At 57.8% G+C, this 56,453-nt stretch carries 53 protein-coding genes and 18 pseudogenes (2 of these 71 cut by a window edge); 27 read left to right on the top strand and 44 right to left on the bottom strand.

Features of this window, described 5'->3' with window-relative positions:
* The 18 genes from WS78_RS34970 to WS78_RS35050 form a co-directional block, all read right to left on the bottom strand.
* Window positions 1-601, bottom strand: partial view of an IpaD/SipD/SspD family type III secretion system needle tip protein gene (locus WS78_RS34970; RefSeq protein ID WP_059577649.1) — the 5' portion only. The gene continues 338 nt to the left of window position 1, outside the view; only the first 601 of its 939 coding nucleotides appear in the window; the start codon lies at window positions 599-601; its stop codon lies beyond the left edge, outside the window.
* A 68-nt stretch (window positions 602-669) separates the two neighbouring features.
* Entirely contained in the window at window positions 670-963 is a 294-nt protein-coding gene (locus WS78_RS34975) for an H-NS histone family protein (protein WP_059577751.1), read from the bottom strand.
* A 135-nt stretch (window positions 964-1,098) separates the two neighbouring features.
* Window positions 1,099-2,286: an IpaC/SipC family type III secretion system effector gene (locus tag WS78_RS34980; protein ID WP_059577647.1), complete on the bottom strand. Its 1,188-nt coding sequence runs from the start codon at window positions 2,284-2,286 to the stop codon at window positions 1,099-1,101.
* Window positions 2,287-2,342: 56 nt separating this feature from the next.
* On the bottom strand, window positions 2,343-4,217 hold the full coding sequence (sctE, locus tag WS78_RS34985; RefSeq protein ID WP_059577644.1) for a type III secretion system translocon subunit SctE: 1,875 nt from the start codon (window positions 4,215-4,217) through the stop codon (window positions 2,343-2,345).
* Window positions 4,218-4,235: 18 nt separating this feature from the next.
* Complete coding sequence (gene sicA / locus WS78_RS34990; protein WP_059577641.1) at window positions 4,236-4,757, bottom strand: type III secretion system translocator chaperone SicA; 522 nt, start codon at window positions 4,755-4,757, stop codon at window positions 4,236-4,238.
* A gap of 124 nt (window positions 4,758-4,881) precedes the next feature.
* Entirely contained in the window at window positions 4,882-6,108 is a 1,227-nt protein-coding gene (locus tag WS78_RS34995) for an EscU/YscU/HrcU family type III secretion system export apparatus switch protein (protein WP_317135637.1), read from the bottom strand.
* A gap of 3 nt (window positions 6,109-6,111) precedes the next feature.
* Window positions 6,112-6,858, bottom strand: a complete 747-nt coding sequence (sctT, locus tag WS78_RS35000) for a type III secretion system export apparatus subunit SctT (protein ID WP_059577746.1) — start codon at window positions 6,856-6,858, stop codon at window positions 6,112-6,114.
* Window positions 6,859-6,893: 35 nt separating this feature from the next.
* Window positions 6,894-7,148: a type III secretion system export apparatus subunit SctS gene (gene sctS, locus WS78_RS35005; RefSeq protein WP_059577637.1), complete on the bottom strand. Its 255-nt coding sequence runs from the start codon at window positions 7,146-7,148 to the stop codon at window positions 6,894-6,896.
* 33 nt (window positions 7,149-7,181) lie between these two features.
* A complete protein-coding gene (locus tag WS78_RS35010; protein ID WP_059577634.1) occupies window positions 7,182-7,862 on the bottom strand; it encodes an EscR/YscR/HrcR family type III secretion system export apparatus protein in 681 nt (226 codons plus the stop codon).
* On the bottom strand, window positions 7,852-8,814 hold the full coding sequence (sctQ, locus tag WS78_RS35015; protein WP_059577631.1) for a type III secretion system cytoplasmic ring protein SctQ: 963 nt from the start codon (window positions 8,812-8,814) through the stop codon (window positions 7,852-7,854). Before sctQ ends, WS78_RS35010 begins: the two co-directional genes overlap by 11 nt.
* The gene (locus WS78_RS36875) at window positions 8,811-9,896 is read right to left on the bottom strand and encodes a SpaN/EivJ family type III secretion system needle length determinant (protein WP_063889445.1); all 1,086 of its coding nucleotides are present in this window, start codon (window positions 9,894-9,896) and stop codon (window positions 8,811-8,813) included. Before WS78_RS36875 ends, sctQ begins: the two co-directional genes overlap by 4 nt.
* Window positions 9,874-10,338, bottom strand: a complete 465-nt coding sequence (locus tag WS78_RS35020; protein WP_059577628.1) for a hypothetical protein — start codon at window positions 10,336-10,338, stop codon at window positions 9,874-9,876. The genes WS78_RS36875 and WS78_RS35020 overlap by 23 nt, the downstream gene beginning before the upstream one ends.
* Window positions 10,335-11,645, bottom strand: coding sequence for a type III secretion system ATPase SctN (sctN, locus tag WS78_RS35025; RefSeq protein WP_059577624.1), 1,311 nt, complete (start codon window positions 11,643-11,645; stop codon window positions 10,335-10,337). Before sctN ends, WS78_RS35020 begins: the two co-directional genes overlap by 4 nt.
* Complete coding sequence (locus WS78_RS35030) at window positions 11,642-12,049, bottom strand: InvB/SpaK family type III secretion system chaperone (protein WP_059577620.1); 408 nt, start codon at window positions 12,047-12,049, stop codon at window positions 11,642-11,644. Before WS78_RS35030 ends, sctN begins: the two co-directional genes overlap by 4 nt.
* 10 nt (window positions 12,050-12,059) lie before the next feature.
* The gene (locus tag WS78_RS35035) at window positions 12,060-14,138 is read right to left on the bottom strand and encodes an EscV/YscV/HrcV family type III secretion system export apparatus protein (RefSeq protein ID WP_059577617.1); all 2,079 of its coding nucleotides are present in this window, start codon (window positions 14,136-14,138) and stop codon (window positions 12,060-12,062) included.
* Window positions 14,139-14,182: 44 nt separating this feature from the next.
* Entirely contained in the window at window positions 14,183-15,307 is a 1,125-nt protein-coding gene (gene sctW / locus WS78_RS35040; protein WP_059577615.1) for a type III secretion system gatekeeper subunit SctW, read from the bottom strand.
* Entirely contained in the window at window positions 15,304-17,178 is a 1,875-nt protein-coding gene (gene sctC / locus WS78_RS35045) for a type III secretion system outer membrane ring subunit SctC (protein WP_059577612.1), read from the bottom strand. The genes sctW and sctC overlap by 4 nt, the downstream gene beginning before the upstream one ends.
* 13 nt (window positions 17,179-17,191) lie before the next feature.
* Complete coding sequence (locus WS78_RS35050; protein ID WP_059577609.1) at window positions 17,192-17,950, bottom strand: helix-turn-helix domain-containing protein; 759 nt, start codon at window positions 17,948-17,950, stop codon at window positions 17,192-17,194.
* A 380-nt stretch (window positions 17,951-18,330) separates the two neighbouring features.
* On the opposite strand from WS78_RS35050, the gene WS78_RS35055 reads away from it, so the two are divergent.
* The 7 genes from WS78_RS35055 to WS78_RS35085 all read left to right on the top strand — a co-directional run bounded on the left by WS78_RS35055 (window position 18,331) and on the right by WS78_RS35085 (window position 22,610).
* Window positions 18,331-19,620: a PrgH/EprH family type III secretion apparatus protein gene (locus WS78_RS35055; protein WP_059577606.1), complete on the top strand. Its 1,290-nt coding sequence runs from the start codon at window positions 18,331-18,333 to the stop codon at window positions 19,618-19,620.
* A complete protein-coding gene (gene sctF, locus WS78_RS35060; RefSeq protein ID WP_059577603.1) occupies window positions 19,617-19,886 on the top strand; it encodes a type III secretion system needle filament subunit SctF in 270 nt (89 codons plus the stop codon). Before WS78_RS35055 ends, sctF begins: the two co-directional genes overlap by 4 nt.
* Before the next feature lie 82 nt (window positions 19,887-19,968).
* Complete coding sequence (gene sctI, locus WS78_RS35065) at window positions 19,969-20,247, top strand: type III secretion system inner rod subunit SctI (protein ID WP_394335903.1); 279 nt, start codon at window positions 19,969-19,971, stop codon at window positions 20,245-20,247.
* A gap of 4 nt (window positions 20,248-20,251) precedes the next feature.
* Window positions 20,252-21,118, top strand: coding sequence for a type III secretion system inner membrane ring lipoprotein SctJ (gene sctJ / locus WS78_RS35070; protein WP_082717319.1), 867 nt, complete (start codon window positions 20,252-20,254; stop codon window positions 21,116-21,118).
* Window positions 21,115-21,699: a type III secretion apparatus protein OrgA/MxiK gene (locus WS78_RS35075; RefSeq protein WP_059577596.1), complete on the top strand. Its 585-nt coding sequence runs from the start codon at window positions 21,115-21,117 to the stop codon at window positions 21,697-21,699. The genes sctJ and WS78_RS35075 overlap by 4 nt, the downstream gene beginning before the upstream one ends.
* On the top strand, window positions 21,668-22,447 hold the full coding sequence (locus tag WS78_RS35080; protein ID WP_059577593.1) for a type III secretion system protein: 780 nt from the start codon (window positions 21,668-21,670) through the stop codon (window positions 22,445-22,447). Before WS78_RS35075 ends, WS78_RS35080 begins: the two co-directional genes overlap by 32 nt.
* Window positions 22,416-22,610, top strand: a complete 195-nt coding sequence (locus WS78_RS35085; RefSeq protein WP_059577591.1) for a hypothetical protein — start codon at window positions 22,416-22,418, stop codon at window positions 22,608-22,610. Before WS78_RS35080 ends, WS78_RS35085 begins: the two co-directional genes overlap by 32 nt.
* Before the next feature lie 310 nt (window positions 22,611-22,920).
* Here the strand turns inward: WS78_RS35085 and WS78_RS35090 are convergent.
* The 4 genes from WS78_RS35090 to WS78_RS35105 all read right to left on the bottom strand — a co-directional run bounded on the left by WS78_RS35090 (window position 22,921) and on the right by WS78_RS35105 (window position 29,329).
* A protein-coding gene (locus WS78_RS35090) for an IS3 family transposase (RefSeq protein WP_394335900.1) occupies window positions 22,921-24,056 on the bottom strand; the annotation gives its coding sequence in 2 pieces (ribosomal slippage) (window positions 22,921-23,792 and window positions 23,792-24,056; 1,137 coding nt in all).
* 121 nt (window positions 24,057-24,177) lie between these two features.
* The gene (locus WS78_RS35095) at window positions 24,178-24,630 is read right to left on the bottom strand and encodes a lytic transglycosylase domain-containing protein (RefSeq protein ID WP_082717728.1); all 453 of its coding nucleotides are present in this window, start codon (window positions 24,628-24,630) and stop codon (window positions 24,178-24,180) included.
* Window positions 24,631-24,907: 277 nt separating this feature from the next.
* Complete coding sequence (locus tag WS78_RS35100) at window positions 24,908-25,816, bottom strand: winged helix-turn-helix domain-containing protein (RefSeq protein WP_226377342.1); 909 nt, start codon at window positions 25,814-25,816, stop codon at window positions 24,908-24,910.
* A 399-nt stretch (window positions 25,817-26,215) separates the two neighbouring features.
* The gene (locus tag WS78_RS35105; protein ID WP_198174685.1) at window positions 26,216-29,329 is read right to left on the bottom strand and encodes a YadA-like family protein; all 3,114 of its coding nucleotides are present in this window, start codon (window positions 29,327-29,329) and stop codon (window positions 26,216-26,218) included.
* Window positions 29,330-30,147: 818 nt separating this feature from the next.
* On the opposite strand from WS78_RS35105, the gene WS78_RS35110 reads away from it, so the two are divergent.
* On the top strand, window positions 30,148-30,408 hold the full coding sequence (locus tag WS78_RS35110; protein WP_045598729.1) for a hypothetical protein: 261 nt from the start codon (window positions 30,148-30,150) through the stop codon (window positions 30,406-30,408).
* A 9-nt stretch (window positions 30,409-30,417) separates the two neighbouring features.
* Here the strand turns inward: WS78_RS35110 and WS78_RS38485 are convergent.
* Window positions 30,418-30,525: pseudogene (locus WS78_RS38485) on the bottom strand (transposase domain-containing protein); the annotation flags it as partial.
* A 25-nt stretch (window positions 30,526-30,550) separates the two neighbouring features.
* Here WS78_RS38485 and WS78_RS38490 point away from each other — a divergent pair.
* Window positions 30,551-30,754, top strand: a pseudogene (locus WS78_RS38490) (IS701 family transposase); the annotation flags it as partial.
* A gap of 39 nt (window positions 30,755-30,793) precedes the next feature.
* Here WS78_RS38490 and WS78_RS35120 read toward each other — a convergent pair.
* Window positions 30,794-30,985 (bottom strand): annotated as a pseudogene (locus WS78_RS35120) (integrase core domain-containing protein); the annotation flags it as partial.
* A gap of 113 nt (window positions 30,986-31,098) precedes the next feature.
* Here WS78_RS35120 and WS78_RS35125 point away from each other — a divergent pair.
* From WS78_RS35125 to WS78_RS35140, 4 genes are all read left to right on the top strand, one after another.
* On the top strand, window positions 31,099-31,302 hold the full coding sequence (locus tag WS78_RS35125; protein WP_028222369.1) for a DUF5372 family protein: 204 nt from the start codon (window positions 31,099-31,101) through the stop codon (window positions 31,300-31,302).
* Between the two features lie 176 nt (window positions 31,303-31,478).
* The gene (locus tag WS78_RS35130; protein ID WP_059581540.1) at window positions 31,479-31,931 is read left to right on the top strand and encodes a helix-turn-helix domain-containing protein; all 453 of its coding nucleotides are present in this window, start codon (window positions 31,479-31,481) and stop codon (window positions 31,929-31,931) included.
* 35 nt (window positions 31,932-31,966) lie between these two features.
* Complete coding sequence (locus WS78_RS35135) at window positions 31,967-32,218, top strand: hypothetical protein (protein ID WP_059581537.1); 252 nt, start codon at window positions 31,967-31,969, stop codon at window positions 32,216-32,218.
* Window positions 32,208-34,289: a recombinase family protein gene (locus WS78_RS35140; RefSeq protein ID WP_059581534.1), complete on the top strand. Its 2,082-nt coding sequence runs from the start codon at window positions 32,208-32,210 to the stop codon at window positions 34,287-34,289. Before WS78_RS35135 ends, WS78_RS35140 begins: the two co-directional genes overlap by 11 nt.
* A gap of 12 nt (window positions 34,290-34,301) precedes the next feature.
* Here WS78_RS35140 and WS78_RS35145 read toward each other — a convergent pair.
* The 5 genes and pseudogenes from WS78_RS35145 to WS78_RS35165 form a co-directional block, all read right to left on the bottom strand.
* A pseudogene (locus tag WS78_RS35145) lies at window positions 34,302-34,778 on the bottom strand (DDE-type integrase/transposase/recombinase); the annotation flags it as partial.
* A 6-nt stretch (window positions 34,779-34,784) separates the two neighbouring features.
* Window positions 34,785-37,247: a fimbria/pilus outer membrane usher protein gene (locus WS78_RS35150; protein ID WP_394335901.1), complete on the bottom strand. Its 2,463-nt coding sequence runs from the start codon at window positions 37,245-37,247 to the stop codon at window positions 34,785-34,787.
* Window positions 37,248-37,467: 220 nt separating this feature from the next.
* Window positions 37,468-38,214 (bottom strand): fimbria/pilus periplasmic chaperone, encoded by a 747-nt coding sequence (locus tag WS78_RS35155; protein ID WP_226377343.1) that lies wholly within the window; start codon window positions 38,212-38,214, stop codon window positions 37,468-37,470.
* Between the two features lie 62 nt (window positions 38,215-38,276).
* A complete protein-coding gene (locus WS78_RS35160; protein ID WP_082717273.1) occupies window positions 38,277-38,822 on the bottom strand; it encodes a fimbrial protein in 546 nt (181 codons plus the stop codon).
* 51 nt (window positions 38,823-38,873) lie between these two features.
* A complete protein-coding gene (locus WS78_RS35165; RefSeq protein WP_063889482.1) occupies window positions 38,874-39,365 on the bottom strand; it encodes a fimbrial protein in 492 nt (163 codons plus the stop codon).
* 804 nt (window positions 39,366-40,169) lie between these two features.
* Here WS78_RS35165 and WS78_RS35170 point away from each other — a divergent pair.
* Window positions 40,170-40,994: a fimbrial protein gene (locus WS78_RS35170; protein ID WP_197419416.1), complete on the top strand. Its 825-nt coding sequence runs from the start codon at window positions 40,170-40,172 to the stop codon at window positions 40,992-40,994.
* A 91-nt stretch (window positions 40,995-41,085) separates the two neighbouring features.
* A pseudogene (locus WS78_RS36885) lies at window positions 41,086-41,184 on the top strand (transposase); the annotation flags it as partial.
* 156 nt (window positions 41,185-41,340) lie between these two features.
* On the opposite strand, the pseudogene WS78_RS35180 reads toward WS78_RS36885, so the two are convergent.
* Window positions 41,341-41,959, bottom strand: a pseudogene (locus WS78_RS35180) (transposase); the annotation flags it as partial.
* A gap of 242 nt (window positions 41,960-42,201) precedes the next feature.
* On the opposite strand from WS78_RS35180, the gene WS78_RS35185 reads away from it, so the two are divergent.
* Complete coding sequence (locus WS78_RS35185) at window positions 42,202-42,741, top strand: lysis system i-spanin subunit Rz (protein WP_059584133.1); 540 nt, start codon at window positions 42,202-42,204, stop codon at window positions 42,739-42,741.
* A 95-nt stretch (window positions 42,742-42,836) separates the two neighbouring features.
* Here the strand turns inward: WS78_RS35185 and WS78_RS35190 are convergent.
* Window positions 42,837-43,283, bottom strand: a pseudogene (locus WS78_RS35190) (transposase); the annotation flags it as partial.
* Window positions 43,284-43,369: 86 nt separating this feature from the next.
* On the opposite strand from WS78_RS35190, the pseudogene WS78_RS35195 reads away from it, so the two are divergent.
* The 4 genes and pseudogenes from WS78_RS35195 to WS78_RS38085 form a co-directional block, all read left to right on the top strand.
* Window positions 43,370-43,690 (top strand): annotated as a pseudogene (locus WS78_RS35195) (transposase); the annotation flags it as partial.
* Window positions 43,691-43,742: 52 nt separating this feature from the next.
* Window positions 43,743-44,096 (top strand): annotated as a pseudogene (locus WS78_RS35200) (phage tail sheath subtilisin-like domain-containing protein); the annotation flags it as partial.
* A gap of 161 nt (window positions 44,097-44,257) precedes the next feature.
* On the top strand, window positions 44,258-44,551 hold the full coding sequence (locus WS78_RS35205) for a phage tail assembly protein (RefSeq protein ID WP_059584119.1): 294 nt from the start codon (window positions 44,258-44,260) through the stop codon (window positions 44,549-44,551).
* A gap of 37 nt (window positions 44,552-44,588) precedes the next feature.
* Window positions 44,589-44,717, top strand: a complete 129-nt coding sequence (locus WS78_RS38085) for a hypothetical protein (RefSeq protein WP_257789126.1) — start codon at window positions 44,589-44,591, stop codon at window positions 44,715-44,717.
* A 6-nt stretch (window positions 44,718-44,723) separates the two neighbouring features.
* Here the strand turns inward: WS78_RS38085 and WS78_RS35210 are convergent, their stop codons facing one another.
* Window positions 44,724-44,966, bottom strand: coding sequence for a hypothetical protein (locus tag WS78_RS35210; RefSeq protein WP_059584115.1), 243 nt, complete (start codon window positions 44,964-44,966; stop codon window positions 44,724-44,726).
* A 155-nt stretch (window positions 44,967-45,121) separates the two neighbouring features.
* Between WS78_RS35210 and tnpC (WS78_RS35215) the strand changes: the two are divergent.
* Window positions 45,122-46,093, top strand: a pseudogene (tnpC, locus tag WS78_RS35215) (IS66 family transposase); the annotation flags it as partial.
* Between the two features lie 2 nt (window positions 46,094-46,095).
* Here the strand turns inward: tnpC (WS78_RS35215) and WS78_RS38495 are convergent.
* Together WS78_RS38495 and WS78_RS35225 are read right to left on the bottom strand one after the other, a co-directional pair.
* A pseudogene (locus WS78_RS38495) lies at window positions 46,096-46,287 on the bottom strand (recombinase family protein); the annotation flags it as partial.
* A complete protein-coding gene (locus WS78_RS35225; RefSeq protein ID WP_082717573.1) occupies window positions 46,274-46,477 on the bottom strand; it encodes a hypothetical protein in 204 nt (67 codons plus the stop codon). The gene WS78_RS35225 and the pseudogene WS78_RS38495, both read right to left, overlap by 14 nt.
* A gap of 312 nt (window positions 46,478-46,789) precedes the next feature.
* Here WS78_RS35225 and WS78_RS35230 point away from each other — a divergent pair.
* Window positions 46,790-47,026: pseudogene (locus tag WS78_RS35230) on the top strand (transposase domain-containing protein); the annotation flags it as partial.
* A 14-nt stretch (window positions 47,027-47,040) separates the two neighbouring features.
* On the opposite strand, the pseudogene WS78_RS35235 reads toward WS78_RS35230, so the two are convergent.
* Window positions 47,041-47,812, bottom strand: a pseudogene (locus WS78_RS35235) (IS630 family transposase); the annotation flags it as partial.
* A gap of 41 nt (window positions 47,813-47,853) precedes the next feature.
* Window positions 47,854-48,828, bottom strand: a complete 975-nt coding sequence (locus WS78_RS35240; RefSeq protein WP_082717571.1) for a LysR family transcriptional regulator — start codon at window positions 48,826-48,828, stop codon at window positions 47,854-47,856.
* 573 nt (window positions 48,829-49,401) lie between these two features.
* Here WS78_RS35240 and WS78_RS35245 point away from each other — a divergent pair.
* Window positions 49,402-50,106: pseudogene (locus WS78_RS35245) on the top strand (transposase).
* A gap of 365 nt (window positions 50,107-50,471) precedes the next feature.
* A pseudogene (locus tag WS78_RS35250) lies at window positions 50,472-50,777 on the top strand (transposase); the annotation flags it as partial.
* Between the two features lie 110 nt (window positions 50,778-50,887).
* On the opposite strand, the gene WS78_RS35255 reads toward WS78_RS35250, so the two are convergent.
* Both WS78_RS35255 and WS78_RS35260 read right to left on the bottom strand, forming a co-directional pair.
* Window positions 50,888-51,109 (bottom strand): hypothetical protein, encoded by a 222-nt coding sequence (locus WS78_RS35255; protein WP_059584108.1) that lies wholly within the window; start codon window positions 51,107-51,109, stop codon window positions 50,888-50,890.
* A pseudogene (locus tag WS78_RS35260) lies at window positions 51,106-51,246 on the bottom strand (AAA family ATPase); the annotation flags it as partial. The gene WS78_RS35255 and the pseudogene WS78_RS35260, both read right to left, overlap by 4 nt.
* 85 nt (window positions 51,247-51,331) lie before the next feature.
* Here WS78_RS35260 and tnpA (WS78_RS35265) point away from each other — a divergent pair.
* Window positions 51,332-51,793, top strand: coding sequence for an IS66-like element accessory protein TnpA (gene tnpA / locus WS78_RS35265; protein ID WP_085701565.1), 462 nt, complete (start codon window positions 51,332-51,334; stop codon window positions 51,791-51,793).
* Window positions 51,794-51,865: 72 nt separating this feature from the next.
* Here tnpA (WS78_RS35265) and tnpC (WS78_RS35270) read toward each other — a convergent pair.
* The 3 genes and pseudogenes from tnpC (WS78_RS35270) to tnpA (WS78_RS37405) all read right to left on the bottom strand — a co-directional run.
* Window positions 51,866-52,855, bottom strand: a pseudogene (tnpC, locus tag WS78_RS35270) (IS66 family transposase); the annotation flags it as partial.
* A gap of 99 nt (window positions 52,856-52,954) precedes the next feature.
* The gene (gene tnpB / locus WS78_RS37400; protein WP_059580646.1) at window positions 52,955-53,308 is read right to left on the bottom strand and encodes an IS66 family insertion sequence element accessory protein TnpB; all 354 of its coding nucleotides are present in this window, start codon (window positions 53,306-53,308) and stop codon (window positions 52,955-52,957) included.
* A complete protein-coding gene (gene tnpA, locus WS78_RS37405; protein ID WP_156444294.1) occupies window positions 53,308-53,676 on the bottom strand; it encodes an IS66-like element accessory protein TnpA in 369 nt (122 codons plus the stop codon). The genes tnpB and tnpA (WS78_RS37405) overlap by 1 nt, the downstream gene beginning before the upstream one ends.
* Before the next feature lie 29 nt (window positions 53,677-53,705).
* Here tnpA (WS78_RS37405) and tnpC (WS78_RS35285) point away from each other — a divergent pair.
* Window positions 53,706-54,392: pseudogene (gene tnpC, locus WS78_RS35285) on the top strand (IS66 family transposase); the annotation flags it as partial.
* A gap of 9 nt (window positions 54,393-54,401) precedes the next feature.
* Here the strand turns inward: tnpC (WS78_RS35285) and WS78_RS35290 are convergent.
* Together WS78_RS35290 and WS78_RS35295 are read right to left on the bottom strand one after the other, a co-directional pair.
* Window positions 54,402-54,662 carry a hypothetical protein gene (locus WS78_RS35290; protein ID WP_045598729.1) on the bottom strand — a complete coding sequence of 87 codons (261 nt, stop codon included), beginning with the start codon at window positions 54,660-54,662 and terminating at the stop codon, window positions 54,402-54,404.
* Window positions 54,663-54,781: 119 nt separating this feature from the next.
* Entirely contained in the window at window positions 54,782-55,285 is a 504-nt protein-coding gene (locus WS78_RS35295) for a transposase (RefSeq protein WP_063891769.1), read from the bottom strand.
* A 149-nt stretch (window positions 55,286-55,434) separates the two neighbouring features.
* Here WS78_RS35295 and WS78_RS37410 point away from each other — a divergent pair, with 149 nt between their 5' ends.
* Window positions 55,435-55,932, top strand: coding sequence for a hypothetical protein (locus tag WS78_RS37410; protein WP_197419460.1), 498 nt, complete (start codon window positions 55,435-55,437; stop codon window positions 55,930-55,932).
* Here the strand turns inward: WS78_RS37410 and WS78_RS35305 are convergent.
* A protein-coding gene (locus WS78_RS35305) for an ATP-binding protein (RefSeq protein WP_082721454.1) crosses the window boundary here: on the bottom strand, window positions 55,846-56,453 show its end. It continues 3,157 nt past the right edge of the window; the window shows 608 of its 3,765 coding nt (coding positions 3,158-3,765); its start codon lies off the right edge, out of view — the gene reads right to left on this strand; it ends in the stop codon at window positions 55,846-55,848. The genes WS78_RS37410 and WS78_RS35305 overlap by 87 nt on opposite strands.

Here is a 56,453-nt window from a genome sequence, read left to right on the forward strand (position 1 = left end):
GATACGACGGCAAATTATCGATGACCTTCTGCAGCAGCGCGCGGATCTCCTTACACTTGACGGTCATGGTCTTATCGTTCTTTGCCGAGATGTAATCCTGGATCTTGCTCATCGCGTCGGTGACCTCCTTGAAGGAGGTCACCAACTTTTCGAGGATGTCCGTCTCGGCGTCGACATCGATCTTGCCCTGATTGATCACGTCGATAAGTCCCTGCAGAATCGGATCAGGCTGGATATCCGAATACTCATTGCGCACACAACCCGGATTCTCCGCCTCCGAACGTTCCAGCAGGTTGTGCAGCCCGCACGCATACGCACGCACCGCGACGCGCGCATCGTCGAACACCGCCAGATTAGCGCGACTGCCTTCGATGAATTTTCCGGCGATCAATTTGGGATACCTGATCGCTAAAGCCTCATCGCTCATCGCGCGGAATTTCCGAATCAGATTAAACGTCACATGGCAATGGACATCCGTCGTACGCACATCGTCCGTCACATCCCGTACACCCGCATCGCGGACCGCTACGTCGCCGGTCCGCGCAAGCGCCTGACGATTTCGTGCGTCCATCACGCGCCCCATATCCACGCTGATACTCATCGTATTTCACCTTCCTGCTGTCGGATTAATCAAGGGCGCGCATAATACGCGGCCCCGTCTTCACTCGATCAAAGCTCAATCAAAAAATCGTCGCGGTTCTGGCAGCGAATCCATCTCGGTGCGACACCGCGCCCCGTCCAGGTCGCACCCGTCACGGGATCTCGATATTTCGGCTTGACCGCTGCACGTTTGCGTTGGTTCGAATTCCCCCGGTATCCGAACACCTCACGTGCGGAAATACCGTATTCACGCACCTTCATACGCACTTCGTCAATCACGGCTTGCAATTCGGCCTGCCGAGCCTGTTCGGCCGACGCCGCAAGCGCGTCGGCACGAGCCTTCAGTTCTTTGTAATTCGCCATTTGATCAATCATCGGAATTCCGATCATAGGGATGAGCATTGCTGCCGGCTTTCACAAAAACACCATTGCCAATCCCGCCAACCGCACGGCTGCGAGCGATGGGGTGACGCCCGCCGCTCGCAGTTGAGCAAACCGTCAGGTTCGCAGGTTGCCAGTCACTTGCGCCGCGACGGCATTGCTGTTCGCGACCAAGCTCTTCGCCGCGTCGATCGCCTTCTGCGCAGCCTCGCGACAGCGTTGCGCGGCTTCATGACGCGCGTTCGATGCCGCCGTCAAGATCTGCTGCGTGCTCTCGTCCGTTTTCTGCTCCGCACGAGCTTCACTCTGCTGCTGCGCCGATACCGCATCGATCTGATTCTTGCCAATCTGGCCGCCCGATTGGATGAGATTTCCCTTGATCTGGTAGCGATTCGCTTCGATGAGATTCTGCTCGTGACGCAAACCATGCATGTCGATCCGTTGCTGACGGGCGGGAGCGTCCTTTGCGAGCACGGCCTCGTGCTCGCTGCTCAGCCGATCACCGCCGCCGTCGATCTCATAATGTGCGGTTTCTCCAGTGTCGCGCTTGACCGTCACGTGCGAAACCTCGTCATTCGACAGCACCGGCTTGTTGACTCCCCGTAGCTCAAGCGATTGCTCAGCATGGAACTGTTTGAGTTCCGCCTGCGGCTTCATCTCGTTTTCGATCGACATCGATTTCGTGTTCAGCCCCTTCATCTGCTGGACCGCGCCGCCAAGCGAAGTTGCCGCTTGTAGCGCGCCGCCCGCAATCGCGGCCGTCATTTGTGTGTAGCCGATTTTGCGATCCTCCTCGGCGGCGTTCCTCGCCATTTGAGATGCGCGCTCCATTTCCTTGCCCATCTCCTTGTCATCCTCCACCGCGCCCTTTTGCATCGCGTCCTCGAAAATCAGTTCTGCGTTGAACGCTTCGTCAACGCTCAAGATCGGCGATCGCAATCCATCGGAGACGGCGCGCGACACATGCTGCTCAACAAGCGCGTCATGCACACCCGTCACCGTCGGATGCTGACTCGCGCCCAACCGACCCTGCACGCCCTCCATTCCGGTGACTGTCAGTCGATCGGCACCAGGTGCTTGGACCGAAGACTTCGGCTCTGCGAGCGCAATACGCTGCACGGACATGCCTGCATCACAATACTGCTGCGGGTGGCCAACGACAACCGCCGCAAGCCCCGCATCCGCCTCAGCCAGCATCTTCTCGTCATCGCCGACCGCCTTGTTGCCGCTTTCGGAAATGCCCGTATTGGCGACCCGGGACAGCTCCGCGCTGTTGATGCCGCTGTTTTGCACACTGAATGACATACGCACCTCTACCTTTGAAAATAACGTGATCCCGTACTAATTAAACTGCTCGGGCATCACACAGGACGCAGGCTCTGCTTGCAGGCCAACATATTTGTGTTGATCGCATCCGACACGTCCTGCATCAATCGCACTAGCACGCGGTTGTGCTCAGCAAACGTATCGACTGCTTTCCTCAGCAGATCACTGATCAGCTTGATGTCATACATATCCTCCTTGATGTCGGCAAGGAGGCCCATCGCCTTCGCCCGCTCGATGCCAACGACGATCCCGCCCGCCGCCTGCGACACTTGGTTGCCGACGTCGAGCACCGTGCTCGCCTTCTCGAAGCGGCTCGCGAGAAGCATCCCGTCTTCCTCCGCCTCGACGCCGATCGCGCGGCGCATCCGCGTCATTGCTGTCGCGGTGCGCGAGCTGAGCGCCTGGAGCCCCGATTTCTCCGAAACCTTCTCGGTCAGCTCCAAGAGCATCTTGCCGATCGCAGAATCCATCACCTTCGCCAGCTGGCCTGCAACCGCATCCATCACCTTCGACGCAACGGCCTTCACGACCGATGCACCGACGAATGCCGCGGCAACGAGTGCCACACCCGTCACGATGGCACCGAGGATCGCACCCGCGAGCTCGGCTTTCTGTTTATCAACTCCACACGCAACGAGCGCTTTCGTGATCAGCGACGAGATCATGTTCATCAGCGGCTTCAGGATCGCGTCCATCACGGGTTGCATCAGCTTGTCCATGAACGACACGCCGGTCGTCGCTTGGCTAATCTCGTCGCCGACCGCGAGCGCGAGGCCAACAGCCGCGAGCGCGAGGCTCGCGCCGCCAGTGAACGCAGCAGCCGCGAAACTCACTGCGGTGATCGCCCAGCCAACGATCTTGCCGATGCAGCCCATCGTCTTCTGCATTTCCTCGGCTTTTTTCTCCTGCTTCTGAAACTCTTCGGACTCCTTTTTCTGCTTGGCTTCGAGCATTTTCTGCTTCTCGATAAAGAGCTTGTGCTTCGATTCAAGCTCCTTCACGTTGCCCGACGAGATGAGTTCCTGCAGCTTACCGAGCACGGCAGTCAACTCAGCCACGCCACTCAGTTTCTGCGATATCGCCCCACGCAGCTGAGCACTCGTACCGTACTGCTTCATCGCCCGATTCACTGCTTCGTCGACCTTTTCCTCGTATTCGCATGCGCGCGTCGCGAGTTCAGTCGCCGTGTCAAGTTTTTTCGTCGCGTCCGCCTGCAGCGCGTCCGCTTTTCCGTGTAGCTCGTCCGCCTTCTGCTTCGCCTGTTCTAGCGCCTTGTTTAGCAGTTGTAGCTGGTCAGCAGGAAGGCCCTGCTCCACCGCATCGTCATACCGCTTCTGTGCGGCGTCGACCGCCTCGTCCGCCGCTTTCGCGTCCGCGGCGGCCTGCTTGGCGGCAGCAGCAGCCTGTTCGGCAGCATCGGTCGCAGCCTTCGCATCGTCCGTCGCTTGCCGGAACGCATCGGAAACTTGGCTCAGGCTATCCTGCGCGGCCTTCGACATCTTGTTCCAAATGTCGGAGCGCTGCTTCAGGTCCTGCAAGCTATTCGCGCTGATGATGCTCATCAAGTCCCCGAGCAATTTGGTAAGCTTTGCCGAGCCACTCACCCCGCCGTTGACGTCATCACCGGATGTGCGAACATCTGCCGCATCAGATGACGATGCATCATTCGCAACGGGCGTGCGCAGCTCGGGCACGTCGTCGAGCCGCGCGCCGTTAGCAGTCTGCGGTGCATCGCACTGCTCGGACGCACGATGCAGCATTTGCTCAAGAAACTTACGTTGTGCGACCGACATGACATCAACGCAAACCTGCGGCGACAGCATGCCCAGCGTGCTCGCTGCGTCGCGCAGCGGATGATTTTGGTATGCGTTCGCATTGGCGGTTGAGCCGCCCAGCACTCCCGATGACATACGTTCAGCTCCTGTTGGCTAGTTTTCAATTCCCGTCATGTCCGGCGCAGGATCTGCGCCAACGCCCACTTCGTCGAGTCCGTCTAGATAGGACTTTGCCTTCTGCTTCAAGCGCTCGTCGGATGAACATTCGACGACGATGCCAAAGCAACGCCGTGCGAGCCCCGCCTTTCCCATCAGCAAATGGCACTGGCCGGTATGAAACATCGGACGGTAGTCGTCCTTCGACAGCGAATACGCGAGCGCATACAAATCGATTGCCTTCGCGTATTCCTTCTTTAACTGGCAGACCGCCGCGAGACCCATCGCATATTCAGCGTTGTAGAAATCGTAGATGCACAGAAAGCGGAAGAACACCTCTGCGTCATCGAGCCGCCCCTGTTGATAGAAGCGATATGCGAATGCATAGATTCCGTCCATCAGATCCTGCGGCACGCCATGCAGGTCCTTCAGCGTCGCGCCGTTCTGTACTGCGTCCAACAGCGCCGCGGCCATTTCTTCAGCTTCCATGTCATCGATATTCACGTCACGTTGCGTCATGCCCTCACCTCGTTCGGTATTTCAGTTACAAAGATATCGGCGCTCGATGCACTGCCATCGAATGACAGTGCAACATTACGCGCCGTTCGCTCAAAAGGATTTCACAAAGCAGTTTTTTGGCTTGTCAAGTGTTCCGATTATCTTTTGGGGCGGGCGGGACGCCATTGCCCGATGTGCCTGCGGCATCCGTTCCGTCGAGCCCATCCTCACGATCGTGTTGCGTCGGCTCCACATCGTGATACGGAACCGGCTCGTCCTCTTCCAAGTCACCGCCGGTCATCGCCGATGTGAACGACTCATCGAGGTCAGCCGCCACAAAACGATTTGCCACCTCGACTTCCTTGAGCCATGTCAACACACGCATCACGCCTTCGATGTCGTCGTGGCTCACGAAGCTATATCGGCGCGGAGAGTTCCGGTAAATCGAGCGTGCGAGCAAGACGTTACGTACCACCGGCACACCATTCGCTTCGGCATGCCGAATGACTGCCAGAGCGCGTGCGTTTGTCTCACGGATCGATACAAACGGAATTGGCACAACATCCAGATTGATGTAAATGCCGATCGCGATATGGGTAGGATTCGCGACGATAAAGTCCGACTGCTCGACGTTCGCCTTGATTTCCTCCGACAGCAGTTCATGATGGATTTCACGCCGCTTGCTTTTTATCTCGTGATTACCTTCACTCTCTTTGTATTCTTGCTTCACCTCATGTTTAGCCATCTTCAATTCCTTGTAGTACAGGAAGTACTCGACGACAGCATCGAGGACCATCACGGGTAGCGCACATAGTAGGAACAGCAAGATAAGCCTCACCGTCATCACGATCCACATGTGGCCGAGCAGTGCCGGTTGGGCGCGGAATAAGCCAAAAACATCGCGGTGATATAGGCGGGCGAACATTTGCACCGTGACTGCGAAAATCACGACGTAGAGCAACGCCTTCACCGTCTCTTTCACCGAACGCCAACTGAAGAGCCTCTTCATCCCCTTGACAGGATCGAGCGCGGTAAAATCGATCTTGATCGATTCGACGGCCAGCGTGAACCGACTCTGCATAAGCGCGGGCAATGCGCCCGCGAGCGCACAGAGCAGCATGAACGGCATAGCAATTCGCAAAAATAGTTTCGTCAACTCGAATACATAATCGGCGGGATTCGGTAACGTGTTCATCGAAGCGATCCGCAAGAATTCCGCCATCGCACGCGTCAAATCAACGATTGTGGTAATCGACATCACGCCCGCCGCAACCACGACAAACGCGACGATATCCTTCGACTTGAAAGTTTGTCCTTTCTTTGCCGCGTCGCGCAGCTTCTTCGCTGTCGGTTCTTCGGTTTTCTCGGCCATCGATCACTTCACGAGCTTAGAAAATGAATGTACGTGCAGCAGCGCCGTCAGTTCGTGCGGTGCTGCGGACACGAAATACAAATGGAATACCGAAAACGCGACGATGCTCTTGACAGTCAGTGATAAAGAAAATGCATTGACCTGCGGGCAGAAACGCGCAAAGAGACCTAGCAATGCGTCGGTCAGAAACATTACGATGAGTACGGGCGCTCCGAGCGCAAGCCCGTGCGCCACGAGGTCGTTCAGCAGTGTGCCGATGCGCGAGAGGTCGACATTAAACAGCGCGCCCGTCGGCACGGCCGCGTAGCTCGATTCGAGCTGCTCGACGATCGTCAGCATGCCGCCCTGCTGCAAAAACGCAGCTGCATAAAACAGGCTAACGAAAGGAGCGAACGCGGACGCCTCGACGCCAGTCGCCGGATCGATCGAATCGCTGATCGTAGCGCCGCGTTGATTGTCGATCAGTTCGCCAATAGCGGTCGCGACCCAGAATGGCAACGACAAACCGACGCCTAACACGAGGCCCGCGGCGCCCTCGGTAAGCGCAATCCCGAGGAGTGCGCCACCACTGGATGAATGCGGATGTGCAAAACTCGGCCAAAGACCGACGATGACGGCGAACACGATTGTGTTCTTCAGCATCCCATTGACGATCGTCCGGTCATTCAGAAACGGCAGCAAATAAAATACCGGCGCGATCCGTGCATAGGCGATTGCGAACGCGCCGAGGTGCAGATAGAACACTTCCATCGAGATGATCATCGTGTCGCTCAGTGCGAAGCCGATCAGCGAAGGCCAATCGTGAGCATTTCAGTCGCGAACGCGAGCAGCTTGCTGCCGAACCAGCCGGACAACATCATCAAGCAACCAAACACCGCGAGCATCTTCAAACCAAACGGCAGCGTCTGCTCCTGCAGCTGGGTGACCGTCTGGAACAGGCCGATCGTCAGACCCACGAGGGTTGCAACAACGACCGGCGCGGCGGACAGCAGGATTACGAGCAGGATCGCCTTGTCGCTCGCGTAGGTGAGTTCAGCCATCTTGTACTTTCCTAAAAATATGCCGTGTCGCTGTTACTTCATCAAATTTAGATACTGCTCGATCATGCCCTTGCAGATCAGGGTCCAACCGTCCATTGCGACGAACAGGATAAGCTTGATCGGGACCGAAATTGTCACGGGGCTCATCATCATCATCCCGAGCGCTAGCAGCACGGTTGACACGACCATGTCGACGACGAGAAATGGCAGGTACAAGTAAAATCCGATCTTGAATGCACTTTTGATCTCAGTGAGCGCGTAGGCAGGCAGCAGCGCGAACAGCGAATTGTCGAGTCCGTCCGCCTCGTCGACGTGATTCTCTATGTTCGCGTCATCGCCTTTCAGGCGCGCAGTTTGCGCGTGCTCGAAAAAGCCGACGAGCTCCGGGTCTGAATAACGCCTTAGATAACGCTTGTAATCGCCAAGACCATCGTCTATGAAATCGTTGACCGACGCGCTGCTCATCACATCCAGCGGATGATGCTGCAGATAGCGATATGCGCTTTGGGCAACCGGCATCATCACGAACAGCGACATGATCAACGCGATGCTGTTGAGCGCGAGGTTCGACGGCACCTGCTGAATGCCGAGCGCATTGCGCACGAGCACGAGGACGACTGAGAACTTGATGAAGCACGAACCTGCCGCGACGACGAACGGTACGAGCGTCGCTGCCGTCAGCAGGACGATCAGTGCAATTTCATTATTCGCCATCACTTGCTGCCGGTTTCGTGAACCAAAGTGTCTTCACTTCGACCGCGAGCTGTTCGCCGACCTGAATCAGCTCACCCTGGCCGAGTGGCTGGCCGTTGGCACGGATCGTCACATCGCGGGACGTTCCGCGCAACGGCAACACCGTCCCGGCATGGCAGCCGGCTAACTGTGCGACTGTCATGCGCTCGCCGGGCAACGAAAACTCCAGCGTGACGGGTAACGCGTCAATTTCGAAAGACTTCGGCGGCGCATCGGCGAGCGCGTCCACCTCGATTCGTTCTTCATCTACATCGTCGAACGTGTTCTCAACAATTTGTTCGTCCAGCATAATTTCCTCTCCTTTCCAGCGAAATTCACAAAGCGACTTCGCGCCGATCCTGACCACGTTGCGCGGCTCACAAACGAGCAACACGTCGCCTGGTACGATGGCGGACAGAAGCGCGTGCGGCAAACGCGAAACACCAATCACGAAACACATGACAACCGGCAGCTTGGCCATATCGACGACAGCACGCCCGGCGGGCGCGGCATCCGGAAACGTGCGAAACATCGAACGTACTCCGTCGACCGCATCGAAGCACAGCAGCGGCTCTGCGTGTAGCTCGCGCTCGACGAGATCCACGAGACGGACGTGCTCCCAACCGCCCGGAGGCGCGGGCAGATCCGTGGCCGCGTCTCTTCCGCCCAGCAGAGCCAGCGCGTAATGCTTGTCGAGTGCGCGCCATGCGAGCGTGGCGAGTGCCGGATAGTGGCGGCGCATCAGATCGTCGATGTCGACCCAGCCCTCGTATTCCATGCCCTTCCAGAAAGCCCGCAGCACCGCGTAGCCGCATGGCGGTGCAATTACGCGCAGCGCCGCGTGATGACCGACTGCGCTCAGCGCCCGTGCGCTTTGGTACAACGGCAACTGCGTGGTCTCGACGCAGCGCAATGACAAGTAGCGCGCACTCATTGCTCGTCCGCCTCCGATTCCTGTCGCGCGTGGCGCCGCGACGAATGACTGCCGCCATCGTCCGCTTGCTGTCGATCGAACTCGACGATCCATCCCGGCGCGAGCTGATCGACGCCGCGCTCCATTGCATGTTGTACGCGCTCTTGGCTCGGCTGTGCGGTAACGACTTGCGATGCATGATCAAGGTTGAAACGCAAATTGACGGCAGGCCGCCCGTCCCACGTGTTGAAGCTGTAGCGCACTTGTGTAACAGGAGTTTCAGACATGTCTTGCGCGCTCACATTCGCCGGATCGGCCACCGCGTCACGATATGTTGCGCGCGACTGTTCAAGGGTCCGTATATGGGGCTCTGTGGTTCGAATCGGCATCTGCGTCGAAACGCGTGCGAATCCCGTTAGCGGAACATCGTTCGCGTCAACGCTGGAGTCATGCTCATTCGGCGCGCGCATCACGCCTGTCGCTGACTTCGCCTGTTGTGACACGAACTCGTGCGCTGTTCGTGGATTTTGTGAGGCCGGCACGATCGGCGTTGTGCCGGCATTTAGAGCACTGGCTGGCTGGCGCGAAAACGACGATGACATCGCTTCCGCAGGGATGAGAGTAACGCTGTCCCGTGTTCTGTGCGCCGCCATCGGATCGGCATGCGCAGGCGCCACCGTCCGATCCACATTGGCATGCGAAACATGTGTCGCATCGTTCGACGTATCTCCCGCTCGGCCGTCCGCGATGCTCGATACAACCGGCGCGAAAGTTTCCTTCTGTGTTACATCCGCGCGCGTCGCGCCTGCACCGTCCGACGTATTTCTACCGAACCGCTCGATCGGCCGATCCTGCTGCTGATAGGGCGCATACATCCAAATCGCCGCGACGAGCGGCTCACCTTTGCTCACCGCCTTTTTCCTCGCCGGCGCATGGCTCGCATTGGAGTCGTCGCGATTCCGACGTTCGTCGCGCTTATCGAGCACCTTACGGCACTGTTCTTGGTACGCGAGCTGCAAGCCAGATGTCTGCTCGACACCAGCCGCCTCCGTACACCCGATGTTAGATACGCGCGGAGCGTTAGTACCGCTGATTGAACCCATGACTAGCTCCTTCTATGATTTCCGCTTCGATAGCCAGTTCGTGCAGCAGGTCGTTTTCGAGCCTGCGTCGCGCGAGCCAGTTGCGATGCTTGTTCTGCCGCCGCTCGAGCGCGAGAGCCGCGGCCAGGCTCTCGCGCAATGCCCGCTCAGCCGCCAGACGCTGCTCGAGTAGATCATCTGCTTCGATCTGCTTGCACGCGATTTCGAAACGAATCGCCGCCTGCTTTCCGCGCACGCGCATCAGCTCGGCGCGCGCATATGACTTTGGCGGCGCGGTGGCCGCGAGCCGGTCGCGCAAGCGCTCGATCGAGGCACGATGTTCGACGATCCGCGCGTCGAGATTCGATAGCCCTTTGCGCTCCCGCTCCGCCTGTTGGCGTACCGACCATTCGCGCCGCTCAAGGACCGCGATCAGTCGCCGTGCGTCGCCGAGCCGTTTCACGACACAGCCTCGTGCATTCGCTCAAGCATCTCGTCGAACGCCGATGCCTCCGCGATCTCCTGCCGCAGAAATGCATCGAGCACAGGGCGCCGATCGAGCGCATCATCGTTCTCCAGATTCTCACCGCGACGGTATTCACCGAGATCGAGGAAAATTTGCATGTCGTCGATTCGTGCGAGGTGCTGCCGAAACTGCTTTGCCATCACGCGATGCGACGCGTCGGTAATCTCATCGAACAGGCGGCTCGCACTCTTCAACACGTCGATCGCTGGGTAATGTCCCTTGGCACCGAGCTTTCTGCTCAGATACAGGTGGCCATCAACTATCGAACGAATCTCGTCTCCGATTGGATCGGGTTCCTCTTCGTTTTCAAGAAGTACCGTATAGAACGCGGTGATACTGCCCGTGCTTGTTCGTCCCGGTCGCTCAAGCAGTCGCGGCAAGTTCTCGAACACCGACGCCGGATAGCCGCGCCGCGCCGGCGCTTCACCCGTTGCAAGCGCGACGTCGCGCAGCGCGCGTGCATAGCGGGTCATCGAATCGAGAAAGAGCATCACGTTGCAACCACGATCGCGAAAATACTCCGCAATTGTTGTTGCGACGAGCGCCGCGTTGCAACGGTCCACCGACGATCGATCCGACGTCGCATACACAACGATCGTCCGATCCCGACGCCCTGAGTGTTTGAGTCGCTCAACGAACTCCGACACCTCGCGCCCGCGCTCACCGATTAGTGCGACCACGTAAACATCGGCCCCCGCATGCTCGATCATCATGTTCATCAGCGAAGTCTTGCCACATCCCGCTGCAGCGAAAATGCCAAAGCGCTGGCCAACGCCGCAGGTCAGAAGACCATCGATCGCGCGAATGCCAGTCGCAAGCCGGCTCGCAATCGGCCGCCGCTCCGCGTAGTCTGGCGGTACAGCATCGACTGCCATCCGCCTCGGTAACGCATCGCCGGCTACTCGCGCCGCGCTAAACGTCTCGACTATCTCGCCAGTCGCGTCGACGACCGTGCCGAGCATCATCGGTGACACATCGACCGTCATTCGTTCGCCCGTCGGCGCGAGCGCAATCTGTCGCGAAAGGCCAGCCGTACTGCCAAGCGTGCTCAAAATCGCAGTATCGCGCCCAAAACCAACCACTTGCGCGCGACCGATCTCATGTTCGCTTACGGCCGTCTCGCGGATAATGCACAGCTCACCAATAGCCACCTGCGGCAGCGGCGCCTCTATAATCGGCCCCTGTATGCGACACGGATGCGCGCGCCGCTTCAGCAATTTCAGAGGGTCACCGGCTGCGCTCATTGCTCAAGAATCCCGTTGATCGCACACAGGTCTTCATAGAACAATTCGAGCGCCTCGATGAAGCGGTCGGTATCGGCGAGATAGTGCGGCTCGACGCGGCCATGCAAAATCAGCTCGTCATCAACGAGCGACAGCAGCGGTCGACGCGATGCAAACATATCCGATCCGCGCGGCATCTGATACGTGAGCAGATCGAACGCGCAACGTGCAAGCTGGCTCTCGCCCGAGTAGTCGAGTCGGCTCCACAATGTCACATGCTCGTCTTCTCGTTCGACAAACATTTCAGGCATCGAATGAAATGCAATGCAAATCGGCGCATGCGCATCGAGCTCGCCGGTGATCGCGTTACTGCAGCCCATCTTATCCATGCTTTCCTTGACGAGCATGACAACGTCCACGTTCATCGTTCTCTCCTCAAATGGTTTTCAACACATCGATTGCGACGCTGTCGGCCACTTCGGCGAATGACAGCACTTCCAGTTCCGGGAAGCGGCTCTCAATGAGTCGCTTGACGAAACGCCTAACCTCCATTGAAGCAAGTAACACCATGTCGCGTTGGGAAAAGCCAGCACGCGCAAGTTCGAGAGCAAGCCGGTCGAGCAGTTGCTCGCTCATCGCAGGCTCCAGATTCAGATATGCCCCCCCCGATGTCTGCCTCACCCCCTTGCTGACCGTGTCTTCAAATTCGGCAGACAAAACGAGTGCACGTAACTTTCCCCCCGCAGCGAAGCGGTTCGTGATGTAGCGCGCAAGCGCTGCGCGTACGTGCTCGACGAGCAAAATCGAATCCTTCTCCCTCGGCCCCCATTGCGCGAGCGACTCGAGAACCAGCTTCATGTTTCGGATCGAGATCTTCTCGGTGAGTAGGCGTTGAAACACCTCGGCAATTCGCTGTACTGAAATGTGCCGATAGCTTTCCTTGATGAGCTCCGGATACTTCTTTTCCATGTCGTCGAGCAGGCGCTTCGCTTCCTGTACACCGAAGAACTCTGTCACGTTGCTCAGCATCACCGCGAGAAATTGTCCGTATAGGTCGTCGGTCGCCGAGCGTGTGAGTACATCCATTTTTGCGAGCGCATCGGTCTGCGAAGACGACACCCACAAGGCGTCGCCACCCGCGCCGTCTGGCAGTTGCACGACGTCGAGCGAAAGCCCTTCGAGCGCGAGCGTCGAACCAATTACGCGATGCCGATCGAAACAGATCGCAAAGGTTGCCGCGCGAATCTCATTGATCTGCACTATCGCCTCACGCGGGTGCATTTGCGGCGAATACGAGACATGGATGTCGGGCAATCTCAGTCCCATATCGACGAATGCGCGTCGTCTGAATGCGCCGATCACGTCATCCTGTTCGAAAATCGGCTTCACCGCTTCAGGTACCATCAGCATCAGCGGCACCGTTTCCGGAATCAGCTTTTCGATGTCGATGTCAACCGTAACGTCACTCGTCGAGAGCTTCGCTGAGCCACTGCCGGTCAGCGCACCTGTGACCTTGCCGACGAACCCACCTTCGCTCGCGGATGATTCGCCGCGCTTGCGCCATTCGCGGCGTACATACAACATGCCGAGTGCGAGCGCCATCAGAAAAAAAACGATAAACGGAAAACCGGGCAGCAGGCCAAGCGCGAGCGCGAGCACTGCCGTTACGAGGAGTACGAACGGATTTGAGAACAGTTCACCGACAATGCTCGCACCGAGGTTGGTACCTGATCCGCTCACGCGTGTGACGACGAAACCCGCGCCGATCGCAATCAGCAGTGCAGGAATCTGCGCGACGAGGCCGTCGCCGATCGACAGGATCGTGTACGTCGTAAGTGCATCGGAGATCGTCATCCCGTGTTGCGCGACACCAACCGAGATGCCGCCGATCAGGTTAACGACGATGACGATGATCCCAGCGATCGCATCGCCTTTGATGAACTTCATTGCGCCGTCGAACGAGCCGTATAGCTGGCTCTCACGCTCGAGCGCCGAGCGGCGCGCCTTTACGCCTTCGTTGTCGATAACGCCCGCGCGCAAGTCCGCATCGATGCTCATCTGCTTACCAGGCATTGCGTCAAGCGAGAAGCGGGCCGCTACTTCGGCGACGCGTTCCGAGCCCTTCGTGATGACGATGAACTGCACGATCGTGACAATCACGAACACGACAAAGCCCACGACGAGATTGTCGCCGATCACGAACTGTCCGAAAGTCGTGATGATCTTGCCGCCCTCCGCGGTGAGCAAGATCATACGGCTGGTACTGATCGACAGCGCGAGGCGAAACAGTGTCGTAATCAGCAAGATAGACGGAAACGTGGAAAAATCGAGAATGTTGGCGATATAAAACGAGCCCATGAACACGAGCAGCGCCGTCACAATGTTGAAGCCGATGAGGAAATCAAGCACGTATGGTGGCAGGGGCACGATCAGCATCGCGATCACCAGCACCATCAGACACAGGACAATCAATTCCGGGCGCGCCTGAGTTTTGATCAGTAGATTCTTCAGCATAACTATCGACTAGAGTGAATGGAGAGCGTCGAGGTACGCACACCTCAACCGGCACTTACACGCGGTCTCGCATACCGTCTCTCGCACGCGTACGCCGTGCTAATCAGATCCTCGAGCGAGCCGATCACCGCATGGCGCGCGTCAGGCTCTCCATATAACTCGATCGGCACGCTCAAGAACGCGCGCAACACGAGCTGTAACAACTGTGAACGGCGGGGCGGCGCAAGTGGATCGAGCAGTTCGCCCGCCGTGCGCATCAATACCTCCGCAATCGCGAACGGCCGTTGCAGCCCGCCCAACATCGTCGCGAGCGCGCGCTCCTCGGTGAGCCCACAGTCACACGCGAATTCATCGCTGAGCAGTCTGCCGACGAACACCTCATCAGCCGACGACAGCATCCGTGCGTTATGCAACGTGCCCAGTAGCGGGCCGAACTCGGCCGGACAGCGGCAGCTCGGATCGAGCGATTGCATGTCGTAGGTCAGCGCGGCGCACACATAGTCGAGGATACGCTTCCGTTTCTTTGCGCCGAACTGCTCAATCCAGTCTTCATAGACGACGAGATAGGAGCCCTCGAACTCGAGAAACTGCCGATATAGCTCGCGCAACCGGCGTGGATCGAGCTGCATCCGTTCTCCGAACACCTTCGCCTTCAGCGCTGCGTTGATGCCCGCCTTGATCTGCTTTTCGTCGCCGCCCGCAAGCATCTCATCGATCGCCCGTTCGACAACATCGACGTTCTCACCGTTAAGGCGACGACGCCTGCGCAACTCGCGCAGCGCAAGCAGAAGATCGCTCGAGTCGCGGAAACGCTCGCGCGCCTCGCGCAACAGCACCGCGAGATCGAGCTTGCCGCTCGTGGCCTTGTTGCCACCGCGGCCAAGCAGTGTCGCGAGATCATCGAGTTTCTCGTCAGCATCCGTGTCGAGAATCCGTTCGAGGTCGTCGCTGCGACGGCATTTTCGCTCCGACGTGCGAAATCGACTGAATTGCGTGGCGGCGTTTGCCGACTCTTCTTCAATATCAGCGAGCTGCACCTGCACTTCGACCGCTCCGGCCTGCGGTTCTTCGTCGAGCGATGGTTCCGCATCGAGCCGGCTCGCCGAACTCGCGCCGTCGACCGCAAAGCCGCGGCGTGCAATCGACGCACCACCGATGATTGAACTCATTGCTTGTCGTCCATAAAGGGCTTCAACATTTGAACCGTCGTGCGCAACGTCGCATTGCTCGCCGGATCGCCGGCCTCCCATGGCTGCCCGTCCGGCCACGCTGCGCCCGGGCGCAGCAGTTTCGGCTGAATCAGGAACACGCGCACGACCTGCTCGTGCCGATCCGAATGCCCGCGAAACAGACCACCAATGAGCGGAATACTCGAGAGTCCCGGAATCCGGAACGCACGACGAGTTACGTCGTCGCGCGTGTTGCCGCCAACGAGTAGGCTCAATTCACGCGGCACGCGTGCGACCGTGTTGATTTCGGTGCGATTCACGAGCGGCATCGTATTGTTGTCACTTGCGGTCTGGCCATCGCCCGTCGCACTCTCGGTGTTGCCATCCTCGATGTTGACGATCATCTCGACCTGCGAACCGTCGCTCGACAAACGTGGCAGCACGCTGACGAGCGTGCCATAGGTCACGTGGTCGAGCTGGACTGCGCGCTCGCCGATCAACTTTGCGTAAAACGTCTGATTGCTGTCCAGCGTCGCGGGTATGTTTTCCTGCGTGAGCACGATCGGCCGCGAGATCACAGTCGCGTCGCCCGTTTGACTAAGAGCGGCAACCGAGGCAAGGAATTTCGCGCCGTCGAGGGTCGTTGCGTTGCCGCTGCCACTCCCATTGTTGAGACCGACGCCGATACCCGGCAAGTCAAGCGCGCCTTGCCAATCAACGCCCAGCTGGTCAAGCCGACTCTTCTTAATGTCGATGATCCATAGCGACAACTCAATCTGACGCTTCTCGACGTCGAGTGAATGGATCAATGTTTCCATGTCCTGCACCTTGTCGAGTTGGCCGACGAGAATCACGCTGTTCGTGTCCGGGTACGCGACCGCGCGCACGCCTTCGGACGCCGGCACCACGAAACCACGGGCCGCCTCGGCTCCAGCCCCAGCTTCGACTCCGGCGCCTGGGGACAGGATGTCGGGCGCGCCGGAATTCGGGGCTGCTGGAAGCGGGGCTGTCAGCGAGAATGGCGTCTTGGCAGCCGTACTGGACGCGTCGGCGCGCGCCGTCGCATCAACGGGCACCGCGGCTGGCCGCGCGCCTTTCGCCACCTGTGTACTGCGCTCTACAGTACCGAAGATTCGGCCTAGCACCGTCGCGATGCCCGGAATGTCAATCTGCTTGTCGCGCAGCGTATATTGTCGATCGACGACGAAGCTATTGTGCAGTTGCACGATCTTGACCACCTGCTTGTCGTTCGCCTCGGTCGAGCGCACTTCATCGAGATAGCGCGCCGCGGCCGCGACGAGATTCACGTAGACGGGCGCGCCCGTGACGTAAAACGTGCTGCTCAGGTCGTCGCCGCGAACCGGGAAGCGCGAATCGTAGAGCCGCGTTTCGCGAATGAAATCGCGCAGGTTGCGAACGGTCGCATGCTGCATTGACACGACCGCATTCTTGATCTCCGAGTTGTCGTAGACGTAGATCGAAGCACCGTCGTCATACCACAGCAGCGACATCGTCTCCCCAAGCTGCGCGAGGAGCACTCGCGGCCGTGCGAGGTCGAACTCACCCGTCACATGCTTACGCCGCACAGTCTCGCTCGCGACGACGGGCCTGTGCAGTCGGCCCGACAACGCGTTAAGCAGCACGCTGATGCTCACATCGCTTGCGACGAAGTGTCGCTCACCATCTTGCGGCGTGCTCGCCGCCTGCGTCGGCGCGCTCGCGCCGCTGCCTGCCGAGTCGGTCGCGGTGGTTGATGTGCCTGCGTCGACGGTTTTCCCGCCGTTGGGCATAGCGGCGAACGCGGTGCCCGTCAGCAGCAGCCACGCCGTGAGGGCCGTCGCTTGTCGTTTTGCCTGATCAAAATTCATCATCGGATAAGATTCCTCATGTCCTGCGTCGGAACTGGCACGGTGAAATTCCGAACAAATCTTTAATTTCTCTCGAAAAATGGGATGACGACGCAAAGCCGTTGCTCATCGCGACCTCGGTCATACTTTCGCGACTCTCGACGATCTCGAGTACTGCTTGCGCCGCTCGCCATTGCCTGAGCTCGCGTTTCAAACCGCGACCGAGTGCCCGACGGCACAGACGCCTGAAGTGCGACTCGGATACGCCATAGCGAGCGGCAAGGACGGCCACTGGCTGCGCTTTCGTACGCTCACGCAGCAGAAAACGCACGAGCCCGTAACTCTCCTGCGCGCGCAGAAACGCAAGCAGGGGGTCGGCGTCGCGCTCCGCACCCATGACATGGGCGATCAACCAACGGTCGAATTTCCAGATGCTCAAATCACTCGGCGCGTAAATCACCGCACCTCCCGATACACCCGACCAGTCCTCACGACCGCCACAATCTGACTTTGCGCAGCTTTCAAGAAAAGCGAGCAACTTAGCCGATTCAAATACCGGGACTTCGTGAAAACGCCATGCACCTTCGCGCGATATGATTTTCATGTCACCAGGAATAACGACAAGCGCCGATCGAAACAAATCGATCGAAACAACACACGACTCATCCCCAAATATTGCGTCCAGGCGCGCGCATTCCGTTACCGGCTTGATCAACTTAATCGCCGGCCCGGAAAACAACCTCGATTTTCCTTGCGATACTGCAACGCAATCGAATCTACCGAATCTTCCAGCCATTACGCAATTCCTAATATGAAATGCGACGAAATTCGAGGGCGCTATTACGCCTTCTCGGAAACACAGCCTAGTCGGATGCCACATTCCGATCAAGCAAAAAAATCTGACATTAAAAAATCTCACAAAAATCATTAAAAACAGAAATTATTTGATTTTTTTGATATTCGAATTCAAAACATTTCAGGTTTATTCATAGCGGAGCACGCCCGTCTGACGGTATATTTCACCCATCGCATCACCTCCTTCCGCGGAAGTCGGAACCACCCTTGATCGATTCCGATTTTTCGCTTCGCATGTGAACTTGCCGACAAAGACAATCTATCTGCGCCGCCAAAATAGAATGATCCGCCAAATGTTGCCCTATAAAGAAGATCGCAGCGATGGATAAACCAGATTTCTCACCAGAAGCTCTGCAGCTCCGAATTCTATTTGGTCCGTTATTCGGTTCCGATATTTCAATCCCAGACAAGGAAATCTTCTTCTATGTCGGCGAAGATCTCTCGGATAATCGCCGGAACGCAGAAGCCGGAAATCGATCAGAGCATTTTCTAAATCGCTCGATCGACACACTGTATATTCCTTACAGAGCCGGCCAGCCAAATTTTCGCTTGCGCTTCTCACGATTAGCCACGAGCGCGCCTGAGATTTCAGATTTGCACGCCGATGCGCCCCTCCCCCCCCAGGATTTCGAGGTTGATTTTCTATCCGACGATGGTACGGAAACGCAATATGCCACCTTTAATTCTGTCTGTCGCTTTGGCGATATTGCGTTTGCAGTCAAGCGTCGACAAGATGCATGGAGCGACGCCATCACACAATATGCGCCGCAGCCCACGCTTGACCCAGCAGTCGCGCAAGCGGCGAGTGACGAACGCGTAACGCCACGCGTTGGGCTTGTGCGCTTCGCGCTAAAGCTGGGCATTGTGCTTGTTGCCAGCGCCACACTTTCTGCGCTTGCATATTGGGTGGTTCGGCACTACGTGGGCGCACAAAAGCTCGCCACCGTAAGCAGTGTGCTGACGGGCAGCCCTGAGCGCAATGCAATCCTCGCGACCGATGATGGCCGAATCTACGTGCTAAGCGCATCGCAGGACGGGGCCGAGTGGGACCGCGAGGCGTTGCTGAAGGCCGCACTTCCGGAGCAAGTCGAAGTCGCGGTGATAGACACCGAGCGGCTGCGGCTTGAGCGCCACCTCGATGAAGCCGGCATCGATTTCGTGACCGTGCGCCTCGACATCCCCGAGCGCCCCGAACTGATCGTCTCCGATCGGTTGCCCGCCGCAGCGCGAGCGAGCGCGGTTAGTGCGCTGCGTCTAGCGGCGCCATACGTGAAGAACGTGCGGGTGATTGATGCGAATGTCGGCGCTATCGAACAGGAAGCGCGCAACGCACTCGATAAGATAGGTGCACGCTACCGGCTACTTACGCGACGTGGCGGCGCGACCTTCGAAGTAGCAACTTCATTCGGCGACGAGGAACTTGCCGCGTTGCAGAACCTCATGCACTCGTTCAGCCACAAGTGGGGCACACGTCGCGTAGATTTCAAAATCGCGCTCCGCACCGACTGGCTGAAGGGCAAATCCTATCGGGAAGGCGGCGACGGCTACGTGCTGCTCGATCACGCGTCCTGGTATTTCCCGCAACCCTTGGAAGGAGTGAATTCCCAATGAGCAATGTCCCGACTTCGGTGAAGTTAGACTACCAATGGTCAGGCTACCTGACCGGCATCGGCCGCGCATTCGATGACGGCGTCATGGACCTGAACAAGCAATTTACGGACGCGCAGGCGGCCCTCGTCTCGAACCCCAGCGACCCGGTGGCCCTCTCCAACTACCAGATGATCATGTCCGAGTACAACCTGTACCGCAATGCACAAACCAGTGCGGTCAAATCGATGAAGGATATCGATTCGTCGATCGTCTCGAACTTCCGATAATTTTTTCATCCGCCTGGGACGACGCGGCGTACGCCGTGCCGTCCCGGCCAGAACGATTATGAACATTACGAACCCGCACGCGGTGCCCGAACTTCCGTCGCTCAGCGAAATTGAATCGTCCGGCCCGCCGGCGACGCTCGAGACGATCCTGAAGCAGACGCTCTCCGACGCAAACGACAACGCGAACGTCGCGAAAACAATTATCGAGACGCAGCTTGCCGATCCGGTGAATTTCGCGCGCCCCGAAAAGCTGATCGCGCTGCAAACCGAGCTCTCCGACTACAACATCTCCATGTCGCTCGCGAGCACACTCGCACGCAAGGCGGTGTCGGCCGTGGAAACGCTCGTCAAGGCACAATGACGCGATGAAGCGATTCATCTCTTTCTCGATGCTGCCTACCATGCTGCTGCTCGCCGCGTGCCACCAACAGGAACTGCTGAAGAATCTCTCCGAGCAGCAGGCGAACGATGTCGTCGCGGTGCTCCAGGCGCACGATCTCGCTGTACACAAAGAAGACCTCGGCAAGACAGGCTACGCGGTCAGCGTCGAGCAAGCCGACTTTCCGACCGCCGTCGATCTACTGCGGCAATACAACCTGCCGTCTCAGGCGCGCATGCAGATCGCGCAGGCGTTTCCAGCAGACGCGCTCGTCGCGTCGCCGCAGGCGGAACAGGCGCGGCTGTTGTCGGCAGTCGAGCAGCGCCTCGAGCAAAACCTCGCGGCACTGCAAAACGTCGTCACGGCGCGCGTGCAGATCAGCTATCCGCTCAAGCCGTCCGACAGCGGCAAGGCAGACGCGCGGATGCACGCCGCCGTACTGCTCACCTATCGCAACGAGGTGGATGCAGACATTCTCGTCAGTGAAGTGAAGCGGTTTGTGAAGAACAGCTTCACCAACATCGACTACGACGATATCTCGGTGATCTTGTACCGTGCGCCATCGCTGTTTCGCGGCGCGCCGACTGCTTCCGCATCGCATTCCGGTGCAACGTGGCTCTACTGGCTCACCGCGATACCGGCCGCGATAGCGGCCGCAGTGACCGGCTACCTCGTCTACCTGCGACGCAGACGCGACGCAACGGCACGGGATGCAGCAGGTCGGATTGCTGACATTGAGCCCGGTGCGCCCGGCACAATCGCCGTATCGGAAGCGGCCGAATCATCTGCACCAGCCGATACGGCGAGCGAATCTCATGCGGAATTGAGCAACATTCGGGAGCCACGCCGATGAATCCTCACGCTCTCGTGAACGTGATGTATGGTCCGTTCGGCTATGCGCATCCGGAATATCGGACGATCGCCGGAGTCGATCTCACGAACTTGCCGGCGGACATCGCGAATCAGCTAATGATCGATCGCCTTCGCCTCGATACAAAAATCGACTTCGATCTGGGTGAGGCTCCGGTTGCGCGGCAATGCGTCAATCATTGGACACACCTGCCGCGCGTCTGCTTTCTGATCGGCGTGCAGCGACTACGCACGGCGCTCGTCGAGCACTGCCGGTACATGCATCTTGATCCGACGAGCCAGCGCTTTCTATGTCTGCCACTTCATGCCGTGCCGAAGGTCGAGTGCGCTGACTCGCCCGATGACGATACGATTGTAGCGGCCGGCTCCGCCTGTCTTGCTGGTGAGCTGCAACATGCGCCACGCGCGCTGCGCCAGCGCCTGCCGCTTCTCTTCCCGCGAGCGTACGCGAAACGTCTCGAAATCCACCTAGACGGCGCTCACGACGTGCGCGCCGCTTGGCACGCCACACTCTTCTCCTTCGCATTGAACTATGCGCTCCTCGACACTGCGACAGCTTCCTGACACCCTAGTACCGCTTGCCGACGTGTTGCTTAAACACGAACCACTGTCACAAGCGGCTCGCGCCGAACGATTGATCGACGATGCGAAGCGTCGCGCGCGCCTGCTCGTGCGAGATGCCGAACGGGACGCGCAAGGCTGCCGCGACCACGCAGCAAAAACCGGCTACGAGGCCGGGTTCGCGTTCGCCGTCACACAAGTCGTCGAGTGTCTCGAGTGGATCGACACGAAGCGGCAGATACTCCTCGAACACGTCGTCGAAAATGTCCGTCAATCACTCGAACACTTGCTCGGCGATCCAGGGTTACTTCTGCACATCACCGACGCAATTGCAGACCGCCGCGCATGCCCGAGCAATCGCCCGCTACGCGTGTCGGTGCCGAACCGCGCGAAGAGGATCGCACCAGCGATACGCAAGCGCCTGAAGGACACTTATCCGTCGGTGCAGATCGTGCTCGTCGAAACACGCTCGTTCGTTGTCGAATGGGACGAGGAAATTCTCGAATTCGATCCGCTTGACGCTGCACACGAGTTGAGCGACACGGCGCTCTCCGCATGCCGCACCACAGTGCGCTCGATGAACAACGACGCAATCGCATGGCAGGTAATGACCGACGCACTGCATCGGCTCAAGCGTCGCGACGCGCACGACACCAACGTAGTTGACGCCGGTACCCCAAACATTCTCGCAGACACATCAGCCGAACAGGAGCCACCCGATGACACCATTGCAAGCCGCGACTTCAACTGAAGCCATGTACCGTTCGTCCGGTGATGACACACAGCAATCCCCGAAGTCTATCGAAGACATGATGAAGGAGTGGATCATTAACGATTTCACGCAGAAGGTAATGTTTCCAGATCCCGAGGACCCGAGCGCATGTCCGACCTTCAACGGCAATGGAAACTGGTAAGAGCGCGGTTGAAAAATCAGGGATGAGCGATTCTGCGTAACAACAGGCCGCCCATCGCGATATGGATCATGGTGCGTAATTCGGCGAACGTGATCAGCGATTTCGGTTGAACGTGATCAGTGGTTCCGATTGATGGTGATCGGTCGTTTCGGTCGAAGGTGATCGCTGATCACCGGTTTCCGAAACGAGCGATCATCTTGCCGAAACAGGTGATCACGTTCCCGGAATGAGTGATCAGCGAACCGAAACAGAGGTGGCCTCGCTCGTTTGGACAGTTTTCTGAGATTTTTAAGTGGAACGTCCGGGGCAATCATGCTGCCGATTTGATTGCAGGCAGCGTCGCGAAGTATGCCTCATCCGGCGTCTGATCCGCCAGGCTCGAATGGGGCCGTTTCCGGTTGTACAGCTCGATGTAGTCGCCGATGGAGCGCCGGGCATGGCTGACCGACTCGTACGCTTTCAGGTAGACCTCCTCGTACTTGATGCTGCGCCAAACCCGCTCGACGAACACGTTGTCGCGCCAGCTTCCCTTGCCGTCCATCGACAGCCGGATGCGCCGGCCCAGCACGGCCTCGGTGAACGCGCCCGCCGTGAACTGGCTGCCCTGAACGGTGTTCACGATGTCCGGCAGCCCGTAGCGGGCGAACGCTTCTTGCAGCGCTTCGACAGCGTGCACGGCTTCCAGCGTGATGGCGACCCGGTGCGCGAGTACCTTGCGACTCGCCCAGTCCACCACCGCCGTCAGATACACGAATCCGCGCGCCATCGGAATGTACGTCGTGTCGAGTGCCCACGCCTGGTTGGCCCGCTCGATCTTCAGGCCACGCAGCAGATACGGCCAGATTTTGTGCTGTGCGTTGCGGCGGCTCGTGTTCGGCTTGCAGTACAGCGCCTCGACGCCCATGCGCTTCATCAGCGTGCGCACGCGACGACGACCCACTTCATGGCCTTCCCGGCGCAACAGGCGCGCCAGCATCCGTGCTCCGGCAAATGGAAACTCCATGTGCAGTTCGTCGATTCGTCGCATCAGCAACTGATCGGCCTCGCTGACCGGCTGCGGTCGGTAATACGCGCTCGATCTCGCGATGCCAACCAGCCGCGTCTGTTTCGAAACCGGCAGCGCATGCGTACGGTCGGTCATCGCTTTGCGCTCAGCAATCCCGACTTGGTGAGCGCGCCGCTTAAAAAATCATTCTCCAGCGTTAACTGGCCGATCTTCGCGTGCAGCGTTTTTACATCCACCGGCGGCTCGCTCGACGGCACGCCTGTCGCGCCAAACACGTCTGCCGCGCGCTCCTGCAACTGCCGCTTCCATTCCGTGATCTGGTTCGGATGCACATCGAACTGCTGCGCCAGTTCGGCCAGCGTCCGCTCGCCTTTGACCGCGGCCAGCGCCACCTTCGCTTTGAACGCCGCTGAGTGCGTCCGTCGGGTTCTCTTCGTCATCTTTCGGGTTCCTTTGCCAGCATTATCGCTGGCTCAGGCCCCGGCCAAACCACTTATCCGAATGTCCGATTTTCCGCGGCCACCTCTGCATACATAAAGGATGCGTGGAATGAAGGCAAGGTCACATGTTCGGTTGTCTCACGCACCACGGGCGACGCACGTAGATTTCATGGATCGCTCTCGCGTATTCCGAGCCAAATTTCCTGGTATGCGAATGATATTCGCCGACCGCAGCCCATGTATTGCCATATCGATCAATTTTCTCACGTAGCAACGAAGCACCGACATCGGCGTTAACTGATGCGTTGACAAGTCGACTTCGGTCAATCCCACGCGCCCTCAGTGCATGCAGATGAATCGAATTGATTTGCATTAAACCAATATCAACTGAACCATTAGAATTTCGATGGATTGCATCAGGATTCAAGCGAGATTCATAATAGCCTATCGAGCGTAGCAGGTCTGGATTAATGTGATAGCGCAAGGCAGCAACATCAATGTAATCCGCGCGAACTGGCACTGGAAAAGTTGCCGCGCACATGATACAGGCCCAGACCACCTTGACCGCTTGCATGCGCCAGTCCCGCTCACAGTATTTTTTCTTGATGCAATCAAACAATTTTACTCTCCCCGCCTCATTGCTTCATTCGCAGATCTTCAGCACGGTTTTTCACGAAAATCCATCGGCACTGATTTTTTATCTGGAGTGACTCCCGCGATAGATGCGCCACTACTGATAATAATCTCCGCGCAGCAATTTCAATTAAACCAGTTAAAAATAAACAAATCAATCAATCTTCACTAAAATTGCCAGATTTATCGCAACATAAATATATCACATGAATAAATCACTAAGTTGCCGAATTTACGAAAAATGCTCGAGACAAGGTTCGCCAAAAATCCACAACTTGCAACCCTCCTCGGTTAGAGATCGTATTTCCCGTCATACGGGGTCCATTCAAGAAATATGTTTTGCATGACTCCGGGTGCATAGAAATTGATCTTGGGCAAATGGCCAACCAGTTACCACTCCGCAGTCCGATCCGATAGACGTATGTGCCCTGCGGCGGTGCAATATCAAGCGTCTTCGGCAGGTCGCTTTGTTCGATGTCGCCGATTGATAAATAGTGGACGCCGCCAATAATTTTCTGGAGAGTGAACTGATGAGCCTGTTCATATTTAGTGAAGGTTTTCCATGAAAACATTCCAAACCATGTCGCAATGATTGTGCAAACCAAGATATATACCAACGATCTAACCGGACTTGTTCGCATGCCTGGCGGCGTCACAAGAAATGATCCAGTGAAATCCGATGGATTCGATTCCGTCTCGATTGAATCGCACGTTGGCTGTTGCAATATCGCCGTCGACACCATTTTCGATTCCATTGTTACCGATCGAATTGGAGTGGCAGCAATATCGTCGTACTGCCCTGGAGCATTAAGTGGCTCTACAGCGCCAACAAATTTCAACCCGATCCGCGGGAGAGTTTTGATGAGACTTCCCGAGATGCCTTGATCCTGGAGCTTCACACGCAATGCGCGCACAAGTTGATAATAACTGCCATCCGTCACGAACATGCCTTTACTTTCCCACACCCGCGAGATAATGGCCTGCTTAGTGGCCATACCCTCCAGCAGGATCAAAAGTAATTCCGTCTCGTTAGCAGTCAACTGAGTTATGGTCACCTCCCCCGAAAGAGTCATTAGCTGACTATCGAAGATTAATCGGCGCTCAATCAGACATTTCTTCAAATCCATGTGCCCACCATCCATCAATCATTTCACAGAACAATATATTTCTTTAAATAAAGATAAATAACGCAAACTCCATAATATTGAAGATGCCATCAAGATGAGACCATCGATCAATCTCGACACCAATTGGATGATGGCGCTAATTTTATAAATCAACGTACAACATATTAATAAACATTTAAAAATGCGAAGCGTATTTCACATCTCCACAATCACACCTCTTCGTTAATTCGACAAATTCGATAAATTCACGTAAATATTTTTGCTCGCACAAATCAATTAATACACCGGAGCAGCAAACGTCCGCAGGAGAAAACTCAATCTATCTCAGGTCAGCTCCACTTATCCGACTGTCCGAATTTGAGCAGCCACTTCTCAAGACCACACTCCTTTCTTCGTGGATTACCACTGATAAGAGGCGCCCGCACCAACGGTAGTCCCGCCACTAGAGATTCCTACCCCGATTTTCATCTTCAAATTCGCAGTGATTCGGGCCTCTCCGCCCATTGCCACTGCCTGATAGCCACGGTAAGTCGCTCCGCCGATACCGAATGACAGTGTTTTGCCAGGATCTACGCCAGGAATCATAGTCAGTGCCGTTGCGGCTGCGATACCGGAGTACGCGTTGCGAGATACGTCGTTCATCTGGCTTTGCAAGCCTCCAACCGCTCGATCAAGCTGACCTTTTGTTGCCGCGTCAGTTGCGTTGACGCCGTCAGCGACGTTCACGAGCCGACGCTCACTGCCGTCAGTGCCGAACGAAACGGTATTCGCTTCCGTAGCCACCGAACCCTGACCGATTGCCACTGAATTGCCCGCGCCGGATACTACGCTGGCACCCTGACCAACAGCAGTACTGCCGTTACCCGCGGCGTCTGTATTGGCACCGATTGCAGTACCATTTTCGCCAACTACGCTGGAGTTCGCACCGATAGCCGTACCGTTATTCGCGCCGTTTCCTACTGCCGAACCGGTCCCTGCCGCTACGTTGCCCGTACCGTTACCCGCATTCGCGGGCGTAATAGCACCATCATCCCCCCCGGTGCCGGCAATCATGTCATTACTGCCAGTATCAGTGCCGCCGTTTCCAGATTCCAGGTTAGTCACACGGTTATCCAAATTGGTCACCTGGTCCTGAAGCTGAGACAATTGCCCATAGTTGACCGCGTCATACTGGTTCTTGCCATCCGCTACGTTGGCGAGCGTGACCGGCGTCGGCGCACCAGTACCGCCCAACGTAACGCTCGTGTGATCCGCATTATCGTAAACTACGCCCATCGGGTCGTTTGAACCACCCGCTACCGCAGCATTTAGCGCGTCCTGGACCGAAGCGTACCGGTTGCCGTTCACAGTCAGCGAAGTGTCGATCGTTCCGTCCGCGTTGACTTTCGACTCGTCACTCAGCGCCGCCGCCTCGCTTTGCTGAGAACGGTATAGTTGCTCGCCATTTACCGCATCGGTGCTATCAGCCGCCAGATTCCCATCCTTGACATTGTGCAGCGCCACCGGCACACCTTGTTCGCCGAACGTGACGGAACTGCGGTCCACTTGCCCGTCTTTACTGTCGTACTCCACCGCATTGGCCGGAGTGAGACCAGCCGCCTTCAACTGTGCGACATTCACCGCATCATTATCGTCCTCGCCTGCCTTCACGCCGCTGATCTTCCGATCACCTTCCGTGCCGGAAATACTCACCGTCGTACCACCCAGTGCCTGGGCCACCGTAATCACTTGGGTGTCGGCATCCCGCTGCACCAAACCGATTTCACCATCGTTGATCTGGTTGGTGATGTTAGTAATGCTTTTCTCGATGTTGGCGTTGGTCGCGTACAATTGCCCGCCATTTACCGCATCGGTGCTATCAGCCGCCAGATTCCCATCCTTGACATTGTGCAGCGCCACCGGCACACCTTGTTCGCCGAACGTGACGGAACTGCGGTCCACTTGCCCGTCTTTACTGTCGTACTCCACCGCATTGGCCGGAGTGAGACCAGCCGCCTTCAACTGTGCGACATTCACCGCATCATTATCGTCCTCGCCTGCCTTCACGCCGCTGATCTTCCGATCACCTTCCGTGCCGGAAATACTCACCGTCGTACCACCCAGTGCCTGGGCCACCGTAATCACTTGGGTGTCGGCATCCCGCTGCACCAAACCGATTTCACCATCGTTGATCTGGTTGGTGATGTTAGTAATGCTTTTCTCGATGTTGGCGTTGGTCGCGTACAATTGCCCGCCATTTACCGCATCGGTGCTATCGGCCGCCAGATTCCCATCCTTGACATTGTGCAGCGCCACCGGCACACCTTGTTCGCCGAACGTGACGGAACTGCGGTCCACTTGCCCGTCTTTACTGTCGTACTCCACCGCATTGGCCGCGCTGCCTCCACTATTAGCGGCCGCCTCCAGTGCGTCGCCGACGTTGGTGTAAGTCTCGCCGTCGATCGTGTACACCGGTGCTGTCACCGAGCCATCGACTTGGACGGTCACGCCCCCACCCAGCGCATTAGCCACACCTTTGAGCTGCGACACGTTCACTACATCAGCCTCACCGGTCCCCGCCGCAACATTCACAATCCGGCGTTTGATGACATCGTCTCCATTGCTTCCGTCGTTTCCAACCGAAACCGTATCGACTTCAGAGGCAACTGAATCCATGCCGAGCGCAATACCTCCGTCTCCTGTTACGCTGCTACCGAACCCTATGGCTACGCTGCCCATTGAACCTGCTGTCGCCATTGCGCCCATTGCAATATTGCCCATCCCATCGTCGGCATCCTTAGCTCCCCCACCGATGGCAATACCCAAGTTGGACGACACCGCCGAGTACCCTATTGAAATGCCGCCTATAGTCTCAGAGTTCTCGCCAAGCGCGATCGCACTACCCGGAGCTAACGGAAACGACAAAGACGTAGCTTTTGCGAAGGCGCCTATCGCTATCGCACCTAGGTTTTCCACGCGGGTCGCAACGGGCGTATCACCTGAGACACCGCCCATACCCGGATCAATCGAAAGATAATCTTCAACATTCGAGCCGCGGTACCCTGGACCATTTAATAAACTGTTTCCACGCCCGAGTGCCGATACAGAACGCTGCCCAATGGCTTCCACGTTCGATTTGCTCGCGTCAATGTCCGAAATATCGGAACTTAGCCAGAGCTGATCGACGCGCCTCCCTGCATCTTTGGACGACGTCAGGCTTTCGGATGCGCCGTTGTTGCCACCTGTAGTCGGAATTTCGTCGCAACGTACGACTGCCGCTTTCTCCACCTTCGGATCCGCATTCGCAGAAACTTTGTGATCAACAAGCAATTCATTGGCAATACATCGTGTGCGCTCTCCGATCGCTTCCGGTTGACTCTTCGCCCAAGCGTGCCAAGGGAAAGCAATCGCGCACACCACGGACGCAATGGCGACATTCCGGCCACCACGCCGCGTACGCCCCTTTGCCATTTCAGATGCCACGCAAAGCAAACCCGAAGCACGATTCCAAACAATTCCGTATGCTCTATTCACTTTCCACTCCGAGTTGAAAACTATACTTTTATGCCGATCCATTTCTAGGAGCCGACGTCAACTAAACCTTCATAAATATCAATATTCACCACCGAATCTATAATCACGCCAAGAACGACAGTAAAATATATAAAATTCCACCAACCTAAAAATACAATACGAATCCACTTCACCCATCTCAATAAGATGCATCCCAATTATTCTCGGATAAATCTGAGTTCAATTTCATGCAGGATAGCAGCGCGTCATACTGACGCATCGCCGTCCTCGAAATCGACGTTCATCGAATCTGAAAATCATGAGAAAGGTTCTCTATGACGACCTTGAATAATATGAAGCCATCGAGTCGACGCCGAACAGCGTGAAACGCCTTTCTGGGCCGGGCCGCAATCAGAAATCGGCACTATGCAACTTGCATGATTTACGCTGACCCATTCCGTGTCAGAATATCTTTCTCCCCAAGAGTCCATAATCCCGTGACGATAAAGAATGCATGAATTTTCGCGTTATGGTCAGATATTCGAGGACGAAGTGATTCCACGATTGTTGCCGCCGGAGAGCGCAGCAGTCGAAAACACTGCACAAAGATCCGTATGGGTGTTGACACACTGGAGCGCAGTACTACAGCCGTATATTTTTACTATACCTATATGAATAAGGACTACTACACGTTGAGACTATGCATTCGACTGCAAGAGAGCGTGGGAGCTTGAATTGGAAGTACTGTAAGCGCTAAATCCGCCACACGTCGTTAGGTGACGTGTTACCGGGTAACATGTTTCGAATCGATAGTTACCGGGTAACGAAGGAGATGCGAGATGACGCAAACGACGGCGCAGCGGCAGGCGGCTTATCGGGCAAGGCGCGAGACGGCAGGCAAGGACGGCAACGGTGATCGACGTCTGGATATGTGGGTGAGCACGGAAGCGTATCTTGCTCTGACGCGGTTAGCTCGCCGTTACTCGGTAACGAAGCGCCAGATGCTGGAACGGTTGATCGCGCGGGCAGACGACGCGATTGTGCGCCGACTCGATCCCGATTCGGAACAGTGGGACCAATACTTCGGCCCAGCGCGGTAGCGATCGGAGTTACCCGGTAACGGCTTGCTGTCGAGCGAAGTTGAACGGTAGCAGGTCGCCAATATCGGCATCCGGTGCGCGCTGCGGCAATTCGGTCAGCACGTGCAGCAGATAGGCAGCTTTCGATTCTAGGTGGGGTTAAATTCGCGCTTACGAAGTACTGTACCAGCGGCTGGGGGAACTGTTCAGGCGTCCAGAGCCCCGAGAGCGGTCGCTCGCGTACCTGAAGGGCCTGCTGGGTACAGTCGAACGCAAGAACGGCTGGCAACTCGCCAAATGAATCGGCGAAGCGAGACCCGATGGCGTACAGCACCTGCTGGAGCGGGCGCAGCGGGACGCTGATGCCACTGGACTTGCCCCTGCATGACCGGACACGCGGTCACGCTTAGGTTGGAGAATTTGCTTGCTGGCGAAACTCGCGCGGCGAGCGGTATTTCAAGGCGCTGTGCGGATGCGACTCGTTGTAGTGGTCGAACGCAATGGCCAGGTTCTGCAGCGCCGTTCGGGCGTCGGGCTTGGGCATCCACGAAACGTAATCACGCTTCATCGTCTTGACGAAGCTCTCGGCCATCCCATTATCGTAAGTCAGCAACTGCTTGTCGTGACGACGGTTGCACGGCCGTAACGGTCGAGATCACCCATCCCTTTCACCCGCGACGCGGTACACGAATCCAGCTGGCTACCCGGCGCATCAACTGGGGAGAGGACCGCGTCATGTTCTACGACGAACATGGCCAGCTGGTATCGATACTGGCCTCATGGACGAACGTGGATGAGCCGGACGCGTTCGCGCAGGCTGCGGCGGGGCGCTCCGCCTTTCGTGTCGACGACCTTCGGAGGCTGCGCGCGCTAATCGACGACCTGAGGCCGGAGGTCCTGGGGCGTGTCAAGTAAATTACGCCGCCAATGTAAGTTAAATTACGCCGCATCAGATTCGCGTGAGCGCGACGTGCGTAGCAATATACCCACAATATCGCGATTTGGCCGGCGCATTCGATTGCGCGCCGACCTTGACATTGACGTGTGTGCGGCATATTTTAGATTACACACTTTGCACCGGTGCAGCGATCTTGACCAAGCCCGATCCAAAGCTGGAACGTCTCAGGCGCCTCGGGGTACTGAATCCCCATCCCGAGAGGGTGCAGGCTTCCTGGTTCCAGTCGAGCGATTTTTTCGACGCCCGCGACTTGATTCAAGTCAAGTACGAGATGCTGCGCCATGTCAGCGTCGACGGCGCATCGAAGGCCGATGCTGCGGCCCTGTTCGGCATGTCACGGCCAACCTTCTATCAGGCCGAGGCCGCGTTTGCTCGCGATGGCTTGGCAGGACTCGCTCCGAAGCAGCGTGGGCCCAAGGGAGCGCACAAGCTCAATTTCGAGGCGATGGCGTTCGTCGAACGACATCTCGAAGGCGATGGCGCGATTCACGCCCGGGCGCTAGCCGAGCAACTGGAATCCGAGCTCGGCATCTCTGTCCACCCCCGCAGCATCGAACGCGCAATCGCGCGCAAAAAAAAACCGTAGAGCCAACCGTTGCCGCCGTCCCCTTCGCGCAAGCCTTGACCGCCGCTTACGAGGCCCTACGCGATGCGGTGATCGACGGCACCCCGCGCGCCGAGGGCGCCGCAGCGCTGCGCTATCACGGGATGCTGCATGGACTTCCTGTACTCGTGAAGTCAACGGCGGCCATAGACGCTACCTCGCGTCACCAGGCGCAGCGTATGGACGCCTTTCCGGCTGGCGACGAGTTTGTGCGTTTGCTGGCCAACCTCGTTCTACGGACCCATTCGGAGCTCGCCCATGTCTACTGAACGGTATCAGAAGGTTACGCACGACCACTTGCGCCGTGATGCCTTCCTCTATGTGCGGCAATCTTCACTACGCCAGGTCTTTGAGAACACCGAGAGTACGAAGCGCCAGTATGCTTTGCGTGAGCGCGCCGTGTCACTGGGCTGGCCCATCGAACGCATCCACGTTATCGACACCGATCTTGGGCTGTCCGGTGCAAGCGCAGAACACCGGGACGGGTTCCAGCAACTGGTTTCGGAGGTCGCCATAGGCCACGCCGGCATCGTACTCGGACTTGAGGTATCTCGTCTGGCGCGCAACAACGCCGATTGGCATCGGCTCATCGAACTTGCGGCACTGACCCACACCCTGATTCTGGACGAAGACGGGGTCTATGATCCGGCTTACTTCAACGACCGCCTGCTGCTCGGCCTGAAGGGAACCATGAGCGAGGCGGAGCTGCACGTGCTGAACGCGCGGTTGCAGGGTGGGATGCGCAACAAGGCGCGACGTGGCGAACTCGAACTGCCACTTCCCGTCGGGCTGGTCTACCATCCAAACGGATCGGTTGTGCTCGACCCCGACCAGCAAATCCACGCGAGCCTGCGACTGCTGTTCGATACCTACCGGCAAACGCACTCGGCAAGCATGGTGGTACGCCGCTTCCGTCGCGAAGGCTGGTCCTTCCCGCGCCGGATCCGCCGCGGCATCGGCAAAGGCGAAGTGCACTGGGGCGCACTGAACACATCGCGTGTTCTACAGATCCTCCACAATCCCCGATATGCCGGTGCCTTTGTGTACGGTCGGACGAGAATTGGACGCAAAGCCGACTTGACGAGCACGCAACTCAAGGTCGCGCAATCCGACTGGCAGGTTCTCATACGAGACGCCCACATCGGTTACATTGACTGGGACGAATTCGAGCGCAATCAGGTGACGCTTAGGCAAAGCGCGAATGGCTTCGGTTCGCTCGTGCGAGGTACGGTCCCTCGCGAAGGGGACGGACTGCTGCAGGGGCGCGTCATCTGCGGTATTTGCGGCAATCGCATGCGTGTGCGCTATCAGAAGGTAAGCGACAGGATGGAGCCGTACTACGTATGTCACGACGTCGCTGCTCACGATGCGGGCAAACCATGCCAGTCGATACGTGGGCGTGCGATCGATGATGCAATCAGTGCGTTGCTCCTGGAGACAGTTGGGCCGGCAACCATCGAAGTGGCGCTCGCAGTCGAGGACGAGATCGCCGGACGTATTGAGCAGGCCGATTCCATGCGTCTGAAGCAACTGGAACGCGCACGATACGAAGCCGAACTCGCCCGCCGTCGCTACATGAATGTCGATCCAGCGAACCGGATGGTTGCCGATGCGCTGGAAGCCGATTGGAACGATCGCCTACGTCGACTTGACGTGCTGCAGCAGGAACACGATCGCCAACGCCGGTCAGACCAGGATCTGCTTGGAGATGAGGCTCGTGCGCGTATCCGCGCTCTTGCAGATGACTTCGCCGCCGTCTGGAACGATAGGCGCGTCGAATCCATCGAGCGCAAGCGAATGCTCGGACTGCTTATCGAAGACGTCACTCTTGTGAAGTCAGAGAAGGTCTCGATCCACGTGCGTTTCCGGGGTGGCCGGACGACTTCACTGGCGGTCGACAATCCCAGGCCGATGGCACTTGTACGCAAGACACTACCGGCCGTCGTGACGGTTATCGATGAGCTTCTCGAAACGTGTACCGATCAGCAGGTCGCCACGCGACTCAATGAACTTGGATATACAAACTGGCAGCAGCAAGCATTTACCGCCAGGAAGGTTGCGCTGGTGCGGACCACCTATGGATTGCCGAGCCGATTTGAGCGACTGCGCTCGCGCGGTCTGCTTACCGGCGCCGAGCTCGCCGCGCAGTTCAAAGTGAGCCAGACCACCATCCATCAATGGGGTCGCCAAGGACTTCTACGGCGGCAGGTTTACGGGCATGATCACCGCTGTCTGTACGAACCTCCGGGGAATGTCCTGCTCGTAAGAGGCGCGGGTGGACGCAAAGCAACACAAGCAACCTTCATCGCCGCTCCAACTACCGGACAAGGTGCAATGTGAAACCTACTCCTTGCTCTGCGGACTTCTGACAGGTGTCGTGACGGGCTTCAGGCCGATTTCCCGCGAGAACGTCAGCGTCTCGTCGGCAATGTAGCAGGAACCGTTGTCGCTCAGCCACTCGATTTCGCTGTCAGCCTTCAACGCACCGGCGAAACGGTTTTCGACCGCCTGAAGCATCACGTCGCGCACCATGTCACCGGTGTAGCCGCCGGTGCTCGCAGCCCAGCTCATGGCTTCCCGGTCGCAGCAGTCCAGTGCGAAGACGACGCGCAAGGGGGCACCGTCGTCGCAGCGGAATTCGAAACCGTCCGAGCACCAGCGCACGTTGCTTTGGTCCACCGCGACCTTGCCATCGTGCCGACGCGTAGACGGGGCATGACGAGGTCGGCGTTCGAGCAGCAGGCCGTGGCGGCGCATGACGCGATACACCCGTTTTGCATTGACGCGAGGTTCGCCCAGCGCGTCCCGGCTTCGCCTCAACAGCGCCCATGCACTTTACTGCTGCGCAACGTGTGCCGGAACAGCTGCTACATCGTCACCGGTGTCATCCTGTTCGCAACTCCCGGCTATACCTCTGCCTCGACCGGATTGAGCGTAATCGAACACGCAGGCGTTGCCATGGTCGTTGCCCCATTGAATCCGCAGCCGCCCCTTTTGCGGCACACCGCGCACGAAAATCATGCCGCCTTGTCCGACCCATCCCATGCTTTCCCCCTTCTCGTTCAGCACGTTGGCTCCCATCGGTGCAACGTTGCCGCTCGCAGTCTTTACCCGCATCAGCATCGGCATACCCTGCTTCGTCGGGAATTTCGTCCTTACTACCGCCCCCGCTCGCGGCACAACGTCCTCGCTGGTGCTCTCCAGCTCAACGTCATCCGGTAAGAGTTGAGGGTCAAGCGTGATCGTATTGCTTCGATATGGCGTGAGATAGGGCACCACGGCATATCCCGAGCTATCGACCTTCACGCCCGGCGCATTCGTAACAGCAGCGTCCTTCGCGCCATCGGCCTCGATCAATGCAACCGCGTCGTCTGGATCAATAGCCTGTCCCAAGGTAATGCCACCGGCGTGCCCAATTATCGAACCCGACACACCAAGCGCTTGCTGGTTCGCGTCGTTACCGACTGATGCGGACGCATTTGCCGAACCGCGGCCGCCGTTGTAACTGCCAGATACTCCGAGCGAAGTCGCTCGAGTACCTGCGCCGCCGCTATAGCCAGCATTCAGGCCGTACGACCAGGCATTGTTGGTACCCGCCGTGCCACTTGTGCTTGTCTGCAGCGATGTCTGATTGTGGCCAATGCTGACAGATGCGTTCAGGTCGCTAAAGACTGGCTTGCTTTCGATCTGACCACCAAACGGTATCGACACACTTACGTAAATCTGGTTGTCCTGTCTGCCGGACGAATCTCGTGTGCGCTGGACGGATATGTTATAACTTCCCCATCTCGCGCCGTTTGAATACCCGATCTGAAATTGGAGATCTCGCCCTCCGCGGTTCCAGTAATCGACGACACTACCCATCGCATACAGTGAGCCACTTTCGCCCAACCGTTGGCTCACGGTCAGTTGCGCCCGGTCTCGGGTCCGATAGGCTCCATCCGTATAGATGCTTCCATAATTCCGGATGTTACTACGCGCCTGCATCGCTTCGGCAAGACTATAGTAACCCGACGTCGAATAGCGATAAGCGGCCACTGTTAGGCTCGTATTAGTTTGAGGCAGAATCTTGGCATAGCTTACCCGCCAGCTGATTCCCTGTCGGATCGGCACGCCCGGCAGTGACGTGCGTGCGGACGTTATATCCAGCGCAAATGCACCGATTGACGAATTGAGCGCCGCCCCGAACAAACCGGCCACATATCCATTAGCCGCCACAAACCCGGTGTAGCCCGTGATCAAATTGCTCAGACCGCGTTGATAGATGACTTGCGCGACGTACGGATGCCCATCGCCGTGCCCCCATTGAGTACGATACTGACCTGCCGCGATGCTGAAGCGACTACTGCCCGCGCGCAGCAGCTGAGGTACACTGGCATAGGGTACGAAGAACATTCGTTGAGACCCGTTAGCCTCAGTCACCGTTACCTGAAGATCACTGCCATATCCAGTCGGATTCAAATCACGGATTTCAAAAGGGCCAGGCGCCACCGTCGTCTGATAGATCACGTAGCCGTTCTGGCGAACTTCGACTTTCGCGTTAGTCTGCGCCACACCCCGCACGACCGGAGCGTATCCTCGCAGTGAGTCCGGTAGCATGCGGTCGTCGCTGGCGATCTGGACACCACGCAGTTGGAAACTATCGAATATCTCGCCACGGGTTGAGTTGTCGCCGACCGTCAGTGTCGATTTCCACTTCGTCAGATCATGCTGTGCGTAGGTTTCGATGGACCGCCACTGTGCGCCGATGCCTCTCGTATAGTCGAGCGACATGCGTTCCCGTAACCGCCAGCCCCCGTAGTTCATACCAGCCACCATTCCCAAATACAGGCTGTTGTCGGTACGACCATAGGCCGATGAACGGTAGACGTTCATGTCGTAGCGTAACATTCCGGCCGTGATGCCACTATCCCAGCGCGATGGACTTACCTCACCACGTGCCATGTTGCGTAGATCGGCTTGTGGCACGCTCAATTGTAGGTGCTGGCTCGACCCGTCGTACTTATAAGATGCCGACGGAATGCGCACTCCCAGATCAATACATTGTTGTGCGTTGTCTCGGGTTGCTTCAGGCCAATGGCTTATGTCGACCCCGGCAGCATCTAACAGCGAACGCGTCAAGCAGGGTTCAGCACTTTTGTTACCGCTCCTGAGTTCGAAATGCACCTCGCGGCGCCCGAGCGGTGAGTCGTTCAAATACAAATCGACATCGTATGTGCCAGGCAGCACCGCGTTTCCGCTCGAAAAGCGGCGCACGTCCACCGCCGGCCCGACCATAAAGCTGGGATCGAAGTCCACGACCGCGTTAGGAGACTCTGATGCTTGTGCTGCCCCCCAAGCCTGGGGCATACCAATCGACAGCAGGATCCCAACCCACATAGCGATCGGCCTCATTCTATAACAAGGACTACTATGCATATCGATATCTGTTACGGACGTACGCGATGTTGCTATCGGTATATTGCTCGCAAGAATATTTGAATAAATGCGATGGCGTCAGGTGAAACGCATGTCCCGACTACTGAACGGATGCCGTCCCCTTGCTCGAAGCGCCATAGTCATTGACGACAGAGTAGTTGACCTGCATCGCACCTTCAGGCCGACTCCTCGTGTTCTTCAGCGAAAAATCGGCCGACTTAAAGGCCTCCACCATGCCTTGGCCGGCATCGACTGCACCTCGTGCGGTTCTCAGCGAAACCTGACCAAACGACACCGCGTATGGTGCCGGGTTGTCGGCATGGAGTACCCATTCATCGTTTTCACCCGGCCGTATCGTCCACTTGATCTGCGCAGGAACCTCATCGGGACGGCCTCGTAGCCCCGCCGGTCGGAAGAACACCTTGATGCGCGTTCGGTAGGCAAGCTGCAGTAAGCTTTCTCCTTTCGGGGCCTCAGCTTTCGGCGGAATCTCCAGCACGTTGAGCCAGTACACGGACTCGCGATCCTGCGGCAACGGCTCCTGCGTGTACCGCAAACGCATGGTTTGCCCCTTGCCCGGCTCAACGCGAAAAACAGGGGGAGTCAGCGTGAAGGGAACATCGACGTCTTCAGGCTTTGCAGACGCATTGCCAATATCGAGCCACGCCTGCACAAGCACCGGTCGCTTGCCCTTGTTGAGCGCTTGCACTCCGACTTCCCTGCTTGAAGCCGGATAGACGATGCGCGTACTCGGAAGCACAATATCCGCGTGGGCCATCATCGGCAGAAACGCAGCGGCCATGCAGGCATGTGAGAGACTCCCTGAGAAAATTCGACGGATCGACACTGTTTCTCCTTGAATGAGCCGGACACGTCGACGGCAGACCGTCCGCCGCCAGTACGCGTGCATTACTGATAATTGAGCGAGTACGTTACGTGACTCTGCACAGGTCCTGCCGTGGCTGCACCGTCGACGGCGACGTATTTCGCCCTGTAATCCATCGATGCTGACCCGCTGACAACCGGCGTCGATTTCACCGTCGATGCATTACCCACGGTAATCGGGGAACTGTCCGAGTTCATTAGTTGAATTTCTACATTCTTTGCGGCAGCGGTATCATCACTCTGATTCTTTAGGTTGCCGGTACTCGCGTCGAGGCTTGCATTCGCCTCAAACGCAGCCGCCACCGCTTTCGTACCGCTCGAACAGTCGCTTACCTTTATCGTGAACAATTGCGAACCGACCGCATCTCCCGGTTTTGCCAAAGAATTGGCTGATACTGTCGGCAAAGGCACATTCAGGTTTTTGCTGGTGGCGTCAACAGTGCAGGTTTGCGCCGTCACGATTCCTTGAAAATCCACTTCACCGTCCGAAGCGTAGGCCGACACGATTACGCCCATTCCCAGCAGCAACGCAGCGCTCGCGTTGAGCACGTTCTTTTGCTTTGTTTTCATAAAAATTTCACCTATAAATCTGTAGATCGGCGCGTTATTGAAACGTCATCTTCACTCGTAATTCAGCGTCCATGTCACGTGGCTGGCAACATTCCCCGCAATTGCGGCGCCACCAACCGCAATGTAGTTCGCGGAGTAGTGAAGATTGGCCGAGCCGTCGTCTTCGATCGTAGTCGGTGTGATGCTCGACGGGTCTCCCACTTTGATGACGTTGGCATCCGCTCCACGCAACTGGAGCTGGACGTTTTCCGCACCGCCATCAGTGGCACTGTCACTGTTCTTGAGATAGCCAGTGGCTATGTCGACATCAGAGCCTGGCTCGAAACTCGCCAGCACCTTGGCATCTTGACCCGTCGCACAGCCCTTGAGTTTGATAGTAAATGCCTGACCACCGGCAGTGCTGCCATCCTTGTTTAGTGCCTTTTCGGATACCGTCGGAAGCGTAATAGACAGCTTTTTGGTCGAAGTATCTACCTGGCAGGTCTGTGCAGAGATTGTCCCCGTAAACGTAACGGTACCGTCCGACGCGTGAACTGACGTCATTGTGCTCACTCCTCCAAAAAGAACGGCACCAGCGAGCGCAAATTGACGTAATCGTGATTTCATGGATAGCGTCCCCCTCAAAAGAATAGGATTTCATTATTTCATTGGTTGCGGCTCACGTGTCTCAGCACACACTGAAAAAGACTCGGATATGTCCGAGTCTCGATTCGACCGCGTGCCTGGGGGCATCGCAAGTTGCGACATCGCTCATATTTCTCTTGCCATAGCCGAACACTCGGATTTTTCCGATAAAAATTAGGCCATATCCCACAGGCGTGCATTGTTTGCTGCTGCATACTATATATGGTGAAATATTAAATCATAATCGCATTTGCTTTAAAAATGGCATGCCTGCTATCCAATTTGTTGATTTATTTCGAGCAGCTCGACTCGAATAAGCGGGGAAACGTCGGGCGGCATGCAGAGTTTCAGTCTTTTCTGACGGGTAAAACGCTAGTTTTGTACGCCGATGAGTAAATAATTATGATATGGAACCGCAGGATCGGGAGGGCTGAACCGAAACAGCCAGGCGCAGCTGACGCTCTCCTCGTGCAAGACCGAAAAGCGCATTGCCTTGGAATGCTCATCGCGGCGATAATCGGTGTCTGGGGCGCCGCCACGTATGCAGCAGCGCCCCAGGTCGATGGTGTCGGTCCAACCCGATTGCTAAATCTACCGTCTCCTATTTCCGTGCCACGCGATGCCCCCCCCGGAACTCTGTTAACCGATTGGATTAAATCACCGGAAGATGGAGAAACATACTCGTGGACAACCAAAAATAGCATATTCGGTGACGGGGTCGGCATGGACCTTCATTACATAGGGGGCAATGCATCGGTAAATGACCTGGATGATGTTGTTGAACCTCCGGAGAGCGGAGGTCGTGTCCAGGTAAGAAAAACCAATGTTCCCGGCATCGGCTTGGCACTATCTACGCGGGTTCATAACACTGCGTGTGGAAGCGAGTGGACGCCCTTTAGCGCTGCAAGTGATAATGGAGGGATACTTCTCTACCAGGAATTTTGCAAACATCAAACAAACGGTAATTTCAAGAGCGGCAGCCAACTGGCTGTTGCGCTCGTGAAACTCGCCGATCAAGTATCACCTGGCACCGTTAGTGCGACTTCTGTGGTCCAAGGGACCCCATGGAATAACGATCGCAAAATGTCTGGCAGCCCGACACCGACTACGTACAAAATAACCGCGGTTCAAATTACGCAGTCGACTTGCCAAACGCCCAATGTCCCAGTCGATATGGGCACGGTCTCGGCAGGGGATTTCGAGGGTGTCGACACCAAAACCACGCCGAAGGATTTCAAGATCATGTTGAAAAACTGTCCGGGGGGTATGAACAGCATCAAATATCAACTGGACCCAACTACTCCGATCAAGGATAAGTCCAACTCGGTGATCACCCTCCAAGCTGGCGGCGCCACGGGTGTTGGGCTGCAACTGATGGACAATTCGGGCAGCGCGGTGCCGTTGCAGGAGGCTATCCCAGTTAGCGATTACCACGGCAGCGGCGGAAACTTTACCATTCCGCTGAAAGCGGCATACTACCAGACTGATTCGAAAATTACGGGTGGCGCAGCCAACGCGGCGGTCGACTTTACGATGACGTATGAGTAACTAAAGTCGACCGGCCAAAATTGACCCAAGACGTTTCTTGTAGCCATTTGGCAAGTGAGTTCTCTTTTATCTTAGAGGCAAGGAGAACTCGATGAAGAAGCGATTTACCGACGAGCAGGTCATCCGGATCTTGCGCGAGGCCGAGAGCCGGGACGAGCCGGTGAAGGATCTGTGCAAGCGCCACAACCTGATTAACGCGCGGCATGCTTTACGTGCCAGCGTCAATCAACAAACGCGCATCAGCGACAATCAAAAAAGCGCGTCAGTCAATAAACACTTGCCTGCGTCAATCAACATCGGCATCATCAACCTTGCCGCGACACTCTCATCTTGTTTGTCGCGCCACACGCAGAGAAAAACGAATTGTTCGGAGCCGACTGTGTAGCCATGCGAGGGTACGCTCGACGACCCAGCGTGTCTTGCCAAGGCCGCTGCGGTGAGGCTCTCCACGGCGAGCGATCTGCGTGGCGATACCGGCAGCGTGCAGAAGCTTGCGATATTTGCCGTGGTCGTAGCCGCTCGCTTGCACGACGACGAGCTTTGACAGCGGCCGTCCACGCTTGCCGCGAATGGGAGGAATGGCCCTGATCAGAGGCAGTAGTTGAGCGACGTCGTTGCGGTTGGCGCCAGATCGGTGGGATAGGGTCCTGTTTTTGACCTGATCCCACTGCGCGAATGGAGGAAGAATCGATAACCACGCGAGACCAGTCGATGCGATCGGCCGCTCGAAGTTTCGTCAGCAGCACCTCGTGCAGCCGGTCCCAGGCGCCTGCCTGTTACCAGTCGCGCAGTCTGCGCCAGCAACTCATGCCCGAGCCACATCCCATTTCCTGCGGAAGCATCTCCCAGGGAATGCCGGATTGCAGCACGAACAGGATGCCGGTGAGCACGGCGCGGTCGTCGTGCGGCTTGCGTCCCGGGTATCGCGTGCGGCGTGGCTTCGGTGGTGGCAGCAGCGGTTGGATTAGTGATCACAATTCGTCATCGAGTATCGGTTTTGCCATAACCCCCTCGTCAGCGAAACGACGAAGAGGTTAACAGAGCGTGCGCCGGGTTAGCAGCCCCCGCTACTCATTTTGCTAGATCCTGTAACGGCTGAAGGGAAAACGATCCAGTCTGGAGGCGTGTAGGCGTTCCTGCTGCCGGGCTTCGTCTACTCGCCCGACGAGCTCAAGCAACTGCACGAGAAGGAGCCGAAATGATCTTCATGAAATCCGCGTGGCCGTATTTGCTGACAGCGCTGCTCGGCGCGGCGGTCGGTGCCGGCGTCGAGCACCTGATCGGCGCGCGCCTGCTCGCCGACGAGCAGGCAGCGCGCTCGGCGGACGCGCAGCGGCACGCGAACGACCTGACGACGATCTCGCACGCGGCGCTTGCCGCGGAGCAGCGCGCGATCGCCGCCCACGACGCTGCCGCGTCGCAGGTGGCCGTCATTGATGCACAACTCACGAAGGAGCGAACCGACCATGAAACCGAAAATCGCAGCCTGCGCGCTGTTCTGGCTGCTGGCACTGACCGGCTGCGCGTCGCCGTCCGCAACTGTACTGCAGCCGGTGCCGACGGTCTGCCCGGAGCTGCCAGCGCCGCCGGCGTGGGCAATGGTGCCGCCGCCGTTGCAGACATCGACCCAGCGGTTGCGGAACGCGTTTTTGGGGTCGCCGGCGACGACCAGCGCGAAATCGACAAACTGAAGGCGGTGCAGGCATGGGCGTGCGCGGTGCGGCCGGCGACGCCCGGCTGCCAGTGAATTCGATTGCTTGTGAGGCTATTCGAACCTAGAAAGAGGTGGCCTCACTCGTTCGGACAGTTTTCTGAGATTTTTAAGTGGAACGTCCGAGGCAATCATGCTGCCGATTTGATCGCAGGCAGCGTAGCGAAGTATGCCTCATCCGGCGTCCGATCCGCCAGGCTCGAATGGGGCCGTTTTCGGTTGTACAGCTCGATGTAGTCGCCGATGGAGCGCCGGGCATGGCTGACCGACTCGTAAGCTCGCAGGTAAACCTCTTCGTACTTGACGCTGCGCCACACGCGTTCGACGAACACGTTGTCGCGCCAGGCCCCTTTACCGTCCATCGACAGCCGCACGCCTCGACCCAGTACGGCCTCGGTGAACGCGCCCGCCGTGAACTGGCTGCCCTGATCGGTGTTCACAATGTCCGGCAGCCCGTAGCGCGCGAACGCTTCCTCGAGCGCCTCGACGGCGTGCACTGCTTCCAGCGTGATCGCCACCCGGTGCGAGAGCACCTTGCGACTTGACCAATCCACTACTGCCGTCAGGTACACGAAGCCTGTAAGCGCGAATTTAACCCCACCTAGAATCGAAAGCTGAACGAGCGCAGGCTTGCGTCCGCAACTACAACTTGCGGACGCAACCGATGACACAGAACGAAGTTGATTTCCTGCCACTGCGGGTGACCGGCGTGACCGCGACGGGCAAGCGCAGGTTTGACGCCGAGGGTAAGCGCAAGCTGATTGAAGCCTGCCTGCAGCCGGGCGCGTCAATTGCCGGACTGGCGTTGAAGGCGGGTGTGAACGCGAACCAGCTGCATAAGTGGATTCAATTGCGCGAACGCGCGAATGCTGCTGTGACGGCGTGCGTCGAGCCCTTGCCATCGGCATTCGTGCCGGTCGTTCCGATCAACGAGGTGGCACCGGTGCGCACGAACCCCGAGCCGGTGAACGTACGGCGAACGTCACACAGGTACGAAGCGGCGAAACCGTACAGCCTGCATCGCATCACTTTCGACGATGCTGTTCGTGACGGCCTTTACCGGCGGATCTGTTTGCGCCGCGGCATCGAATGGACAGCCGAGGGTGAAGCAGCATGGGTCAAGGAAATCCGCGCATCGTATGTACGACGCAGCGACCAACGCGGAAAGGCTGGAGCCGCTCTCGTCGCGCGCGGCGGGCTTGCGTGCCCGCGTCGACCTGGATAAGGGCTACTGGTGGTCCAGTTCGAACCAGCAGCTTGTTGGCGTGACTGGTGTCGAGCGGCCGCTATCGGCGATGATCGACGATCCGCGATCGGAAGTGAATCTGCTCAATGAGCAAGGCATCACGACGGTGTTCAACTCGTACGGTTCAGGCTTACGCCTGTGGGGCATGCTCTCTGATTTCCGCGCCAATATCGGCGGCTAATCGCCATATCCCCCTGTGATTCCTCGCTTTGACCCGCTTCGGCGGGTCGTTTTTTTTAGCCTTCGTCAAAAGCGCTCCCGTGCGCGCAATTCGACAATGTGTGCTCTATCCCTACGGAGCACATCATGAAAATCCCGCTGAAATACCCCGTCAAACTCGCCACCGGTCAGACGCTCACGGAACTGACGCTTCAGCGCGGGAAGCGGAAAGACGCGGCCGCGGCGGCTAAATACAGCACGGACGCCGGCGACCAGGAAGACTTTTTGCTCGCGCGCCTGACCGACCTCACCGTCGAGGACATTGGCGAACTCGATCTGGCCGACTCGAGGCGACTCATGGATGCCTTTCGCTGCATGGTTGAGGAACGGGATACCGCCGTCGATGCAGGCGCCGCAGGCGCAGTTGCCGCGAACCCCTGAACCGCTGGATTCAGTGCTCCGACCATTGGATGAGCTGTTGCTGCTCGTGCTGAAGATGCAACCGTCCGAAATCGCTGATTTGGATTTGGACGACTACTGGCACTGGATCGATGCCGCGGAGCGCGAGATCAAGCGGCGCACGGACGTGCTGAAGGCGACGTCGTAGCGGCCGTTAGGCGGTACGGCGATTGAGGCGGCCGACGAGCCAAACGGCCGCCTTGATCGCAGCCGCAATGAGGTACGAGCCGGTCACGACGATCGGCCCCAACAGGGCAATTCCAAGAAACGCGACGATGCCGAAGATGACAGGCACCGACCACCACGGCAGTTCAACGCAGAGCCATACGGCGAGCGCGATGCCTGCGAGCGTGATCACTGTGTACGTAAGGCCTTCGGCGATGGACTGAATGTTCATGGGCGGATCGTAACTTTCCGGTAAGGGTATGGCAAGCGAGTTCTATATTGGCGTAAAGATCGGCGCAACGCTACTCGGCAGTTTTGGCGCCGCACTGCGGTAAACGACACGCCAACATCGGTCGGTGATGTTCCCGCGCCGACTTTTACGCTCGTCACCTTGAGCGCGAAGAGCGCATCCATCTGCCCGCCGACGATGACTGCCCCGATTGCGGCGGGCAACTCAAACCGCTGGGCGAAGACGTCGCGGAACAGCTCGAATACGTCCGGGCGCACTTCCGCGTGATCCGCCACCGCCGTCCGAGGCTGGCCTGCGCATGCTGCGATCGTATCGTGCAGGCCGCGGCACCGAGTCGACCAATCGATCGTGGCATCCCGGGGCCGGCGCTGCTCGCGCACATCGCCGTGTCGAAGTTCGCATACCACATCCCGCTGCATCGCCAGGCAGTCATGTACGCGCGCGACGGCGTCGAGATCGATCCGGGTGCAATGGGGTATTGGATGGGAAGCATCACGGCGCTGCTTGCACCGCTGGTCGACACCGTACGCCGATACACGTTGGCTGGCGGCAAGGTTCACGGGGACGACACGCCGCTGCCAGTGCTGGCGCCCGGCAACGGTCGCACAAAGACAGGACGCCTGTGGGTCTACGTGCGCGATGACCGGTCAAGCGCTTCCGAAGAGCCGGCGGCGGTCTGGTTCACCTATACGCCAGATCGACGTGGTGAACATCCCCAGCAGCATCTCGCGCACTTCGCTGGCGTGCTGCAGGCCGACGCGTTCGCTGGTTACGCCGAGCTGTATCTCGACGGTCGCGTCCAGGAAGCTGCATGTATGGCCCACGCTCGCCGGAAAATCCACGACCTGCATGCGGTGCGTCCCAACGCCGTCACCGAAGAGGCGCTGCACAGGATCGGCGCGCTCTACAAGATCGAAGAGCAGATCCGCGGCAAACCGCCCGATGAACGACGCAGAGTGCGCCAGGCACAGGCGGCGCCGTTGCTCGACGACATGAAGCGCTGGTTCGAAGCGACGCTCGGCACGCTCTCTGCGAAATCCGACACGACCAAGGCAATTCGGTATGCGATGAATCGCTGGCCGGCACTGGTCTATTACTGCAGCGACGGGCGGGACGATCGACCCAGATCATCGTCGATGACCTCGATATCGCGAAACCCGCGGCGCTTTGCTTCTCCCACGAGTTCGTACTGGCGACGCTGGCTCTCGAGATTCATCTGGACCTGGGCCTGCGTCGACTGACGGACATAAACTACTGCCTTGCGCTGGAGAAGGGGCGCCGGCAAACGATCAGCGTTCGTCATCGTCACGCTCCTTCCCGGTGGTTGCGCCGGCGGCTTGGATCAGCAGGCTTGCAAGATGCGTGATTACCTTTGCGCGTTGCGCCTCGTTCATTCGCTGAAGCTCGGCGTTGTCGAACACCATGTTCATCTGGCGCGGCGTCACCGCCGGCGATTGCGGTCGTGCTGGAACACCCCTTGGCAGTTGGCCCATTGCGTTTCTCCCGGACGATGGTGGAACCGTCCGGCGAGTTTGCTCGCAAGCGCCGATCAACAAGCAGCCGATGCAGTGCGCATAGCACCGCCACGGTAACCTTCGGCTCGCCGAGCTCCATGACTGAACACACGGCCCGATCGAGCATCCACGCTGCCACCACCTTGACTACGCCAGGGCCAGCGTCGACATGCACCACGCGGCCGCCGCTGCGATTCTCTACGTCTCGAACCTTGACGCGGCGACCATACAGCGGATGCCAACGATAATGGACTTCAACTTCCTGCCCGATATGGGCAGAATGAATGCGAGCTTGCGATCGGGAGGCGCAACTACTTGTTCGCCGGCGCCGACTCCGGTGGTGAACGGGCCGCCGCGATGTATAGCCTGATCGGCACCGCGCGCCTGAACGGCCTCGATCCGGAGGCGTATCTCGCCTACGTACTCGAGCGTATCGCTGACCATCCGATCAACCGCATCGACGAGCTCCTACCTTGGAGCGTGGCGCCGTCGCTGCCGTCTACCGCTCACGTCGAGCCCATCCGATAGCATCGCGGATACCCTCCGTCAACGACATGCGCTACGGTGCTGACCGGGTGCTTACCACCGATCATCAGGCTACCGAGAAACTCTCGGAAGACAGTGCGGTGACGGTTCCGTCATGCACCATGAATCGGAACTCGCCTTGAGGGCCGACCGCCGAAATCATGTTCAGCGAAAAGCGCTTGCCGGTCGCCTCCACTACCGGTGTGCAGCCCTGCGGCGCCCACGTCGTGCCAGTGTGATAATCCGAACGAATGTCCGACTCGTCGGCAAAGTAGATCGTTGCCCCGACTTCCCGAGCCTCGGCCCGAATCGCCGGATAGGTCTCGAATTCCCACTGGCGCACCAGCGTCGCGTCTTGTTGCCAGGCTTGGTACAGCGGTTTTTGCGCCGAGAAACCCAACAGCTTCATGATGCGGCTCACACCAGACAGCGCCAGCTTCTTGCCGAACTGCCGCTCAATCAGCGCGGCAATCAACGGCAGCGTCCACAGCCCGAATTCAAACTTGAACTGCAACGGACTGTGATCGCGTACCGCCTGCGCCAGCCACTGCATCTCTTCGGCGCTGACCTTGGGCGGTCGGCCTGGAATCGCCTTGGCGAGCAACGCGTTCGACCGCCATTGGCAAAGTCGGCCAGCCAACGGTAAACGCCGTGTTCGTGCACCCCATAAGCCGCAGCCACGCTGGCCACGTCCCGTCCTTCGCGTATGGCCTTTGCCGCCTGCTGGCGCATCGCCTGCAACGTCGCGTGATTCAGCTTCCGACCGTCCGATGTGCCTTTCGATTTCATCCATGCATTATCTCATGGCATTGACAATACTTTCTGGAAGGTTAGTAATTGCTCATTATGTTTTGCATAATAGAGATGATAGTGATCGCCTCATCGGATAGAATACTTCCGGCGGAATATCCAATGAAAAATTCGATTTCAATTGATTTGCCGCCAATTGCGCCCAGCCGGATAAAATCGCCCCCCCAAAGAAGCTCTTTGAATTCTGGAGCTACTAGCAGCAATATTGCATCAGTATGATTTGCGAGCGCCCTGAGCGTCGATACATTTGTACACTGGGCCAGCGGCCGAAAATATTCGCCACGAGGAAGATCAATTGACCGGCCGATTAATTCCCGCATGGATTCTTCTATCGGGGCCGATATAAGTGGATAATTTATCAAATCGCCAATAGAAATTCCACTCCGCAATAGCAGCGGATGGCCAGGTCGGACATATAGCGCCACGCTCACGGAAGGCAGCTGCTTTGTTGAGATTCTCGAATTAAGTGATAGCTCATGTTGATTCGTCACCGCCAAGTCAATCTTGTTTTCTAGCAATTTCTCGGCCAGTGATTTGCAATCCGAGACTTCAATTTTTACCCTTATTTCAGGATGCTCCTTGATGATATTGCCCAATAATTTGGGGAGCAACATATCCTCGCAATATGGCTCCATCCCTATGGTAACGCCAATATATTCAATGGCCTTTAGTGATTCGACGTCCACCATGAGGCAATCGACCTCGCTCAGCAAACGATGGGCGTGCTGGACAATTACTCGTCCTGCTCGAGTCAATATTACGCCGCGAGCAGTCCGGTCAAAAATTTTTATATCAAGCTCTTCTTCAATCGATTGAATACTCCTGCTCAATGCTGATTGGCTAATATGCGCTCGAACTGACGCCCTGGAAAAATTTTTCTCCTCACTCAAAATTACGAGATGCCTCAATTGTTTTGACTTGATGCTGAGCATAAAGTGGGGGAAATAAAAATTCTCGATGTCGCTTGAATTGTATAGATTAATATCGCGGTGCATTCAGCTACCGCATAGATTCAGGCGATAATTCATTGTAAAATTCTCAAATTCATATCACGCGACCACATGGCGGGAGGAATATTTTTTAAATTCCGGAACATTACCCGAAGTGGATAAGGGCGAGTCTGAAATGAAGCGCCTGGATATGCATGCGCTTCATGCCCCGGAAGATCTTTTCAGAACAATGCTCGTGTCGCTTTCCGCAGAGAATAGCAGATAGAAATTTCACGCTCGTACGAGATGTATTGACGTTTGTCATGAATGTGGCCGCGATTTGTAAAAATATGTCTGATGTATTTCGGCGATCGACCGCGATCGGCAGGAATGGGGTAATCAGTTACTTGGCGTCATAACCGTTAGCGGCAATTAAGATTGCCGCGATCGGGTGGCGATCCACTCCAGCAGCAAGCTCCTGCTTGGTGTTGAATAACTATCTAACTATCGATCGATCGGATAGAGGCAAGTTTTATATGAGCCTAAACCAGGTGAATGGACGACGAGTTATTGATTCGGTATAAGTGGCCTTGAATTTTGAGGGCTCGCTCTGATGTCAAAGCGACGGGAACGACCGATATGAGATTGCCGCGCCCAGATGCGCGGCACAAGAGACGAGTGGAGGTGTTCCGGCTTCGCAAGGCGGGTCGCACGTACGAGGAAATTGCCCAGTTGAGCGGACTGAGCCGCACGGGCGTGTTCGACATCTGCAAGTGACACGAAAAGCACGGAGTGAAAGCCCTGCACGATGCGCCGGGTGGTTGTCAATCTGGTAAGGGGCGCGTGCTCGATCTGACGCAGGAGTTGCTGGTGCGCCAGATGATCGCGGACCAATTGAAGATGTCCTATCTGCTGGGGCAAGCGCCGCGGCCTGTCGGTGATTTTCACCGCGACAAACAAGGGCGAGATGCGCTGGAAGATCTTCGATGGCGCGCTAGATGCCGATATCCTGATAGACTTCATGCGCAGGCTGATTCGCAACGCTCCGGAGAAGATCTTCCTGATCCTGGACAACTGCGGGTGCATCATGCCAAGCCGGTGAAGGTCTGGCTGGTGGCCAACCGGCGGTGTATCGTGGTCTTCTATCTCCCGAGCTACGGCTCGAAACTCAATCCTGACTAACGGGCCAACGGGAACCTGAAGCGTGCCGTGACCAAGCTCGTACCGGCACGCACCACGCAGCAATTGGTCAAGGCTACCGTCAGTCACCTGCGCAGCGTGCAACGCTGGCCTCAGCGGATTCGCAAATACTTTGAACATGAGCCTATTCGCTATGCGGCTTGATTCAAGCATCATTAATGCCGAATCAATAACCGTTCCGGTTTTCTTCGCATTGCTTCGCCAGTGGCAATTTGCGTCGCACATTCCCCGTAATAATGTGTTGTCGGAAGTGAATTGGACGGCGACGCATGCAGTATATATTTTTCATAACGATTGCCTATCGAAAGGTGCGACCTCAATCATCGCCGGTGAATTTTACGATCGAAATTCGTTAAATCAAGTCGTGACTTAAGCGTAACGAAGGCAGCGAAAACAATCCATGGGATTAATCCCATTTTTGCATAGTCCGTGCCTTATTATTTATATAGGAACTCGTCGATGTACCAGGGCGTTTTCACACTGCCGTAATTTAAGGTTATGCTTCGGAGATGGAAATCTCCGAAGCCCAATTCAAACAGATCGAACATTGCCTGCCGCGACAGCGAGGCAATGTGAGCCTGCCGAACCTGCAAGTGCTCAACGCGCTCCTCTATGTTGCTGAGCACGGATGTAAATGGCGCGGCCTGCCGCCACGCTTCGGTCGCTGGCATACGGTCTACACGCGCATGAATCGTTCGTCTCGCAACGGCGTACTGGACCGAGTGTTCGCGGAGTTGCAGCACGCACAGATTATTCGCGTCCGAATTGAAGCGGTATCGCTGGATAGCACGATCGTGAAGGTTCATCTTGACGGCTGTTGATTGCGGTGTAAAACCGCGCTTAAATGGCAGCGCAATGTTGAGCAATTCGCTCAAGTACGAAGGGGCCCGAAGGCCCCTTTGACGTGATGCGACGGCGACGCCGTTCAGAACGGCGGGTCGGGTTTTCGCGTTCGGATGTCCGATCGTGACGTGCGCTGCTCGCGCAGCTGTTTGTGGAGTTGGGGGCCGTAGAAGTCGGTGATCACGGCGAGCAGGTCCTCGAGCAGTTCATACGCGGCCAGCGCCTGTTCGGGCGTCCAGTCGTCGGGCACGACGAACGGCAGACCGCGCCGGCGCCCTGAGGGCAGCAACGGTGCGCGGCTCATGACGTCGGCCCCTTCTTTGCGGCAGGTTTGCGCGTCTTGCGCTGCCGGGCCCGCGCTTCGTTGCGTTCGCGGGCCTCCTTGAGCCGATACGATTCGCCCTCGATCGAGATCACCTCGGCGCGATGCACGAGACGGTCGTAAGCGCGAATTTAACCCCACCTAGAATCGAAAGCTGAACGAGCGCAGGCTTGCGTCCGCAACTACAACTTGCGGACGCAACCGATGACACAGAACGAAGTTGATTTCCTGCCACTGCGGGTGACCGGCGTGACCGCGACGGGCAAGCGCAGGTTTGCCGCCGAGGGTAAGCGCAAGCTGATTGAAGCCTGCCTGCAGCCGGGCGCGTCAATTGCCGGACTGGCGTTGAAGGCGGGTGTGAACGCGAACCAGCTGCATAAGTGGATTCAATTGCGCGAACGCGCGAATGCTGCTGTGACGGCGTGCGTCGAGCCCTTGCCATCGGCATTCGTGCCGGTCGTTCCGATCAACGAGGTGGCACCGGTGCGCACGAACCCCGAGCCGGTGAACGTACGGCGAACGTCACACAGGTACGAAGCGGCGAAGGCAATGACGCCGGCGCGACTATCAGCGCAGTTGCCCAACGGCGTAACGCTACAGCTCGAATGCGCCGCACACGATGGCGCTCTCGTGAAGGCGATGATCGAAGCGTTGGGGGCACGCTGATGTTCCGCTTCGACGCGGACCTGCAGATCTACCTGCACCGCGAGCCCATCGACTTCCGCGCCGGCATCAACAGCCGTCCGTCATCAGCGTGCCCGCGTAGTCTCCGAGGAACTCCTTCGGGTACTGCTGGCCACGCCCCGGCTGGTACTCAAACAGCACCACCGGCTGCTCGCTATCCTCCGCGCTTCGGTAGACCCACATGTATGACTTGTCCTGCGCGTTTCGGCCGTTCTCCTTCAGGACCTGGACGGTGGTCTCGTCGCCGTGAATCAGCCACTGGCTGAGCAGAATCTTCTTGAGCGCCTTGAACAGGCGCGTGTAGTGAAGCTCGGCGGGGCGGATGATCCAGTTCGCCAGCGTACCGCGGCTGACTGCGATATTCGAGCGTGCGAGCACGTCTTCCATCCGGTACAGCGGCGTGCCGTCGACATACTTGCCGGCCGTGACGGCGGCGATCATCGATGCACTGGCGTGACTACCCGGCAAGGGCTGCGCCGGCATCGGCGCGACCACGATCGGTGTGTGCGTGCCGTGACGCTCGCAGTGCCGACACGCGTACTTGAAACGCGCGTGCTGCAGCACCGAGACCTTGACCTGCATGTGCAACTGTTCGCTGATTTCCTCGCCCATCCGATGCATTGCCTTGCTGCAGCACGGGCAGATCTTCTGGTCTTCGGGCAGGTCGTACTCGATTCGCTCGCGCGGCAGGTCCGCGGGCAGCGGTTTGCGGCCACGCTTGCGCGGTTCAGGCTGGCCGGGTTCCGGCAACCCGGTATCGGGCAACGTCAGCGGCTCGCCGTCGTCCTCCTCGGCCGGCTCAGCGTGGGCTGCCTCTTCGGCCTCGTTGAACACGCGGTCGCGGCGCTTCTCGCTCTTCGGCGCGTACTGTCGGGCCAACGCGAGACGATATTGCTCTTCCAGCGCATCCAGGCGCTTGGTCAATTCGTCGATCCTGGCGTCACGCTCGGCAATGACCTGAGCATCGGCCGCCACCCGCTCCTCCAGCTTGTGGATATAGGCCTTGGCGGTGCGCGGAAGTCGGGGGAGATTGGGAGGGGACATGCGCTCAACGATAGCGAAACGCAGAGCCAAATAGGTTTACGCGAATTTGTAACAGCTAAAGCCGCCGTTGTTTACTGGCAACAGCGGCGATACCCTGCTTCAGTTCGTGTGGCAGTACTGCCGCGCTGGGTGGCGGCGCACGGCGTCGATATCGACGCCGTCGAGCAGCAGGTGAAGCTGCTCGGCCGTCAGTTCGATCACGGCTTGCTGACGGCGGGGCCAAACGAAACGGTCGGCCTCGAGGCGTTTCAATAGGAGCCAGAATCCGGCCCGGTCATACAGCAGAAGCTTCACGCGATCGCGTTTGCGGTTGTGGAACGCGAAGACGGCTCGCGCAAGCGGATCGAGCAGCATCGACTGCTCGACCAGCGCGACGAGGCTGTTGATGCCGGCGCGGAAGTCGATGGGCTCGCGGTGCAGGTAGATCTGCAGGTCCGCGTCGAAGCGGAACATCAGCGTGCCCCCAACGCTTCGATCATCGCCTTCACGAGAGCGCCATCGTGTGCGGCGCATTCGAGCTGTAGCGTTACGCCGTTGGGCAACTGCGCTGATAGTCGCGCCGGCGTCATTGCCTTCGCCGCTTCGTACCTGTGTGACGTTCGCCGTACGTTCACCGGCTCGGGGTTCGTGCGCACCGGTGCCACCTCGTTGATCGGAACGACCGGCACGAATGCCGATGGCAAGGGCTCGACGCACGCCGTCACAGCAGCATTCGCGCGTTCGCGCAATTGAATCCACTTATGCAGCTGGTTCGCGTTCACACCCGCCTTCAACGCCAGTCCGGCAATTGACGCGCCCGGCTGCAGGCAGGCTTCAATCAGCTTGCGCTTACCCTCGGCGGCAAACCTGCGTTTACCCGAAGGAGTTCCTCGGAGACTACGCGGGCACGCTGATGACGGACGGCTGGCCTGCGTGGCGGACGGTCAAATCGGCCACGCACCTCGGATGCCTTGCGCATGGACGCCGGATGTTCACGGATGCGCTCAAGGGGCAGAAGAACAAACCGAGCCCCCGCATCACGAAGGCGCTCGAATTCTTCCAGGCGCTGTACCAGGTCGAGACGCTCGCCAAACAGACGTTGCCCGAAGGCGAGACGCTGGCCGATTACCGGTACCGCTTGCGCCAACAGCACAGCGTGCCGTTGCTAAACGCCTTCAAGAGTTGGCTCGACGAGCTCGCGCCGAAGGTTCTGCCCAAGAGCCTGCTAGGCGAGGCGATCGGCTACTGTCTCCGGCAATGGCCTTACCTGAGTCGCTATGTGGACGATGGCCGGTTTGCAATAGACAACAACGTCATCGAACGCGACATCAGGCCGTTTGCCACGGCGAGAAAGTCGTGGCTCTTCAGCGATACGGTCGACGGCGCGAAAGCGAGCGCGATGGTCTACAGCCTGATGCTCACGTGTCGAGCCTGTGGCGTCGATCCCCATGCCTATCTGCTGCACGTGCTGACCGAATTGCCGCAGCGCGCACCGGATGCCGATATTAGCGACCTGCTACCGTTCAACTTCGCTCGACAGCAAGCCGTTACCGGGTAACTCCGATCGCTACCGCGCTGGGCCGAAGTATTGGTCCCACTGTTCCGAATCGGGATCGAGTCGGCGCACAATCGCGTCGTCTGCCCGCGCGATCAACCGTTCCAGCATCTGGCGCTTCGTTACCGAGTAACGGCGAGCTAACCGCGTCAGAGCAAGATACGCTTCCGTGCTCACCCACATATCCAGACGTCGATCACCGTTGCCGTCCTTGCCTGCCGTCTCGCGCCTTGCCCGATAAGCCGCCTGCCGCTGCGCCGTCGTTTGCGTCATCTCGCATCTCCTTCGTTACCCGGTAACTATCGATTCGAAACATGTTACCCGGTAACACGTCACCTAACGACGTGTGGCGGATTTAGCGCTTACGACCGGATCGCGATGCAGGTAGACCTTCAGCCCTTCGTCGAACCGGAACACGGCAGCCTCCCGAGCATCTGGATCACCGTGGCCAGCTCATCGACGCTCGCCTCGCCAAGATCAAATTCGACACCATTCGACAGGCGCACATGTAACGAGAGCGCCATCGACGACGTGTCCGGTGGCAGTACAGGGGAAACGGCCGGCACTGTCGATGGCGCGGTGACGACAGGAACAAATGCCTGCGCTTCACTCACCGGAACACGACGCGCCGGGCCGGGGATGTCGATCGATACGCCGTCTATCACCAGCGGGTCCGGTCTCGTTGGTGTTTGCAGCGTATGCTGCTGATGGCGCGAAATCCAGCGGCGCAACTGGTTCGGATTGACGTCATGGTCCATGGCCGCCCGGGCGATCGATACCCCCGGCTTCAGGCAAGACTCGACCAGCTCCCGCACGGCATCTTCATCAAATTCCCGCCGGCCATCCCGTCTGCGGCCAACCACCAGTCTGCTTCGAAGGTCCTGTTTCTCTGTCATCACGGTCTGAGTGCATGTGTCCACGCGGACACTTAGCTTCTGACCTTCTGCCATCCATTGGTAGGGCGTCGTTTATTGACGGCTTACACTGAACCGCACATCTCCGTCCGTCAACTCTCGCCGCTACGGTACGAATCTCACGCTTACCCATGACCAACAGGAGGTTCGAATTGTTTGAGTACCGCCAAGTCCTTGTCCGCATGCGGCAAGGCGGCTCCGATCGCAACATCGCGCGCGGCAGCTTGATGGGGCGCAAGAAGCTGACGACCGTGCGCCGCGAGGCTGAAGCGCGTAGTTGGCTGGATCCGGTGCAGCCGCTGCCGGACGACGCTACGATCGCGGGCGTCTTCGGGCGCACGCCGCACCTGCCGCGCACCTGCGCGTCGACGGTTGAGCCATATCGCGAACAGGTCCGCGAATGGCTTGCCGCCAGCGTACAGGGCACCACGATCCATGCCGCCCTTCAATGCAATCATGGCTACGCCGGCAGCTATTGCGCCGTGAAGCGCATGCTGCGCCATCTGGCTGCCGAGCGCGGCGCGGCCACCACCACGGTTCCGTCAGCCGCCCCTCAATTCATGCATGCGCGACTCCAGAAGCTGGTTGACTTCCCCCAATTTGTCGAGCACGCTCATGGCGGCGTTTAACGCTTCCTCGCTGTTCCCTTCGGTCGCCATTCTTTCGGTCATCCGACAGAGATCCTGCGCTTGGGTAGCACCAGCCATTGAAGCTACAGTAATCAGCAGATGAGCGGCCTGGCGAATCGTTTCGAGATCGCATCCTTCGATAGCGGTGCGCAAACGGTCTAACTCAACAGAACTCGTTGACAATGCTGCCTCAAGAACTTCGCACTCCAATATCGGGTCGCCGAGCTGACGAACTGCTAGCCACATTGAATCATGCAACAGTATTTCTTTACCCCTCGTCTCGTTGCACTGTTCTAGCTTGTCCGATGTGCCGCCCCTAGGCGCTAGTGCATCGTACAAAGCAGTAGCTAAGCAATGCAAATCCAACGGTTTGAGATGGCACGCATTCATGCCGCTTTCCCGAGCTAGGTCTAACATGTCGGGTTGAATATTTGCCGTATAACCGACTATGACAGTCACCTCCCGACGATATTCGTTCAATGCTTCGCATTGTCGTATTCTCCGTGCCAGATCGTACCCAG

Source organism: Burkholderia savannae (assembly GCF_001524445.2).
Classification (GTDB): Bacteria; Pseudomonadota; Gammaproteobacteria; order Burkholderiales; family Burkholderiaceae; genus Burkholderia; species Burkholderia savannae.

Bases quoted from the DNA above. Each gene is read 5' to 3' on its own strand.
- WS78_RS35035 (WP_059577617.1), bottom strand. From the start codon at position 14,138: ATGCTGAAGAATCTACTGATCAAAACTCAGGCGCGCCCGGAATTGATT.
- WS78_RS35010 (WP_059577634.1), bottom strand. From the start codon at position 7,862: ATGGCGAATAATGAAATTGCACTGATCGTCCTGCTGACGGCAGCGACG.
- WS78_RS35075 (WP_059577596.1), top strand. From the start codon at position 21,115: ATGAATCCTCACGCTCTCGTGAACGTGATGTATGGTCCGTTCGGCTAT.
- WS78_RS35140 (WP_059581534.1), top strand. From the start codon at position 32,208: ATGTCTACTGAACGGTATCAGAAGGTTACGCACGACCACTTGCGCCGT.
- sctQ (WP_059577631.1), bottom strand. From the start codon at position 8,814: ATGAGTGCGCGCTACTTGTCATTGCGCTGCGTCGAGACCACGCAGTTG.
- sctS (WP_059577637.1), bottom strand. From the start codon at position 7,148: ATGGCTGAACTCACCTACGCGAGCGACAAGGCGATCCTGCTCGTAATC.
- WS78_RS35085 (WP_059577591.1), top strand. From the start codon at position 22,416: ATGACACCATTGCAAGCCGCGACTTCAACTGAAGCCATGTACCGTTCG.
- sctJ (WP_082717319.1), top strand. From the start codon at position 20,252: ATGAAGCGATTCATCTCTTTCTCGATGCTGCCTACCATGCTGCTGCTC.
- WS78_RS35170 (WP_197419416.1), top strand. From the start codon at position 40,170: ATGGACCTTCATTACATAGGGGGCAATGCATCGGTAAATGACCTGGAT.
- WS78_RS35030 (WP_059577620.1), bottom strand. From the start codon at position 12,049: ATGAACGTGGACGTTGTCATGCTCGTCAAGGAAAGCATGGATAAGATG.
- tnpA (WP_085701565.1), top strand. From the start codon at position 51,332: ATGACACAGAACGAAGTTGATTTCCTGCCACTGCGGGTGACCGGCGTG.
- WS78_RS35165 (WP_063889482.1), bottom strand. From the start codon at position 39,365: ATGACGTCAGTTCACGCGTCGGACGGTACCGTTACGTTTACGGGGACA.
- tnpB (WP_059580646.1), bottom strand. From the start codon at position 53,308: ATGTTCCGCTTCGACGCGGACCTGCAGATCTACCTGCACCGCGAGCCC.
- sctE (WP_059577644.1), bottom strand. From the start codon at position 4,217: ATGTCATCGGGAGTGCTGGGCGGCTCAACCGCCAATGCGAACGCATAC.
- WS78_RS34980 (WP_059577647.1), bottom strand. From the start codon at position 2,286: ATGTCATTCAGTGTGCAAAACAGCGGCATCAACAGCGCGGAGCTGTCC.
- sctC (WP_059577612.1), bottom strand. From the start codon at position 17,178: ATGATGAATTTTGATCAGGCAAAACGACAAGCGACGGCCCTCACGGCG.
- WS78_RS35240 (WP_082717571.1), bottom strand. From the start codon at position 48,828: ATGCACCGCGATATTAATCTATACAATTCAAGCGACATCGAGAATTTT.
- WS78_RS34975 (WP_059577751.1), bottom strand. From the start codon at position 963: ATGGCGAATTACAAAGAACTGAAGGCTCGTGCCGACGCGCTTGCGGCG.
- WS78_RS35100 (WP_226377342.1), bottom strand. From the start codon at position 25,816: ATGGATTTGAAGAAATGTCTGATTGAGCGCCGATTAATCTTCGATAGT.
- sicA (WP_059577641.1), bottom strand. From the start codon at position 4,757: ATGACGCAACGTGACGTGAATATCGATGACATGGAAGCTGAAGAAATG.
- WS78_RS35160 (WP_082717273.1), bottom strand. From the start codon at position 38,822: ATGAAAACAAAGCAAAAGAACGTGCTCAACGCGAGCGCTGCGTTGCTG.
- sctN (WP_059577624.1), bottom strand. From the start codon at position 11,645: ATGAGCGCAGCCGGTGACCCTCTGAAATTGCTGAAGCGGCGCGCGCAT.
- WS78_RS37410 (WP_197419460.1), top strand. From the start codon at position 55,435: ATGACCAACAGGAGGTTCGAATTGTTTGAGTACCGCCAAGTCCTTGTC.
- WS78_RS35290 (WP_045598729.1), bottom strand. From the start codon at position 54,662: ATGACGCAAACGACGGCGCAGCGGCAGGCGGCTTATCGGGCAAGGCGC.
- WS78_RS36875 (WP_063889445.1), bottom strand. From the start codon at position 9,896: ATGGGTTCAATCAGCGGTACTAACGCTCCGCGCGTATCTAACATCGGG.
- WS78_RS35095 (WP_082717728.1), bottom strand. From the start codon at position 24,630: ATGCAAGCGGTCAAGGTGGTCTGGGCCTGTATCATGTGCGCGGCAACT.
- WS78_RS35295 (WP_063891769.1), bottom strand. From the start codon at position 55,285: ATGACAGAGAAACAGGACCTTCGAAGCAGACTGGTGGTTGGCCGCAGA.
- WS78_RS35205 (WP_059584119.1), top strand. From the start codon at position 44,258: ATGAAAATCCCGCTGAAATACCCCGTCAAACTCGCCACCGGTCAGACG.
- WS78_RS34995 (WP_317135637.1), bottom strand. From the start codon at position 6,108: ATGGCCGAGAAAACCGAAGAACCGACAGCGAAGAAGCTGCGCGACGCG.
- WS78_RS35225 (WP_082717573.1), bottom strand. From the start codon at position 46,477: ATGGGCCAACTGCCAAGGGGTGTTCCAGCACGACCGCAATCGCCGGCG.
- WS78_RS35110 (WP_045598729.1), top strand. From the start codon at position 30,148: ATGACGCAAACGACGGCGCAGCGGCAGGCGGCTTATCGGGCAAGGCGC.
- WS78_RS35255 (WP_059584108.1), bottom strand. From the start codon at position 51,109: ATGAGCCGCGCACCGTTGCTGCCCTCAGGGCGCCGGCGCGGTCTGCCG.
- sctW (WP_059577615.1), bottom strand. From the start codon at position 15,307: ATGAGTTCAATCATCGGTGGTGCGTCGATTGCACGCCGCGGCTTTGCG.
- sctF (WP_059577603.1), top strand. From the start codon at position 19,617: ATGAGCAATGTCCCGACTTCGGTGAAGTTAGACTACCAATGGTCAGGC.
- WS78_RS35050 (WP_059577609.1), bottom strand. From the start codon at position 17,950: ATGGCTGGAAGATTCGGTAGATTCGATTGCGTTGCAGTATCGCAAGGA.
- WS78_RS35185 (WP_059584133.1), top strand. From the start codon at position 42,202: ATGAAATCCGCGTGGCCGTATTTGCTGACAGCGCTGCTCGGCGCGGCG.
- WS78_RS35055 (WP_059577606.1), top strand. From the start codon at position 18,331: ATGGATAAACCAGATTTCTCACCAGAAGCTCTGCAGCTCCGAATTCTA.
- WS78_RS35080 (WP_059577593.1), top strand. From the start codon at position 21,668: ATGCGCTCCTCGACACTGCGACAGCTTCCTGACACCCTAGTACCGCTT.
- sctT (WP_059577746.1), bottom strand. From the start codon at position 6,858: ATGGAAGTGTTCTATCTGCACCTCGGCGCGTTCGCAATCGCCTATGCA.
- WS78_RS35210 (WP_059584115.1), bottom strand. From the start codon at position 44,966: ATGAACATTCAGTCCATCGCCGAAGGCCTTACGTACACAGTGATCACG.